Raw genomic sequence first — 57,671 nt, forward strand, 5'->3', positions numbered from 1 at the left:
CAATTTTAGCAACTCGTAAACTGGTAAAACGTGATTTTAGTCCTGCAAAATCAAGGATTAATAAAAAACATGAATTTACCTTTTCACTTAACGAAATACCCGGCATCCTGCCCAGCATCCTATTTCAATCAAATTTGACAGGGAAATAAATATCTCTCTGTCTGGCATCCTCCCCAAGTAAATTGACACTGTAAACGGATTGTGTTATGGTTAAGGAAACCTTTTTAGACTATTTGATATCTGGAGGAAGCCTTATGTATACAATTAAAGAAGTCTCTGTAAGAACCGGTCTGTCCATTTATACCCTGCGCTATTATGACAAGGAGGGATTGCTTCCTTTAGTAAAACGTACCCCTTCGGGAATCCGTAAATTTTCCGACAATGACATTGCCTGGCTTGGTTTAATCTGCTGCCTTAAAAATTCCGGAATGTCTATCGAAAACATCAAGGAATTTATGAACCTTTGCCTAAAGGGGGAAGAAACCGCAGAAACCCGCAAGGAAATGCTTCTCAAGCATAAAGAACATATCTTACATCAAATGAAAGAACTGAAAAAAAGCCTGGACACGGTAAATTATAAAATCGATCACTATAAAGAGATAGGGATTTTCCATATAGACGGCGACCAGCAAGATGCTGTATAACAAGTATAAATTCTGCAAGGAGGCTTTTTCATGCTCTCAGTACCGATAGACCTTGAATCCCCTGTTCCCATGTATGAACAGATTTATTCCTATATTAAAAATGACATTAAGGACGGCAGGCTTACGGAACGCTCCAAGCTTCCTTCCGCCAGAAGCCTGGCCACACATCTGAATATCAGCCGCAATACGGTAGATATGGCCTATTCCCAGCTGGTATCGGAGGGTTATATTGAGTCAGTCCCCAAAAGCGGCTTTTATGTTGCTGCCGTTTCTGCTCTTGCTTCCATTCCTCTGATGCCGTTAAACAGAAAAGAAAATAAGAAAGAAGAAAAGAAATCTTTTTTATATGATTTCTCTCCCTTTGCTATTGACATTAACAGCTTTCCCCATAATATCTGGAGAAAACTCTCGAAAGATTGCATGAATGAATATAACAATGAACTTTTCCTCTTAGGTGACAGCAAAGGTGATGAATCATTGCGTAATGCTATTGCCGGATACCTTTACAGCTCAAGAGGTGTAATTTGCTCGCCGGAACAGATTATTGTGGGAGCCGGAACAGATTATCTCCTGCTTTTGCTCTCAAAACTGTTTTCCGTACAAAAGACAGATAACCCTGTTATCATAGCCATGGAAAACCCCACCTATAAACGTGCTTATGAGATTTTTACCACCGGTATGCAGTTTGAAGTACTTCCCGTGGGATTAGACCAAAATGGTATCCGTGTTGACAAGCTTTCCGGATCAAAAGCGGATGTCGTATACGTAACCCCTTCCCATCAATATCCTCTGGGACTGGTAATGCCGGTTAAAAGAAGGCAGGAGCTGCTTTCCTGGGCCTCGCTGAAAAATGAACGCTATATTATTGAAGACGACCACGACAGTGAATTCCGCTATAAAGGAAAACCCATTCCTGCTCTTAAAGGAATGGATTCCCTGGGGAAGGTCATTTACCTTGGCACCTTTTCAAGAGCCATTGCTCCTGCAATCCGTGTCGGATACATGGTACTGCCGGAGGAACTCTTAACGCTCTATAAGAAGCACCTTGGCATGTTCGCTTCCACTGTTTCCAGAGTAGATCAGTACATCATAACTCACTTTCTGGCAGACGGATATTTTGAGCGTCATCTGAATAAAATCCGAACCCTGTATAAGAATAAACATGATTTATTGCTTCAGGCACTAAAGATATTCCAGAATAAAATTATCCTGGAAGGGGAACATGCAGGTCTACATCTGGTGGTTTATTTCAAAACCTCCCTGACGGAAAAGGAACTTCTTGACCTGGCCTGTTCAGGCGGCATCAAGCTATACGGCCTGAACAGGCACTATATTGTACCGGGTGCTAATACCCTTCCCGGAATTCTTCTTGGCTATGCAAACTTATCAGAGGATGAAATAAAAAAAGGAACCCTTGCTTTATATGAAATTTTAAAAGATTTTTTAACAGATTGAAGTAAGACATTGTGAAATAAAGCACCGGAAAAGCCTGTAACCTGGTTTTTCCGGTGCTTTTATAATGTAATAACGTTTATGCTCCATTGGGCAATCATCTACCCTTATTCTGAAAGTATTCCCTGCCATAGTCCATATCCTTATCCATCTGAGCTTTCAGCTCATCAAGGGAATGAAATGTTTCTTCTCCCCTCATTCTCTCTAAGAAGGATACCTGAATGAATTTTCCATACAGGTCATTGTCATAATCGAAGAGGAAAGTTTCCACTCTTTTCTCCGGTGTCGTTCCCACCGTAGGATTATGTCCGATATTGGTAATGCCCGGATATTCTTTTCCTTCAATGGCTGTAAGGGATATATATACTCCATCCGGCGGAAGCAGCTTAGTTTTATCCGGTATCAGATTGGTAGTGGGAAATCCGATCGTTCTGCCGATTTTTCTTCCATGCAGGACTTCCCCCCTGACAGAGAAGGGCCTCCCAAGAAGTTCCTGTACCTTCTCCATGATGCCTTTTCCTATCTGCTCTCTGATACAGGAGCTGCTGATTTCTTCATTCTCGATTTTCTTCTTCTCAATGATTTCGAGCTCATAGCCATAAACAGAAGCATACTCCTCTAACATCTTTACATTTCCTCTTCTGTCCCTGCCAAAGCAGAAGTCCGAACCGACTACGATATATTTTGCATCCAGTTTATTGATAAGGATGTCTTCGATGAATTTTTTCGGCTCCATAGACCTTGTTTCTTCCGTAAATGGAAAGGAAATCATAACATCCAGCCCATATTCCATAAGAATATGCTGCTTTTCCTCTTCCGTATAGATTAATTCCATTTCTCTATCTGAAAGCAGCTTACCGGGATGATAGAGAAAGGTAAATACAACTGCATTAAGCCCTCTTTTCTTCTGCTCAATTATCTTATTCAGCAAAAGCTGATGACCTAAATGCAGTCCATCAAACTTCCCAAGGGTTACTGCACTTCTTTTTAGTTGAAAATCTGCTCTTCCTGCTATATATTCCATATTTTCTCCCATCCGTGCTTTATAAAAACATTTTATAGGGTTTTATTATCTGTTCAGCCGGGCAATATTCGTAAATGCCGGTAAAATTGTTTTCTCCGCCATATACTCTGACCTTATCCGTCATATCGCATAATCCAGCCATTTCCTGCTCTAATTGGCTTATACTTAAAGAATTACCGTTGTAAAGCTTCTTCTCGAATTCTTTCTTTACATATACCTTTGCATAATCGGGAAACATATCAGGAACTTGTATGATATGCTCTTCTAACACGCCTGCTCTCATTTTTGCCTCAATCTCATCAAGCTTCAGGCTTTTTACTATTTCGAATTCTCCTGCCCGTATCCTTACCAGTTCTTTCATACAACCGCCGCAAAGAAGCTTCTCACCGATATCATGGCAAAGAGTTCTGATATAGGTTCCTTTTGAGCAGTCCACTACAATAACCGCCTCATTTGTTTCGCCGTTAAAGCTTTCTACCGTTATACTATGTATTTCAACATTTCTGGCTTGTCTTTCGATTTCCTTTCCTTCTCTGGCAAGTTCATAAAGACGCTTTCCATCTACTTTAAGGGCAGAATACATAGGCGGAATCTGGGCATAGGTGCCCTGAAAGGAAAGAATGGTATTTATTATTTCTTCCCTGCTTGCAGTAACCGGCTTTTCTGCCAGCACCGTACCGGTAATATCTTGCGTATCCGTAACCTTTCCAAGCAGTAACACTGCACGGTAAGTCTTGCTTTTATCTGTCAGGATATCACACAGCTTTGTTCCATTACCAAGGCACACGGGCAGAACTCCCCTCGCATCAGGGTCAAGTGTTCCCGTATGTCCTATTTTCTTCTGCTTTAAGATTCCCCGAAGCTTTGCCACTACATCATGGGAGGTATATCCTTTTTCTTTATATACATTAATAATTCCGTTTATCAACGAAGTACTCCTGTTCTCTATCTGTTCTTTAGCTGAAATTCAATATGGGGTGTCAGATTATTTACAACATCATGAAAAGTTCCATGCATCGTGCAGCCGGCTGCTCTTACATGCCCTCCGCCGCCATAATATACAGCAATCTTTCTGACATCCACGGCTCCGTTTGACCTCATACTGACTTTACATTCATGGAAATCCGATTCATAAATGAGTATTGCGACTTCCACTCCCTTTGTAATACGAAGCTGGTCTATGATTCCATCAAGATCTGATGACTCAACCTCATAAAACTCCATCATTTTTCTGCTAAGAGAGGATACGATACATCTTCCGTCAAGTAAAAATATACTTTCCAAAAGACATCTTCCCAATATCTGATTTTGATGATAATCCTTACGATAAAAGGTCTCATCAATCATTTCCGAAAATGGCACACCCTTCTCAATCAGAGCACCTGCTATCTCCATAGTTCTCTTTGTGGTGTTGCTGTGTTTAAAGACTCCTGTATCATGTATTATCCCCATATAAAGGGCATTTGCAATGGTAAGGTCAATATATTCTTTTTCCATAAGCTCATAAAGAACTTCACAAGTTGAACTGGCATCAGGTACTACATGATTTATCTGCGCAAAATTCGTATTGCTGATATGGTGGTCAATATTGATTGTTTTAGCGGCTCTCTTAAAATATTCCTCTGCAAAACCCAATCTGTCCAAACTTCCGCTGTCAAGCGCAATGAATACATCATATACTTTGCCCTCATTATTCGTTTGCCTTATCTTTTTGGCATCCTTTGTAATCTGAAGCTTTTCCGGTATCTCTTCCAGATAGATATCTACCTGTGTATCTTTTTTTATCTGGCTCAAATAACGGTATAGGGCCAGACAGGAACCGGCACAGTCCCCATCCGGCCTCATATGCCCGGCTATTCCGATAGAATTAACGTTCCCCACTTCTTTTAGCAAATCCATTCTACATACCTCCCTGGCTATTTGTCCATCACCGTCTATTCTGGCATAGAATCATTGCTTTCCTTGTCATCATCCTGTAAATCTTTTGTAACTTCATGAATCAGACGCGACATGTTAACACCATATTCGATGGATTGGTCCATGATAAAGATTAATTCCGGCGTATTCCTTAAGTTAATTGTTCTGGCAAGCTGTCCTCTCATATAAGGAGCTGCACTGCGTAAACCAAGCAATGTGTCTTTTTGCGCCTGCTCGTCACCAAGTACACTGATATATACCTTGGCAGATTTTAAATCCGGTGCCACCTCCACTGCTACAACAGAAGTCATGGGGTGAATTCTTGGATCTTTTATTTCTCTGTTTATTAGCTGGCTTATTTCTCTTTGAACTTCACCGTTGATACGGGTGTTCTTAATACTGTTTTTTCTCATATAACTCTCCATTCTGCCGAAGCACCGCGAATTTGGGCTTTGGCACAAACTTTAACTTTCTTAAGGCTTGCGCCATAAGGATCAATCTTGCTCTTTCTCCCCATGGCGCAGTTTTTACCTTTTTATTTTCTTGGAACTTCTTCCATAATATAAAGCTCCACCTGGTCGAATTCTTTGATATCATCGAACTTTTCGAATACCAGACCACATTCATAGCCTGCTGCTACTTCCTTTACATCGTCCTTAAAACGTTTTAAGGAAGCCAGAGAGCCCTCATAAGTCTTATTGCCTTCTCTTGTTATTCTGGCAAAGCAGCCTCTTTGAATCTTACCGTCTAAAACATAGGAGCCTGCAATCTGACCAAGGCCGGAGGCTTTAAATACCTGCCTTACTTCTGCATGACCTATGACTTTTTCTTCATAGATAGGCTCTAACATACCCTTCATGGCAGATTCTACATCTTCAATGGCATTGTAAATTACACGGTAAAGTCTCAAATCTACCTTTTCACTCTCTGCCTTTTCTTTTGCCACATTATCCGGCCTTACATTAAATCCGATGATAATAGCATTGGAAGCGCTGGCAAGGTTTACATCGGATTCATTGATAGCACCAACACCACCGTGTATAATTCTGACTGCTACTTCTTCATTGCTAAGCTTTAATAAGCTTTGCTTCATAGCTTCTACAGAGCCCTGAACATCTGCTTTTATAATGATGTTGAGTTCTTTTATATTACCTGCCTTAATCTGTGAAAATAAGCCATCAAGAGAAAGTTTTGCTTTGGTATCAGCAAGCAGCTTTTCTCTGCCCTGTGAAATATAGGTTTCGGAAATAGCTCTTGCTTCTTTTTCGGTACTGGTTGCTATGAAGATTTCACCTGCGTCAGGAACCTCGTTTAATCCTAGTATCTCAACAGGAGTAGACGGTGTTGCATCCTTTACTCTTCTGCCCTTATCATCCATCATGGCTCTTACCTTACCATAAGCAGAACCAATTGCGATAGAATCACCCACATGGAGTGTTCCCTTTTGAACAAGAACAGTAGCAACGGGACCTCTTCCCTTATCAAGCTCTGCTTCGATAACAATTCCTCTGGCATTTCTATTGGGATTTGCCTTTAATTCAATCATCTCTGACGTAAGGATAATCATTTCAAGAAGCTGCTCAATTCCTTCTTTAGTATGTGCAGATACGGGAACGAATATGGTATCGCCGCCCCAATCTTCTGCAACCAACTCATATTCTGTCAGTTCCTGCTTTACACGTTCGATATTGGCACTGGGCTTATCAATTTTATTGATTGCAACAATAATCTGAATACCAGCTGCCTTTGCATGGCTGATAGCCTCTATTGTCTGCGGCATTACACCGTCATCTGCTGCGACTACCAGAATTGCAATATCCGTAGACTGGGCACCGCGCATTCTCATGGAGGTAAAAGCTTCATGTCCCGGGGTGTCAAGGAAAGTTATCTTCTCTCCGTTAACTTCTACAACATAAGCTCCGATATGCTGGGTAATACCGCCGGCTTCATGGGAAGTTACATTCGTCTCTCTGATTGCATCCAAAAGGGAAGTCTTACCGTGGTCAACATGACCCATCACGCAGATAACAGGCGGTCTCTTTTCAAGAGTTTCGCTATCGTCTTCTTCTTCCTTTAAGAGCTCCTCTATAACATCAATCTTTATTTCATGCTCTACTATGATTTCATATTCAATGGCAATTTCCCCTGCTTCTTCAAAGGTAATTTCCTGATTAATCGATACCATCTTGCCGGAAAGAAAGAGCTTCTTTACAAGTGTTGCTGCAGGCATCTTCATCTTATCTGCCAATTCCTTAATCGTCAGCACATCAGGAATTACAATTGTTTTAATCTCATCTTCCTTATTTTCCTGCTGTATAGCCTTGGGCTTAATAAACTGGCCCTTCTTAGGCAGTTTGATTTCATCATTGTTCTCGTTATCGAAATTCTTCTCATAGGTATTCTTTGTATTTTTGCCATTTTTATTTCCTCTGCTGTTTCTGACATTTACAGAATCACTTCTTGACATTCCGATAGGTGCATCAAATTTCTTGGTAGAATCCGTTCTGGTTCCGGTACTTCTTCTCCTGCTGTCATTCGTATCATCTTTATCCTTATTCATACCGCCAAAGCCAGAAGATTGACCATTACTGCGGCCCGCGGAATTTCCGCCATACTGGCCGCCGCCCGGACGGTAGCCTCCGCTTCCTGCCGGTCTTCCTCCCGCTGAATAAGGTCTTCCCTGACCGGTTCCAGGCGTTCTGTTCTGTGAGTCACCATTTCTGTTATATTGTCCCTGACCGGTTCCACTATTGTTTCTATTATACTGTCCCTGGCCGGTTCCACTATTGTTTCTGTTATACTGGCCCTGGCCGGTTCCACTATTATTTCTGTTATACTGTCCCTGGCTGGTACCATCACTGTTTCTGTTATACTGCCCCTGGCTGGTACCGTCACTGTTTCTGTTATACTGCCCCTGGCTGGTACCATCATTGTTTCTGTTATACTGTCCCTGGCTGGTACCGTCATTGTTTCTGTTATAGCCCTGGTTGTTATTATTTCTGTTATACTGACCCTGATTGTTATTTCCATAGGAATTATTTCCGTAAGGACGGTTTGTGCCACCCTGATAACCTTGATTATTAGCACCTCTGTCATTTTGGGGCCTTCCGCCATTTCCCTGTCCCTGTTGACTGTACTGTCCCTGCTGACCCTGCTGACCTTGCTGTCCCTGTGGACGGTTTCCTCCGTAAGGGCGGTTCTGGTTATTCTGATTTCCCTGACGGTAGGGTGCATTCTGTCCCTGTGCTCTGGTAAAGCCTTCTCTTTCCGTTCTTTGTCCCTGGTCCGGTCTCTGCCCCTGATAAGAAGGTCTGTTTGCGCCTTGTGGATGAGCACTCTGTGCCCCCTGTGCTCTGGTAAAGCCTTCTCTTTCCGTTCTTTGTCCCTGGTCCGGTCTCTGCCCCTGGTCCGGTCTTGTTCCCTGCTGATGAGGACGTCTTTCAGAATTATCGTTATAATTTCTCTGGCTTCCTTCCGGTCTTTGTCCCTGGTTGTTCCTGTTATGCACACCGTCTCTGTCGTTTCTCTGTCCCTGATAGGAACCACGGGAGCCCTGTTCCCCATTATTATGTTCCGTAAAACCGGTTCTTGGTGCATTCTGTCCCACACCTACAGAAGCTGTCTTAAGTTTGTCAGCCTGATTACCCGGTGCAGTTTCCGCCTTCTTTTCTTTATTTTCCGCAGTTAATGCTGTTGCAGCTACGGAAGTGTTTTTCTCAGTCTGATCTGACTGGGGAGCGAAACGCCCTTTTACCATGCTAATCTCCTTATCATCGATGCTGCTCATGTGACTTTTGACATCCACGCCTTTTTCATTTAAAAAACCTACAATATCCTTGCTTTGCATATTAATTTCTTTTGCCAGTTCATATATTTTAATTTTAGCCATACTTACTACCTCCACTTATCATGACTCAGTGCTTTCTTCGCATGTGTCACTCATTAACATGTTCAGTTGCTTTTCTACCGCATCAGCCAGACCCTTGTCTAATAGAACCAGGGAAGCCCTGAATTCTTTTCCAATAGCATGCCCGAGTTTTGTCTTATCACCAAAAAAGTAAATCGGCACTTTGTAGTAAGTACACATATTGGTAAACATCTTTTTCGTATTATCTGATGCATCGGCGGAAACCATCACAAGCTTTGCCTTTCCTTCCTTTACAGCCTTTTCGGTCATAAATTCACCACTTGAGAGTTTTCCTGCCTTTGCTGCTAAACCAATATAAGAAAATACTTTTTTTTCAATACCCTGTTCTGTATTTGTGCTATTGTTTTCATATGCCAAGTCCATTCAGCTCCTTCTTCAATTCCTCATACACATCCCCGGGAATATTTACTTTTAAGGACCTTTCCAGGCCTTTGCTCTTTACTGCCTTGACAAAGCACTCTTCCGATTTGCACAAATACGCACCTCTTCCGTTCTTTTTGCCCGTAGTATCAAGCATTATAATATTCTCCGGTGTTTTAATAACACGGATCATTTCTTTTTTATTCTTCATCTCACCGCAGCCGATACACTGCCTTTGGGGAATCTTCTTTACTGCTGCCATATGTTTACCATCCAATTTCGTCAGCCTGAGTCTCGCTCTTGATATCAATCTTAAAGCCTGTTAATCTTGCAGCCAGACGGGCGTTCTGTCCTTCCTTGCCAATAGCTAAGGAGAGCTGGTAGTCCGGCACGATAACACGGGCGCTCTTTTCTGCCTCATCTACAGAGACAGCCACTACCTTGGCAGGACTTAAAGCATTCTCTATGAGAATGACAGGATCCTCGCTCCAACTGATGATATCAATTTTTTCTCCTCTAAGTTCATTTACAATTGCATTTACTCTGGCTCCGTTGATACCGACACAAGCACCTACCGGGTCAACATCCGGGTTGTTGGAATGAACGGAAATCTTTGTTCTGGAACCGGCCTCTCTTGATATGCTCTTGATTTCTACGGTTCCGTCCTTTACTTCTGCAACCTCAGATTCAAATAACCTCTTAACCAACTCAGGATGAGTTCTGGATACGGTGATTTTCGGTCCCTTGGTGGTGTCCTTTACTTCCAGCACATATAATTTTATACGGTCTGTAGGTCTGAAATGCTCGCCCTTAACCTGTTCATTTTCCGTAAGAACCGCATCCACCTTTCCCAGATTGATACTTACATTATTTCCTACATAACGCTGTACGATACCGGTTACCACATCTTTTTCTTTGCTGTAATACTGGTTATACAATACTTTTCTTTCTTCTTCCCTGATTTTTTGTACCACTACCTGCTTTGCCTTCTGGGCAGCAATACGTCCAAAATTCTTAGGAGTTACTTCCACATTAACGATGTCGCCGATATCATTCTTGGGAAACTTTAATCTCGCTTCCACAACGCTTATCTGGATAACAGGATCTGTTACAGTCTCTACGATTTCTCTTTCTGCATAGACATTTACAGCACCTGTTTCTCTGTTTATGTTAACTTTGATATTATCTGCCTTTCCGAAATGGTTCTTACAGGCAGCTACCAGTGAGTTCTCCATGGCTTCTAACAGAATTTCCTTACTGATATCTTTTTCTCTTTCAATCTGATTTAATGCGTCAATTAACTCTTTGTTACCATTCATTTTCTGTTAATCCTCCTCTTTTCTCCTGTTTCTAGGGATTTTCTTCGTGTGAAAATCAAAAAACAATTTTCACTTCTTATTAAGAGCTAAAAATCAAATGCAAGGCGTATTAAGGAAATGTTCTGTCTCGGAATATCCAGTGTCTCGCCTTCTTCAAATTCCAGGGTTATCTTCTCTTCATCGTAAGCCTTTAATATACCTGTAAACTGCTTTTGCTTCTCAATTGCCTTATAAAGCTTTACATCTACTTCCTCACCAAGGCTTCTCTTAAAATCCTTTTCTTTCTTAAGCTGTCTTCCAAGGCCTGGCGAGCTGACTTCTAAAATGTAGGCATCCGGTATAAAATCATGCTTATCCAACAAATCACTTAATGCTCTGCTGACCAATTCACAGTCGTCTACAGTGATACCGTCCGGTTTATCAAGGTAAGCCCTTAGATACCAGTTGCTTCCTTCCTTTACATATTCCACATCCACCAGCTCTAACTGATGCTCAGATATGATCGGCGCTAACAACTGCTCCGTCTTCTGTTCATATTCTTCTTTCTTTGTCATCTTCACCTAAACCTTTCTATAAATACAAAGAGTGGACTTTCGTCCACTCCTTTCAAATACTTTTACACTCTCAATTATTTATTATAACATCAATCGCAAGGGAAATCAAGTATTATTTCCCATTTTTTGATTTTTCTATCTTCAAACTTTTATCTTCTATGAGCTAACTCTTTTACGATATCTTTCCAGTCCAGTCCGCATTCTGCCATAAGCACCATCATGTGATATAAAAAGTCGGATATCTCATATTTTAATTCCGAAGAATCCGGATTCTTTGCTGCTATAATAATCTCTGCTGCTTCTTCTCCGCACTTCTTTAATATTTTGTCAATGCCCTTATCAAAAAGATAGTTGGTATAGGAGCCTTCTTTGGGATGCTCCTTGCGGTCCATAATAACACTGTATACTTCATCCAATACGGTCAAAGGGTTTGTATCATCATAGGGCTTTTTATAGGTTTCTTCAAAGAAACAGGTGGGGCTTCCCGTATGGCAGGCAGGTCCTATCTGGCGTACCTTGGCAAGAAGGGTATCCTTATCGCAATCCACCGTCAAAGACTTCACATATTGGAAATGTCCCGATGTCTCTCCTTTTATCCAAAGCTTACTGCGGCTTCTGCTGTAATAGGTCATTCGGCCCGTTTCAACTGTCATATTGTAGGCTTCCTCATTCATATAGGCAACCATAAGGACTTCCTTGGTCTTATAATCCTGTACCACAACAGGCAGGAGTCCGTCATTATTTTTCTTCATCGCAGAAAATGGGATGCTGCTTTCGCAGGTATTCACAGGAATACTTTCTGCTTTTAAGGCTTTCTTGGCAGCGTATAAATCCTGGCTCTTATAATAATCCGTAATAATTCCTTCTATGTTATCTCCTAAAAGCTTCTTTTTTATAAAAAGCTGTGTATCCTGCTGCCGGCCTGTTTCTTCCTTCTCTGTGCCTGTCTCTTTACAGTTCTTAATAATTACCGGAAGATTACTATCCAAGGGCTTACCATCGGTGCTGTCTGACGATGCCTCTGTTCTCTCTGCGATAACAGCCGAAACAAACTCTCCCGCCCATGCTGCTAAACAGCTGTTTTCTTCGTTTTCCTTTATCTCCAGATAAATTCTGTCTTTTCCAAAACGCGTGGAAGCTTCTTTTAATGCCTTCATAACGGTGGTTTCCTCCACCGTATTTTGTGATTCTCCTGACGGCTCACCGGATACCTTTAAGTCCCGGACCTTTACTGCTATGGCTCTGGCTCCGGTATAGAGTGCTTTCTTTACATCTTCAAAGCGCTCCATATGGCAGCTGATTATAATAGGAATATCCACTTTCTTTGCCAACTCCCCGGCTGCCTTTAAAAATTCTTCCTTACAGGAATAGTCTTTGGTATCACAGCTAATATAAAGCTCATCAGCACCATAGGCTTCATAAGCTACCCCCTGCGCCAAAAATTCTTCTGTATTCTCTCTATTATAAGCTATACACGGTATAATCTTCTTTTTCATGACTGCCTCCTATTCTATTGTTCCCTTTGTAGACAGTACATCCTTTATTCTTCCATCAAAGAAAGATGCTTCATCCAAAGCCTTGGCAAAGGCTTTAAAAGCTGCCTCAATAATGTGGTGGGTGTTGCTGCCATGAATCTTCCTGATATGAAGATTCATACCGGCACTATAGGATAGAGCATAGAAAAATTCCTGTATTAACTCTGTGTCAAGCTCTCCTGCCATAGGGGCAAGGCTTCCAAGGTCACATACCAGATAAGGTCTTCCGGATAAATCAATGGCACATACCACAAGGGATTCATCCATTGGAAGCATAAAGTTTCCAAAACGTTTAATTCCTTTTTTATCTCCCAGTGCCTGACGGATTGCCTGTCCTAATACAATTCCCGTATCCTCCACCGTGTGATGCCCATCCACATAAAGATCGCCTTCTGCCTTTATCTCCAGGTCAAAAAAACCATGCTTTGCAAAGCCCTCTAACATATGGTCAAAGAAGCCGATTCCTGTCTTTATCCTGGCTTCACCGGTTCCATCCAGGTTGATGGAAAGTGTAATATCTGTTTCTTTTGTTTTCCTGGTGATAGTGCTTGTTCTATCCATGCCTATTCCTCCTCAAAACGTACTGCAATGGAATTGGCATGGGCGGTAAGGCCTTCTGCCTGGGCAAAGCGTACTATATCTTTATAAACCGGTTCCAGGGCTTCTCTCGAATAAGAGATAATACTGGATTTCTTAATATAATCATCCACACTTAAGGGTGAGAAGAACTTGGCTGTTCCATTGGTGGGAAGCACGTGATTGGGTCCTGCAAAATAATCCCCAAGTGGCTCACTGCTGTACTCCCCAAGAAAGATTGCTCCGGCATTTTGTATCTTTGTCATAAGGGTAAAGGGATCCTTTGTGAGAATTTCAAGGTGTTCAGAGGCTATCTCATTGGCTGTCTCCACTGCTTCATCCATGTCAGAAGCTATGAGGATATAGCCGTAATTATCAAGGGATTTTTCAATGATTTCTTTTCTCGACAACACAGATGTGAACTTCTTTACTTCTTCCGATACTCTATAAGCTAATTCTTCACTGGTGGTAATTAAGATAGCACTTGCCAGCTCATCATGCTCTGCCTGTGATAAAAGGTCAGCAGCCACATATCTTGGATTGGCGGTTTCATCCGCAAGCACCAGTATCTCACTGGGTCCTGCGATGGAATCAATACTTACGTGGCCATATACAGCTTTCTTTGCCAGTGCTACGTAAATATTGCCCGGCCCCACGATCTTATCCACTTTTTTTATGGATTCCGTCCCATGGGCAAGAGCTGCTATCGCCTGTGCGCCTCCCACCTTATAAATCTCTGTAATACCTGCTTCCTTTGCAGCAACAAGGGTTCCGGCATAAACTTTCCCTTCACTGTCCGGCGGTGTGGTCATAGCAATACGCTTAACTCCTGCTACCTTTGCAGGGATTACATTCATCAGAACAGAAGAGGGATAGGCTGCCTTTCCTCCCGGTACATATACTCCGACGGATGCTAAGGGAGTAATCTTTTGTCCCAGTATAATCCCACTTGGCTCACTGTCAAACCAACTGTACTGCTTCTGCTTTTCATGATAGGTTCTGATGTTTTCTGCGGATTTTCTAATAACCTGTACTACCTCGGGGTCCACCAAATTGTAAGCTTCTTCCATCTCTTCTTTGGTTACCAGAATGGTATCCCGGTTAATATCTGCCTTATCAAAACGCTTGGTGTATTCAAAAAGAGCAGCATCTTTTCTTACCTTTACTCCCTCAATAATTTCAGCCACCGCTTTTTCATAAGTCTCATACTGGTTGGGACTTCGCTTTAACAGATTTCTTAGAATATCTTCTTTTATTCCTTTTTCTAACCTTTCAATCCTCATCATGACCTCTTTTCCGAATATCAGCTTTATTCTTTGCTCTTGGATTTTTCCCTGTGTCATTTGGCTTTTATAAGTACTTCCCTTAAATCAGTTATCAGCTTGTTGATTCTTTCCTGTTCCATCTTCATACTTACCTGGTTTACCACCATTCTGGCTGACAGCCCGCAGATTTCTTCCAAAACCTCAAGCCCATTCTCCCTAAGGGTTGAACCGGTTTCAACGATATCTACAATCACTTCAGATAATCCAACAATAGGGGCAAGCTCAATAGAACCGTTAAGTTTGATAATTTCTACTGTCTGATGCTTTTTATTATAAAAATAATCCTTGGCAATATTAGGATACTTGGTTGCGACCCGGATTAATTCCCCATGCTGCAACAGTTCTTTCGCTGATAAAGGACCTGCCACACACATCCGGCATTTGCCAAATCCCAAATCAATAACCTCGTAAAGCTTTTTGCCCTCTTCTAAAATCGTATCTTTTCCTACGACTCCGATATCGGCTGCTCCATATTCCACATAGGTAGGAACATCGTTAGCTTTTGCCAGGAATATCTTAATTTTCTGCTCTTCATTGACAAATATCAGTTTTCTGGAATCCGGATCCTTCATCTCTTCACAGGTATATCCCACCTGCTCTAATATCTCCATTGTCTTTTTTGCCAGCCTTCCTTTGGCTAACGCAAATGTCAAATATCTCATCTAAACACACTCCATTTATCAAACTAAACCCCTTGCATATCGCAAGTCTACTTGCGATACTGCCCAAATAGAAATTAAAAAATGCAACGCATTTTTCAAACTAAAAGTTCTGAAAGGCTTGCGGTATTCCTCTCTCCCGTCTGGCAGTTCATTACCTCAACAAGATTCTCCTTATCAAAGAAAAGGATACCCCCTATACTGTTTCTCTTGCAATATTCCATATACTCTTCTAAAGGATGTTCATTTTCATAGCTGATAAGCTCTATATTCATATCCTGACTGCGGAACCGGTTTGCTAACCGGATGGCTGTCTCTCTCCATTCCTTCCGGTATAATATCAGGGTATTGTCCGTCCTTGTTTCTATTGCAATCTTCTGTCTCATAAGGGCCATCATAAGCTGGTCTGCCAATATGGCTATTCCAATGGCCGGAGCCGTCTTGCCAAACTGCTCCACCAGGTTGTCATACCTTCCTCCACTGGCTATAATGTCTCCTGTGCCATAGGTATATGCCCGGAAAATAATCCCCGTGTAGTAATTATATTGGCTAAGCATCCCAAGATCAAAGGTAATATATTTTTCCAATCCGTAAAGTGTAAGGATTTCATATACCTCTTCCAGTCTCTCAATAGCTTTTAAGGCCCTTTCATTCTTAGTAAGGCTTTTAGCTTCAAAAAGGCATTCCGGAGAACCAAAAAGCTCTGTAAGGGTAAGAAAAGCTTTTTTTAGCTCTGCACTGATTTCCTTTTCCGATAAAAGTTCCTCTACCCCAAACATGTTCTTTTCTTCTATCAGGTTTCTAAGCTGTGCTTCTTCCTTTTCTGTAAAGCCTGCTTCCTTTGTCAGCCCATAAAAGAAACCTGCTTCTCCGATTTCGACCTGAAATTCTTTCAGTCCGGTTTCCAAAAGGCATTCTATGGTTAGCGCCAGCATCTCCGCATCCGCGTTAACAGATGGGTCATTGATAAGCTCCGCTCCAAGCTGGGTGGATTCCTTTAGTTTTCCCTGATAACTGTTATTATTTATAAAAATGCTTCCCATATAGCACAGACGAATGGGAAGCTCTTCTTCTTTGTAATATTTAGCGGCACACCGAGCAATGGACGGTGTCATATCCGGTCTTAAAACCAGGGTATTTCCTTCCCTGTCAACGAATTTGTACATATCCTTTTCAGGTACTGTACCACGTTCCTGGTTAAAGATTTCAAAGAATTCAAAGGTTGGCGTCTGTATATCCCGAAAACCATGAAGTTCCATAACATGATGGAGCTTACTTTGTATTTTTAGCTTTCTCTCACATTCATGGTTGTAAATGTCTCTGACACCTTCCGGTGTATGCAGCAGTTTATCGTTCATATCCACACCTGTTGGGAAGTCTGAAAGCTGATTTTTTGTACTTGCTTTCCTGTCCCTGCCACTTAAAAGCTGAAAGAAGGAACCTGTGGCGTACTCTTTCCTCTGAATTTTCTTTCAACCGGAATCTCTCTGCTTTCTTTTTACTATACCCATTGATTATCAGGTAAATCAAAGATTATGTAGGACGCTTTATTGTGGTAACGTGATAATTCATTAGCAGATAGATGTGAGACAATTATAATACAATGCCCCTACCATGTCAACCTTTAATTTTCTCTTCCGTCCGCATCCTTTGCAAGGTTGACCAGATAGTGTATATAGATACTATTCATACAGGATATTGCATTTTCAGGATCAAGTTCCTCAAAGCGGAAGCTCTTTCTGCCGCCTTCTTTTGCCCTGTTCCAGAATACCAGAAAATCCTTCAACGGAAGATAATGATAGCAATTTCTTTTTGAAAAATAGATTAAGAGAAAGGCAATTCCGCTCTGTTTCTCAAAATCTTTCATAAATTCCACCTGGTGTTCATGGACATTCTGAAGGGAAAAGGTGTCACTGGCACATTCCTTGGCATCAAAGCACACCGGTATTCCCTGTGCCGTACCAATATAGTCTACGGTACTCTTCTCTTCAAAATAAGCCAGGGTTATATGGCGGTTTTCCTTATCTATGTTAATCGGTGTAATGGGTGTGGGTATTTTCTGTATGAGTGCAAGGCCTTTTTCCCGGTATTTGGTGTTGGTCAGATTTATCAGTTCTTCCAGGGCGGAACCTCTAAGACCTCTTGAATTCCATGAGGGCATTTTTACTACCTCCCTTTTTGTTTAAACACGTGCTGTTTAGATACATGCCTTTAAGATATTTTCAAAGTACACAGGCAGTTCTGCCACAAGCTTCAGCCCTGACAGGTTGGAAAGTTCCCCCTCCAGGCGGTCAGGAAATACCATCTCGTAGGAATGGAGCAACTGGTGTGACAGCCTGAACTTAACTTTAAACTTCTCATTGACTGTCCTGTCCCCATACTTGGTATCCCCAATGATAGGACAGCCTATACTGCTTAAGTGCGCCCTTATCTGATGGGTCTTTCCGGTTATCAATTTGACCCTTAAAAGGGTGTAATCCTTATTTCCTCTTATGGGAATATATTCTGTTTCAATATAGTCGGCATTTTCTCTTGGGCTTTTTAAAACCGTAACCTGATTTGTCCTTTCATCCTTAAGAAGATATCCGGTTATCTTTTTCTCTTCCTTTACCTCTCCTTTTACAAAGCATAGATAATACTTGGAAAGAGTTCTCTCCCGGAGCAGTTCAGAGAGGGTCTTAAGTCCTGCCAGAGTTTTTCCTGCGGCTACCAGTCCGCTGGTATTCCGGTCAAGGCGGTTACAGATTCCCGGTTTAAAGGTCTCTAATTCATTTAAGGTTATGCTCTTTGTATCCAACAGGTAGGAGATAAGATATTCCACCAGGGAAATGTCCGTTTCCTTTGCCTTTTGTGAGAGCATTCCGGCGGGCTTATTGGCAATTAAGACATTGTCATCCTCATAAACCACCTGAAAACTTTCACTGGATTTCTTCTCCTTTTGCCCTGTTTCCTGTTCCGGCAGAGGAATCACATAGCTTTCCGTGAATTTTTCAATGGTTTCCTCTGATAAAAACAGCTTTATTTCATCCCCCGGCTGTACCGGTTCACCGCCTTCGGCTTTCTTACCATTTAAGGTTATATTTTTCTTACGCAGCATTTTATAGATAAAACTTTTCGGAGCTTTCTTTAAGATCTTAAAGAGCAGCTTGTCAAGTCTTTGCCCCGCCTCATTTTTACCTGCAATTATGGTCTTCATTTTTATAACCATGCTCCTTTCAAAGTCTGGAGACTTTGTGCGCAGTTGAAAAACAGTATCTTTGTTTTTCAACCTATAAGTTCCAGATAGGAATGGATATAATAATCAGAAAGCTCTTTCTTCTTATCGGTATCTCCCTCCGAGTACTTATCATACACACCGCACACCTTCATTCCTGCACTCTTTCCCGCCTGGATCCCCTGTATAATATCTTCAAACACAAGGCAGTTTGCTGCCTTGGCTTTCAAATCCTCGGCTACTAAAAGATAAATGTCCGGGGAAGGCTTACCCTTTGCCACCTCACAGGAGGTTCTGATAGAACCAAAATATTCTAAAACTCCCAGCTTGGCAATTACCAGCTCCACCAGCTCCTTTGAATTGCTGGTGGCTATTCCCATTAAGATTCCCTCGTTTTTTAGATTCTCAAGAAATGTAAGAACCCCCTCCTTTAAGGGTACCTCATTAGAATATTTATCCCAGGCCATCCTGTTCCATTCCGCTTTGATATCTTCTACGGAATCGGGGATTAAAAAACGCTCTTTAAAATAAACTGCTGTTTCTGAAAAGCTCATTCCCTGTACCAGCACCTGAAGATCTTCCGGCAGTTCAATGCCAAAGTGCCTTAAATACTCTCTGTCTATATTTTCCCACATCCACATGGAATCAACTAATGTTCCGTCCAAGTCAAACAAAACTGCTTCTATTCCTTGAAATATTTCTCTTTTTAATGTCATTTTATTTTTCACACTAACTCCCATGCATTTCGCAAGTTTACTTGCGAAACTGCCCAAATAAGAAGTGAATTATGTTTTTCAATAATTCACACTATTCATTCCTCTGTCAATTTTTCAATAGTTCAATTTCTTCCCTTGTAAGCTTTCTGTATTCCCCAGGGCACAGTGTTTCATCCAAAGCCAGTTCTCCCATCTTAAGCCTCTTTAGGTATAGCACTTCTTTTCCCACTGCCTCAAACATGCGCTTTATCTGATGGAATTTGCCCTCACAGACAGTAACAAATACCTCTGATTCTTCTCCTGTCTTTTTGATTAAAAGCTCTGCCGGGAGTGTGGTAAAGTCTTCTTCCAGAGTAATACCTTCCTGGAATCTTAAAACATCTTCCATTTCTACCCTTCCCTGTACTCTGGCAAAATAAAGCTTTTTAACATGTTTCTTAGGAGAAAGCAGTCTATGGGCAAGGTCTCCGTCATTGGTAATCAATAACAGTCCTTCTGTGTCCTTATCCAGTCTTCCCACAGGAAAAAGGTCCTTTCTCTTTCCTTCATCAATAAGGTCTACAACTGTAGATGAGAGCTTGTCCCTGGTGGCAGATACTACTCCTGCCGGTTTATTAAGCATATAATACTCTGTTTCTATATAAGAAATACGCCTTTCATCAAAGGTAACGGTATCTTCTCCGGTGATTTTACGCTCCGGCTGTTTTTCTACCTGGCTGTTTACCTTTACTCTTCCTTTACGAATATATCCCTTTACCTCACTGCGGGTGCCAACTCCCATATCTGCAAGGTATTTATCCAATCGCAGGCTTTCTCCCATCTGTTAGCGGTATCCTTTCTGTTCCTTTCATCTGCCGTCTATTTACACAAAATCAAGGATTTAATAATCTTGCTGTCTCCACTCTAGCTCCCATGGCATAAATCGTCTGCTTGCAGATGATTTACTGCCTCAAATCAGGGTGTGAAATTTTTTATTTCACACTAACACCCATGCATTTCGCAAGTTTACTTGCGAAACTGCCCAAATAGAAAGTGAAAATTATTTTTTAATTTTCACACTACATCCATCTCCAGCCCGGGAGGTATTTATTCTTTAGCGAATCCTTTAAAAGCTTTCCCCAGCCCAGGGAGAAGGAATCTGTTGTCACCAGATGGTATCCGTCTCCATAAGGGCTGTTTCCTTCTATTGTCTCACATTTTAGATATTTTATCACTTCAAAACTGCCACTGTTTAGGTCTATTGTTTTTTTATAATCTCCCTGACTCAAAGCGCAAGCCAATGCCTGACTGGGTTCAAACCGGCCCTTCTTCATCTCTCCAAGTAAAAGTCCCTGACGCAAAAGGCGAAGCCCTTTTAACGTTGGCAGCCCATCCGGAAGAAGATACAGCCTGTCCTCTTTTACCAAAAGGTTTTCTTTCTTTATTGGAAGGGAAAGTTCTGCGAGAAAATCCTCTGTTTCTTTTGGCAGCTTAACTTTTCCCTGACAGCTTTCTGCACTCTCTGCCTGATTGATTCCACTGGCAGAATCCCCTTTTCTCAATAGAGCTATAAAGTGCCCTTCCCCTTTTATCTTGTGCGGCCATAACCGGATACAGTTCTTAAGCTCTTCCCTGCCGCCAACCCATTCCGGCCTTCCCTGTGAAAACCCTTCATAAGAAACACTGCTATCCGTAAGGGGATTTACAACCTGAAATTCCGGAAACTGCTCCAACAGGTAGGATATTGTCCCTTCATTTTCCTCCGGTGAAAAGGTACAGGTAGAATACAAAAGGTATCCGCCGGGTTTTAACATTTTCGCTGCCTGTATGATAATTTCCTTTTGCAGCTTGTTATAATAACCCACTCCATACTGTTCCCAATTCTTCATGATGGCAGGGCTCTTACGGAACATCCCCTCGCCGGAACAGGGTGCATCTACCAGAATTTTATCAAAATACTCCGTAAAGTAATCCACCAGCTTACCGGGTGCCTCACTGGCTATTACCGGATTGCGGATTCCGAAAAGCTCTATGTTCTTAAGAAGGGCCTTTGCTCTGGAATTGGATATGTCATTGGATATTAGTACTCCCTTTCCGCATAACCTTGCCCCTAATTCCGTACTCTTCCCTCCCGGTGCGGCACAAATATCTAAGACCTTATCACCCGGTGTGATGGGCAGTAAGCTTGCCGGTGTCATGGCACTGGGTTCCTGTATATAATAAAGACCTGCAAAGTAATAGGGATGCCTTGCGGGCTGTTCCTTCTGATTATAATAATAGCCATTCTTAATCCAGGGAATTCGTGTTATCGGAAAAGGTGCTATCTTTTCGAATTCTTCCGGTGTTATCTTTAAGGTATTTACCCTGATTCCGCTGTAATGCTTCTCATCAAGGCTCTTTTCATACTCCTTATATTCCTCTCCCAATAAACTCTTCATTCGTTCTTCAAATGTCTGCGGTAATTTCATTCCAGCCTCTTTCTTTCGCAGCAAATTACTGTTTGCTATTTATTAATACATATTTAAAAGATAAATCCCTATCTAAGACTCTGGGCCCGGTACCCTTCGGATATCTTATCCAGCTCTCTGTTAAACCGTTCCAACTGTTCCAGGTCACCACTTTCATATATCTTAAAAAATTCATCCTGTATCTTTATTACTTCCCTTTTATTAGCCACTTTATAGAGATTTTGTATATTGGTCAGTATATCCGCCACCATATTTGCCTTCAGCTTAAAAGAATTCTGTGCATCCATAATTTCATCTCTCACAGAGGACATCTCCTGGTCTAAGGATATTATGGCATCTGCTGCCTTACTAAGCCTTGCCCTTATCTGTTCCGGCATATTTTCCTTGTATTTATATTGAAGGGAATGTTCTATCGTCGCCCAGAAATTCATAGCCAGAGTACGAATCTGTATCTCCGCCTGAACCTGCTTGGTTCCCTTTAGTGTCTCCACCTTGTAGTAAATAATCATATGGTAACTTCTGTAACCGCTTGGTTTCATGTTGTTGATATAATCCTTCTCACTCTTTACTTCCATATCGGTACGCATCTTTATAATTTCCACTACCTTTTCGATATCCTCAACAAACTGGCAGATAATACGGATACCTGCTATATCCTCCATCTTCTCTTCAATATCCTGCAGAGGAATATTTTTTTTCTGTGCCTTCTCCAGAATACTTGAAATGGTCTTTACTCTGCCGTTAACCTGTTCTATTGGTGAGTATTCCCCTTTCTTCTTATACTCTTCAATAATATGATTGAATTTAACTACCAGCTCATCTACTGCCAAAGCATAAGGATCAAGAATTTCTCTCCATAACTGTATTTCCATGAAAACCTCTTTCCGGATACAAATAGTTCCTTCGTATCCCTCTTGTTCTAGCATATTATTTCAATGAAAGCTTATCTTCTGTAAATATTGCAGTCCAATATTATTATAACACAAATTGCCTCTTTGTGGAAATAAATTAAAGCGGGGACAGCATAGAAAACGCATAAAAGATATCTTTGAAATTGGTGAAGTTACGAATCTTTCCCTTCCAGATACAGAAGGCTTCTGTAAGGATTGACACTTGTTTCCCCTAAAGTGGTGTCTACATATATGCCAAAATGAAGATGTACCGGAAACATGCCTTTGGTCCCCTCTTTTCCATACCCGCTGTCACCCATATAACCTAAAAGATCACCTGCTTTTATAATATCACCAATTTTTAGACCCTTTGCATAGGAGTCCAAATGGGCATAATAAATATAGGCTCCATGAGGAGCCCGTATTCCAACCCGATATCCTCCCTTTTCCAACCAGCCAAGCCTTTCTACTACTCCATCGGTAGCACTTATTACTTTATATTTTCCCGGGATATTTTCCTTTGGGAAAATATCCGTTCCTTCATGTCTCCTGTTCCCTCCATAATTTCTTAATTCACTCCAGGTATCACCATAGGACACTTCATCCTCTTCACTGGTTGCATCTACCGGAAAAAGCTTAAGATCCGAAATAATGGTTTCATAATAGCCCATTAATTCCTGACAGGATTTATTATCCTTAAGACTTTCTTTTAAGTAATCTAATTTTCTGGCAGAGATATTATCCCCTTTTAGCAGATTATTCTGCTTTAACAGCGTATATATCGCAGCATACTCTGCCCTGCATTCACTTTCTTTTTCTTCCCCGCTTTGATAGCATACGTTAATATCCCTGTATACCTCCTCCGGCAGCAGCATTTCCCTGAAATAATCATAGTCAATGCCCTCTCTTATGATTGTCTGCGAAACTTTTGTAAAATCGCAGGAATCCAGCCAGATTGATAACCGTACCAAGGTAAATATGAAAAATACCAATAGTACTCCTGCAAGGATTTTCTGCCTTAAATGCCCCCTTTGTCTTCCCTTCCATAGTGCGGGAAACCTGTGCCTGTACACACCTTCCACCGCAAATGGCCTGATTTGCTTTCCGGCTTTTCTTTGGTTGTTACTGCTTATCCTATAAAGTCTTTTTTTTATTCTATTATTACTCATGGCACCGTTTTATTATCAGATATTCTTAACATTATATGCCTGTCTAGGCGAATAAATCACCATGAATAAATCACCAAAACTGTTCCTGAAAATTATCCCTTTAAACGAAACGACTGCGGCCTCTGCATAGATGCAGGACTGCCTCCGGCATCCAGCGGCAAAAAAAGCCCCATGGCTTTCCGGTAAAGGAAAGCTATGGGGTTTCGGTTTCTTCCGTTTCATTAATAAAACTCTTAAGAAGACTGGCATTCTCCTTCATATCAGGTATCAAAACAGACATTTCTCTGACGGTTCCCACATCATAGGTGTTATCCGCAGGAATTCTAAGGGTTTGTAAGGGATTTCCCTTAATTTCAACCAGTTCCTTTAGGTAATCTGTGAATTGTTCCTGGGTTAAATCCGTAGTAATATCCGGCAGGATACCATTTGCTAATAAAGCCAGTTCCGGAAGGCTTTTTGTCTTGTATTTTTCATAAATTGCATTCAACACTGTCCTTTGCCTCGAAGTCCTTCCAAAATCATTGAATTCATGATTTCCTGCTTCTACATAACGGACTCTGCAATAGCCCAGTGCCTGATTACCGTTTAATACCTGTGAGCCTGCCACAACATTGCGGTATTTTTCTTTGGAAATATAATTGGTGCTGTTTAGATAATCAGCTTCCTTGCGGGTCAGTGTAATGGTTACTCCTCCAAGCTTATCAATGACATTCTCAAAGGTATTAAACCCTACCAGCATGTAACCGTCCAGACGGATGCCGAAATTCTCATAGAGCGTATCGTATAAAAGAGGCACTCCCCCATATTCATAAGCAGCATTTAACTTGTTATCCCTGAACCCCGGTATCTGAACCAGCATATCCCTCATAAGGGAAGTAATCTTTATACACTTTTCCTTTTTGTCCAGTGTAGCTATTATCATAATATCTGTCCGTCCATCAGCAGAGCCGGAATCTATGGCTTCTTCTCCCAACAGCAGAATATTTACCGTATTATCTTCCTGCTGATTTTCCTCATTCCCCACCGGAGTTTCAGTTATTGCAGGAGTCACTGTTGTTTCTGCTATACCCGGAACAGCAAGTTGCTGCTTTATGGTATTCCTATCATCATGAGCCATCTTACCATAGGCATAACCTGAAACAGCATCAAAAAGAAAACCTCTGCCCAAGGGCGTGGCAAAAAGAATCAATATAACAGCAAAAACCATGACAGCTGCTCCAAGGAAAATCTTAAGCCTCTTTCGCTTTCCTTTTCCTAAGCCTTGTCCGGCGGCTTTTTCTGCCGGGGCCATTTCAGCCGCTACCTGCTCCTTAAGGCTTTCTGTAATATCGTTTAACAGTTCATCTTCCTGTCCCCGGATTAATATCTGCACTCCCAGGGGATCTTCTGGCGATTCACTGTATCTTTCTTTCGTATCTGTATCTGACTCGGACTTTTGCATAAACAGCTCCTATAGCGTAAATTATGTAAAACTATTGGCGGGCCATAACATACCCTGATTCTTCAAAGCTTACATCAAAGGATATGCTCTTCATATACTCATAAAATTCACGGATTTTTTCGGGATTGTCAATCAGCTGCGTCTTTCCGTTAGCGGCATATGCCGGAAGCAGCTGTATCTTCGCATCCAGTTTTTCATCTAAAGTTACTTTTAATACGGCTGTGCTTTTAATATTGCTGTAAAAGATATAATTACCCAGGCTGTAAATAATAGGTTTTCCGTTGTAATATTCTACTCCCTGAAGTACATGGGGATGGCTTCCGATTACCATATCAGCCCCGGCATCTATGTACTGCCTGGCAAGATTTCTTTGATAATCTTTTGGCTTCTCATCCCTCTCAATTCCCCAGTGCAGATAAACAATTACATAATCACTGTTTTCCTTTGCAGTCTTAATATCCTCCAGTAAAAACGCAGGGTCGTAGGTGGTAAGCATTCCTGCCTTACTGCCCGTAGCATTCCACTCTGGTACCGGGATAACTCTGGATGCTGCCAGAAAAGCCAGCGTCTTTCCATGCTCTTTCGCATAATGAATATTTCTGGCCTCTGAAAGATTATTGCCGGCACCAACATAGGATATTCCTGCTGCTGACAAGGTACTAAAGGAATCCTTAAGTGCCGTGGTTCCAAAATCCATGGAATGATTGTTGGCAAGGGTCACAATATCAATCCCCATATCCTGAAAGGCAGTCACATAATCCGGATTCACCCGAAAAGTATACTGTTTGTCCTCTGCCGCCTTTCCTCTATTGCTAAAAGTAAACTCCTGGTTCACCATAGCAATATCGGCATCTTTCATGGCTGCTAAAAGCTTATTATCAACAATCCCTTCTATCCCCTGCTTCTTATAGATACCTGCTACCGCATCGGATAAATAAATATCCCCGGCAAAAAACAGATTGATATCCTTTTCTTCTTCCGTATCAGCAGGTGCCGGCGTAGCAGAGGGGGCGGGTTCTTCTGTTCCTTTTTCATTGTCTTTCACTTTATCCGGGGCGGCAGTTACATTACCTGCCTGCCCGGACACAGATGCCACGTCTCCCTCTATGGAATTGTTTCTTCCTTCCCTGCCCCATGAATAAATCTTTATCTCATAGCATAATACCACTGCCAGTAAGCTAAATGTTATGAGAACAAAAGCCAGGAGACGGTACATCTTTTTTTTACTCATAGATTCTTCATTCCCTCGATTACTTTTTCAACATATTTATAAACTCTGACCGCAGAGGATAAGCTTAGCCTTTCTTTAGGCGTATGGATATCCCACATATCAGGTCCTAAAGCTACCATGTCAATGCCCGGAACTTTTTCGGCAAAAAAGCTGCATTCCAGTCCTGCATGGATGGCTTCTAATTTGGGTTCTTTTTTGTATTCCTCTTCAAATACCTTGGAAAGGTATTCCCTGAAAGGAGAGTCTTTTTTAAATTCCCAGGCAGGATACTGCCCTCTTACTACAAATTCCCCGCCCATGAATTCACAAATATAGGCAAGCTGTTTGCTTATGAATTCCTTATAACTGTTTACAGAGCTTCGAACAGAAAAACAAATAACTGCTTTTTCATCTTCCATATGGAATATTCCAAGATTTAAGGAGCTTTCTACAAGTCCCGGAATAGCACTGCTCATACTCTGCACTCCATTTGGCGTATTTAACAAGATAAACAGCAGCTTTTCAAAGGAAGTCGGATGAAGTACCTTATATTCGCCCTCTTCTCCCTTCATAACTCCAACGGTAAGCTCCGGCTCATTGGTAATGAATTCATTTTTATATTTTCTGGATAAGCCTCCAAGAATATCAGCAAAACGGTCATACTCGTCTTCCTCAATCACAATTTCTGCCTTGGAATCCCTTGGTATGGCATTATCTTTAAGACCGCCGTTATATTCTTCCAGGCAATAATCCATAGCTTCTCTTAATTCAAACAAGAGCCTTGCCATTAATTTTGTAGCATTGACACGGTTTTTATGAATCTCTGCGCCGGAATGTCCACCCTGTAAATCCGATATGGCTATTATCACCTTAAGACCCTTCTTTGTGATTCTCTTAAGCGGTAATTCACAGGTTGCTGTCAGTCCTCCTGCAGAACTGGTGAGAAGCGTCCCTTCCCCTTCCGAGTCAATATTTAACAGAAGTTTCCCCTTTAAATCCGATACGTCAAGTCCGATAGCTCCATCCATGCCGGTTTCCTCATCGGTGGTTATAATAGCTTCCAGTCTCGGATGCTTAAGGGTATCATCATCAAAAAGAGCAAGAATATAGGCAAGTGCTACACCGTCATCCCCTCCTAAGGTGGTGCGGTCAGCATGTATCAGGTCGCCGTCTACAAACAGTTCAATACCTTCTGCTAAAAAATCATGGGTACAGTCATTGGTCTTTTCACAAACCATGTCCATATGCCCCTGTAAAATTAACGCAGGTGCATTTTCATAGCCAGGTGTGGCTTCCTTTATCATTACCACATTCTCATATTCATCCTGTCTGTAGGTTATACCCTTACTTTTGGCATACTCTACCAGGTAATTGCTGATTGCAGTATTATGCTTGGAGCCTCTTGGAACTGCTGAAATCTCAGTAAAGTAATGAAATACCTTTTTATAGTCAAGTTCTTGTAATGTCTGATTCATAACAACCTCTTTTCTGACTATTCAATTTTTGATTGAATAATCCTTAAAAATTTTCTTTAATTCTTAAAGCTGTGAATAGGTGCCGGTATTCTTCCGCCCCGGTTAATAAAGTCATCACAGGAAAAACGGTTCACCGGCATAACCGGTGCATATCCTAAGAGTCCTCCGAATTCTACCATATCACCAACTTTTTTCCCAATTACAGGTATCAGCCTCACAGCTGTTGTCTTTTGATTTATCATGCCGATTGCCATCTCATCTGCTATGATTCCTGAAATGGTTGTTGCCTTTGTATCTCCCGGTATTGCTATCATGTCAAGTCCAACGGAGCAGACACAGGTCATGGCTTCCAGCTTTTCAAGAGTCAATGCGCCTGATTGGACCGCCTCAATCATACCTCTGTCTTCACTGACAGGTATAAAAGCACCGCTTAATCCGCCAACATAGGAGGAGGCCATAACCCCGCCCTTTTTCACGTTATCATTAAGCAAAGCCAACGCTGCCGTAGTTCCCGGTGCACCTGCCTGTTCAAGTCCCATTTCTTCAAAAATCTCCGCAATACTATCACCAACAGCAGGAGTAGGTGCCAGAGAAAGGTCTATGATACCAAAAGGAATATTCAGTCTCTTGGAGGCTTCCTTTGCAACCAGCTGTCCAACTCTTGTAATCTTAAAAGCAGTTGTTTTTACTGTTTCGCACAGAGTTTCAAAATCGGCCCCTTTTACACGCTTTAAGGCATTTTTTACAACTCCCGGCCCGCTGACACCAACATTAATGACAGCATCACCCTCTGTCACACCATGAAAAGCACCTGCCATAAACGGATTATCATCCGGTGCATTGCAGAATACCACCAGCTTGGCACAACCGATAGAATCCCTCTCCTTCGTGTATTCCGCAGTCTTTAAAATAATCTCCCCGAGGAGCTTAACGGCATCCATATCAATACCTGTTTTGGTAGAGCCCACGTTAACAGAAGAGCATACCCTCTCCGTTACAGAAAGTGCCTCAGGTATGGACTGAATCAAATGCCGGTCGCCTGCGGTCATTCCTTTGGATACCAGTGCAGAATAGCCGCCTATAAAGTTAACTCCCACCACCTTGGCCGCTTCATCCAGTGTCTTTGCTATGGTTACGTAATCCTCCGGTGATTTGCAGGCACTGCTTCCCACCAATGCAATAGGCGTTACGGATATTCTCTTATTCACAATCGGTATTCCGAATTCTCTTTCGATAGCCTTTCCGGTAGTTACCAGGTCCTTTGCTACCGTTGTTATCTTATTATATATCTTTTTATTTAATACCTCCAGGTTATTATCGGCACAATCCAACAGGCTTATTCCAAGGGTTATAGTTCTGACATCCAGATTTTCCTGTTCAATCATTTTATTCGTTTCAATAACCTCATTTATGTCAATCATGTTTGGCTCCCATCTGCGTGTTTTAGCACGCGTACAAAATTACCAATAATTTTAGAGTCTGTGCATCATGTTAAAGATATCTTCATGCTGGGCCTTTATAACGACGCCGATTTCCTTTCCCAGTTCCTCAAGCTCCGTGGCAATAACATCAAAGCTCTTAGTGGCCTCGTTAGCGTCTACAATCATCATCATATTAAAGTAGCCCTTAACAATTGTCTGTGAAATATCCATAATATTGATTTTATTTCCGGCAAGATAGGTGCAAACCTTTGCAATAATTCCAACCTGATCTTTTCCCAGAACGGATATGATTGTTTTTTTCATGATTACCTCTTTCCTGAATATTGTAATATTCTTATTATGTAGTTAGTGTACAAAGCATTTCCGACGGAACATCCCTTTTGGCAACGCTTAGCAAAGAATCTGTTTTTAATGAAAAGGCATTTTGTGAAATCACCTTATTTAATTCAAGCTTTACGGTTTCATATGCCAGATCCTCGAAATTATTCTCTTTGCTTAAATGGGCAAGGGTGATATGGCAGATCTTGTCATGAAGAATACTGCCAAGAAGCCTTCCTGAATTCTCATTGGAGAGATGCCCTCTTTCTCCTAATATTCTCTGCTTTAAATAATAGGGATATGCTCCTGCCAACAACATATTTTCATCATGGTTAGCCTCCATCAGAAGGATTTCGGAACCTGACAGCTTTGATACAATATAATCATCATAAACACCAAGGTCCGTCGCCATGCCGATTTTATGCCCTTCCGAAGTAAAAGTATAGCACACCGGATTAATCGCATCATGGGAGGTACTAAAAGGCTCCACTAAGATATCACTTATATAAAAACCTTCATCCGGTAATACCGGGCGAAAGAGTTCTGACGGAATGTCTCCCATATTCTTCATTCTGCTGATAGCTAAAAGAGTTTCCCTTGTACCGTAAATCGGTGTATGATAGCGCCTTGCTAATACTCCGATTCCCTGTATATGGTCGGAATGTTCATGGGTTATTAAGATTCCTTCTAAATCAGCCGGCTTGACATCAATACAGCTTAATCCATATTCTATCCTTTTCCCGCTGACTCCGGCATCCACGAGTATATTGGCATGGCTGCTTCCGACAAAGGTACAATTGCCGCTGCTGCCGCTTGCCAGACTGCATAACTTCATAATTTATCTCCATTTCTTCCCGTTCGAAGCATGGCCTAAGCTCTTAAAGCGAAAGTCTTATCTTCTTTATGTAACTCATGAAAAGTATCCCTTATTCTTTCCAGTTTGTCAATAAAATTATTCTTTCCAATAAAGTTCAACAATATCACTGTCCTTAAGGGGAGCTGTAAAATCCGCCTGCTCCCCGTTTAAAGTTATAATAAGCTCCGAGCCTCCTACCTTTGTCAGATCAAAGGGATAAAAATCAAATACATCCACAAAGATATACTGCTTCTTACCCGTTAACTTCACTGGCTCTCTGTTTACAATAATATAAATATCGGCGGCATCATCCGCTTTGATTTCGGCCAAAGAAATGGGTTGCTTTGAAAATTCAGTATCCCTTTCTTCCTCATCCTCCCCGTCTTCTTCTGCCGCAGCTTCAAAAGAATATTCATTCTTAAGCCTTTCTGCCGCCCTCATAGCCTCCAGGGAATCGTAAATCTCACATCTTATGGAAAAGTTCTCATATATCTTTTCTTCTTCACCTGCAGGCATATTATTTACATAGATAGTTCCGGTATAAGAAATATCCATAAACTCCAAGACCTGCTTTAAGGTATAGTAATTTAAGATTTCAACGGAGTCTCCGTCCTGAAGCTCATAAAATTCTGTAACCAGTTCTTTATTAACCGCAGCAAATTTAGGGCAAAGAATCTTGGTACCGTTAAACCAAAAGGTAATATTACTCTTATATTCCGTAAGCTCTCCCACCCTGATTTTTGCATCTGCTCCTACTGTGGATTCTATGATTTCAATGATATCATTCTGCTCAATGCTGTGGCTGATACCAACGATTTCACCATTTAATTTTATCTGGGCAGCTTCTCCTAATTCCCCTCTGGTCAGGCGTTTAACGCCATTTACCGTATAATTTAATGCTCTTCCTCTTCTGGGGAACAAGTTCTCATTGGGAAGTCCTGTCTGAATAGCTGTATCTGCCACTGTGAGCTTACTGTTGTCATAAAGCTTTACCCTGTCACCGTTTACCTGTACCAGAATAAAATTATTCTTCTGGTCATAAAAGTTAAGGCAAATACCCACAGGTGTCACAAGCAGGGGGTCTTTCTTGATATTTTCCTGCAGGAAGGTAACATCCCCCAGTACTTCTTCTCCTCTTAAGGCTACCCTGTCCTTGTTCAGGTCCAGATATTTTGCAAGGCTTTCCGTAAATCCCGGTATCTTGCCGCCTCCCCCTACTACAAATACCGCACTGACAGCTTTTCCTCCATTTAATTCGATAATCTTATCTGCAACACATTCTGTAATACTCTCTACCGTAGGTCTTAATTCTTCAATAACCTCTTCTGTGGTTGTCTTCTGGCTTAACCCCATAATATCCTTATAGGTAACCTTTTTCTTTCTTAGGCAGGCTTGTTTGATTGTCTCTGCCGTCTTAAAATCCACCAGATACCGTCTTGCAACTGCCTCTGTTATCTCATCCCCCGCTCTTGGGATCATACCGTAGGAGATGATGCTTCCATCCTTTGTAATGGAAATATCGGAAGTTCCCGCTCCCACGTCTATCATAGCAATGTTTAAAAGACGGAACTTTTCCGGAATGGCAACATTAATGGCAGCAATGGGCTCCAAGGTCAGATTGGCAACATAAAGACCGGCCTTTTCCACCGCAGCATAGAGGCTGTCTATAACCTCATCCGGGAGAAAGGTCGTTATAAGGTGGGTTCCGACGCGGTTGGCTTTATGCCCCTCTAATTTTCCAATAGAATAACCATTGAGATAATATTGGATAACCGAATAACCCACGCAGTAAAAATGAATTTTCTCCTCCTTCATCTCCTGACGCAGGGTTTCATAGGCTTTCTCCACACCGATTAAGTCCAGTGAATGCACATGTTCTTCATTTACCACGGTTTCCGCAGAAAATTCATATTCTGCTTCTACCGTCACAGTCTTAAGAACACGTCCCGCAGCGGCAATACAAACATCCGTAAGCCGCCTTCCCACCTGTTCTTCCAATTCCTTCTTTACTTCCTCAATGGTTTCTGCCACCTTAAAAATATCATGAATCTGCCCGTCCAGCATGGCACGGGTTTCATGTTCCCTGACGCACTGGGCTACCACGATAAATTGCCTGCCCTCCTTATAACCCACTGTGCCCACTATACTCCTGGTTCCAATATCCAGGCCAAAAACCAGATGTTCCGGGTATCTTTTATTTACCATCTTTTGTGCCCTCCGTAAAGTAGCTGCTTCCTTTATAGCAATTTGTCTATCTGATCCTTTAAATTCTCCAAAGTATCATTATTGGTGAGAATATGGGTACTTATTTTCTTGTATTCCTCTTCTGAAAACTGGTTTTTAAGCACCTGTTCGAATTTATCCGAATTAAAATTCCTGGAATTTTGAAGTCTTTCTTTTCTTACTTCCTTTTCAGCATTTACATACCATATTTCATCACAAAAATCGTCAAGGGCTGCTTCCCTTGGAAGGGCTGTTTCCACACAAATAAACGGATAGGAACCTCCCTCTTTTGCCTCTTTGATTTTATTCCGCACATATTCCATTACAGGCGGATGTGTAAAGGAATTCAGCACTTTCAGCTTTGCCGGGTTCTGATAGACTTCTCTTCCTAACTTCCCCCTGTCAATCTTACCTTCCGCATCCAGGATACCTTTTCCGAAGTACTCTACAATCAGCTCATAGGATATTCCGCCCTTCTCCATAAAATCATGGGCAATACGGTCTGTATTTAACAGCAGAGCTCCATAAGCTTCTACCAGTATCCTGGCGGCTTCGGATTTGCCGCTTCCGATGCCGCCGGTAAGTCCGATTACCTTTACTTCTTTATTTTGCTTCATACCAGTTAGGTCCTTCATTGACGTCCACCTCTAAAGTTACGAGCAACTCTGCCGCATTCTGCATTTCTTCCTTTAACAGCTTCCTTACCTCTTCTGCTTCCTCCTTGTGAGCTTCGATTAAAAGTTCATCATGGATTTGCAGAATCAGTCTTGAGCGGAGTTTTAATGCTTTCAGCTTCTCATTTACACGTATCATGGCAATCTTTATAATATCCGCTGCCGTTCCCTGAATCGGTGAATTCATTGCCACTCTTTCTCCAAAGGAACGGGTCATAAAATTGGAAGAAGTAAGCTCCGGTATGGGTCTTCTTCTGCCATACAAGGTAGTCACATACCCTTCGGTCTTCCCTTCATTTACCAATTCGTCCAAAAAGGTCTTCACCCCGGGATAGGTGTCAAAATACCGGTTAATGTAGTCTTCGGCTTCTTTTCTGGATATATTCAAACCCTGTCCCAGTCCGAAGGAACTGATTCCGTATACTATTCCGAAATTAACTGCCTTGGCAGCGCGCCTTTGTTCCGAAGTAACCTCTTCAAAAGGAGTGTGAAATACCAAAGAAGCCGTTATACGGTGAATATCCTGATTCTCCTTATAAGCTTCAATTAACCTCTCATCTCCGGACATATGGGCAAGTACCCTAAGCTCAATCTGGGAATAGTCTGCATCCAGGAACACATACCCTTCTTCCGGTATAAATACCTTTCTGATTTCTCTTCCCAGTTCCATACGGATGGGAATATTCTGAAGATTGGGTTCCGTACTGCTGATACGTCCTGTTGCAGCAATAGTCTGATGAAATTTTCCGTGTATCCTTCCGTCATTACTGATATAGACTGCCAGTCCGTCTGCATAGGTGGACTTTAGCTTGGTCAGCTGACGGTATTCTAATATCTTTCCGACAATCGGCTCTTCGGACTGAAGCTTTTCTAACACTTCCGCAGAAGTAGAATAACCTGTCTTGGTCTTTTTGCCATTGGGAAGATGAAGCTTCTCAAAAAGGATAACACCTAGCTGCTTGGGGGAATTGATATTAAATTCTTCCCCGGCCATTTCATATATTTCCTTTTCCAGCCTGTTAATTCCAACTGTTAACTTGTCCCCATATTCCTTTAACTCTTCCTTGTTAACCTTTATGCCTCTTTGCTCCATGTCATACAGGGCGTACACCAGAGGCATTTCAATGGTATTATAAAGGGAGTCCATCCCTTTCAGTCTTAATTCCTCCAGAACAAGGGGCATTGCCTTTAGAGCAGTATAAGCATAATTACAGAAAAAGGCTGTACTTTCCTCCTTCTTAAGCTTTAGGAATTCCTTTAAGGATCCCTTTCCAAAAATCTCTGCCTGTGAGGGCAGGGTAAGCTTTAGATAATCCCTGGCAATATCATCACATTCATAAGAGGACTGAAGAGGATTTAACAGATACGCTGCTATGGCAATGTCATCTATTCCCTCTCTTACCTCTTCCGGCAAAAAGACAAGCTGCTCTTTTAAATGGAGGGTAGCGAAAGACTTTCCCGCTGCCAGGAGCCTGCCAAGGCCTGCTGTTATGTCTTGTCCGCTTAAGGCTTCCGCTTCTTCCGCTGCAAGAAGAAGGCAGGTATCCTCTCCAAAAGAAAGGGCCAGTCCCAATACTTCTCCCTCTGTTATCAGATAAAAGCCAACAGGGCCGCTCCCGGATACCTTAACTGCCGCATCAAATATCTCCCCAGCCTTTTTCTTTCCTGTTATAGTCTCAAATTTCGTTTCTTCCTCTTTCTTACTCTTTGCATTGGAAGCATTCACACCGGAAAAACGATTTAACAGGCTTTTAAGTTCCAGCCTTTTAAAGTAATTGTAGGCATCTTCATTATAAATCTCCTGATAATCTGCGTCTTCTATCCGGTAATCGACTTCACAGTCCGTCTTTATCGTTGCAAGGGTCTTGCTTAGATAAGCCTGCTCCCGGTTATTTATCATAGATTCCCTGGCCTTATTCGGTGTTACTTCATCAATATGCGCATACGCATTTTCAATGGAGCTAAAGGACATAATGATCTTTGCTGCTGTTTTTTCTCCAATTCCCGGTACGCCCGGTATATTATCGGAAGCATCTCCCATGAGTGCTTTCATATCAATAAATTCCTTCGGTGTTACACCATAGGTTTCCATTACATCCTTGGTGTTATAATTTTCAATCTCCGTACCGCCCTTTTTTGTCTTAGGGATACGTATTTTAATTGTATCTGTTGCTAATTGCAGCAAGTCTCTGTCACCGGATACTACGGATACCTCATATCCTTCCCTTTCCGCTCTTACTGCCAGGGTTCCAAGAATATCATCTGCTTCATATCCGCCCTTTTCCAGAATGGATATCTTCATCGCCTTTAAGACCTCTTTTAATAAAGGAACCTGTCCCCTTAGTTCTTCCGGCATGGCTTTTCTGGTGCCTTTGTACTCCGCATACATCTCATGGCGGAAGGTAGGCTGGTGAACATCAAAAGCAATCGTCAGATAATCCGGCTTTTCCTCATCCAATATCTTGAATAAAATATTCAGAAAGCCCAATACCGCATTTGTATACAACCCCTCGGAATTTGTCAGCACCGGAAGGGCATAAAAGGCTCTGTTTAATATACTGTGTCCGTCAATCAATACGATTTTTTTGCTCATGAAAACCTCATTTCTTCACTTTGTTATTTTTCTTATCTTTGCACATATCCTTTACCATTTTTGCCTGTAAGGCCCCGACTTATTAAAATGTCCCTGGAATTTTTCTTTCAGGAGCTTTGCCCCGTCTTCATCCTTTTCCTCAAGATAACCGTATATATCATCCAATTGGAACATAATCCTGCCGGAAAAGACAGCTCCCGGAACGTTGCTTAAATTCTGATCCCTATAGCCCGAAAAATCCGCAAAAAACAAATCCTGCGCAAGAAAGTTACTGGTCTTTGGTTCCATCAGAACATCCTGCACTACATATTCACCTATATGAAAGCTGGAGGCTATTGCCGCAGCGGATATGATAAGTATCAGAATAATCCGCTTTCTTATATGGGAAAATTTATAATGTACAATCTTTTCCTCATTTTCATTAATCATTTCGATAAAGTCCTCGTGGAAATTATCTGCCAATTCCTTATCTGCATCCAAACGCCTCATACCGGTTAAGAGAATATAATGAACCTCAAGTTCTTCCATGCAATCCGGGCAGGATTTGATATGCTGCATAAATTCTTCCAGCTGCTCCATACTTAATTTGTTATCAATAAAAGGCATCATAAGCCTTTGAACTTCCAAACAGTTCATTTTCTTCCATACCTTTCAGATGCTGCAATGGGACACAGCTTGTATCATTGGACAATAAAACTATATGTTTAATTATTTATTTTACCCTTTTTTTAATAATGTTTCAACCATACTTTCTAATTCCTTCACAGAAAAGTCCGGCTACCTTAAGAAAAAAGAATACCGGACTGAATTTTCCTTCAATCCGGTATCTCCTTTATGTTGGTTCTTCCTAAATTCCATGCAATAACACTTCCAATTAAAAACGGTAACAATGTGGTAACAAGCCTGTATACCAGCGCCAGAGAGACGGAACGCTGCTCTCCCAGGATAGGGGAATAGACAATAACAAATACAGCCTCAAGGGCTCCAAGCCCGCTGGGAACCGGTATCACTCCCGCCAGCATATTGGTTAAGGCCGTTAAGACCAGCATTTCCCCCACCGTAAGTCCGGTATCGCTTCCATAAATGACGAAAGGAATCAGATACCAGCAGGTAAACTTAAAAAAGTCCAGAAAAAGTATCCGCGCCAGCCTTTTCTTTTCTTTTATAAATTCCCCGGAAGCTTCCTGCAAAACTCTTGCCTGCTCTGTCAGCCGGTTTATTCTATCCTGCCATTTTTTGTGCCCTTTTCCTAGTCTGGGAAACGCTGTAAGCACCGCCCGGGAGCTTTTTGTCGGTAAGGAAATAAAAACAATTCCCGCAACAATCCCCACTGTTATGGCAATCGCTGACACCATATAGGGAGTAAGATTTCCATTAAAACGCCTGATAACAGGAAACAGCAGAATAAAGCCTGCTGTCCCATAGAGGACTATGGTTATTTTATGCAGCATATATTGAATGAGGCTTATGCCGGTTGCCTTTGCTGTCTTTATTCCCGCTTCATGAAGGTAATAGATTTCACCCAGCCCTGCTCCGCTTCCAAAGGTGGCAATGCGTAAAAAAGCGCAATAAAAAGCACACTCCAGACACTTGTAAATTGACATCCTCTGGACATGCTTCCCTGCTACCTGTTTTACGACAACTCCCTCTGCTGTCATATAGCAGAGGGATAACAAACAAATTACTATAATCTTGACAAGAGAGATATTCCGCATTTCCAACAGTCCTTCATAAATTAAATTTCTGCTGATAAATACGGCAATGCCTATAAGGATTCCTGCCAAAGCTTTCTTTATCCATTTCTTATTGATACTTTCAATTTTCATACCTGTAATGTATCCATTTTCCGTTTCATATTACTTTTTCCATCTTTTTTTCCTTTCTCTGTTCCCAGAGTTCTTCTGCTGCCGGTTCCCATTCCCGGGAATATCTGGCACATTTCCCGCACAAATGCTCCACTTCTTCCGGAGATTGCATATCTGTTGACTTGGCACATGTCCGGCTGACCATTTCCTTTAGATATTCGGGATTTTCTAACATCGGACAGGGCCTTAAATGATTATTATTAAAGGGCTGCCCTTTTCGGTATTCCAGAAACAACGGCTGCTTCAGGCATTCTAACAGGCTCTTTTCCCGTATATTGGCACCTGAATAATGGATGAACACACAGGGCTCCACATCCCCATTGGGGTTAATATGGCAGTAACGTCTTCCGCCTGCAATACATCCTCCCACAAACTCGCCGTCATTTTGAAAATCCATTGCAAAAATCTGCTTTCCGCCTTCTTTTCCGCGAATTTCCCGGACTCTGTTATACATATACTCCCTTTGTTCTTTTGATGGCAGCAATTCTTCCGAGGCATCATTCCCCACAGGCATATAATGAAAATACCAGGTAAAACGGCAGCCTTTTTCTATAATTATATCCAGAAATTCATCTGAGGATACTTCTTCTATATTATGACTGGTATAGCAGATGGAGGTTCCAAAAAGCAATCCGTATTTTTTCATTAAATCCATTGCTGCCATGACCTTCTGATAGGTTCCGCCGCCTCTTCTTCCGTCATTAACCTCTTCAAATCCTTCCAGGCTTAAGGAAAATGACAGATTTCCGACACGTACCGCTTCACGGCAGAACTCTTCATCAATCAGAGTTCCGTTAGTAAAGGCATGAAAGGCGCAATCTTTATGCTTTTCACAAAGACTTATAATATCTTCTTTCCTAATCAGCGGCTCTCCGCCGGTATACATATAGAAATATATTCCGATTTCCTTCCCCTGTGTAATAACACTGTCCATTTCTTCGTAGGTAAGATTCATGCGGTGTCCATACTCCGCTGCCCAGCAGCCGGTACAGTGCAGATTGCAGGCACTGGTAGGATCCATAAGAATAATCCATGGAATATTGCACTGGTGCTTTTTCTCCATTTCCAGGGACTTTTTATAGCCGCCAAAAGCAGATTCAAAACCAAGGTTTAAGGCTGATACTTTTATCACATGGGGATTCAATTCATCCAGAGCACGGTTAACATACTGCATCCACTTTCCATCTCTGTCACGAATCAAACTCCTGGCACTTTCATATGATTCCTCCCTAAAAATATCACCCAGAAATTTTTCCGATATGTCCACCATTTTTAAAAGGTTCTTTTCCCTGTCTTTATTGATGTATTTCAGTACCCCGTCAATTGCTATACCGTATGCTTTTCGTACTGCCTGATGTTTTAGTTCCATCATTCAATCCTCCTGTTTCTTTTCTGCTGGCTGTGCCATATGCTTCTTAACGTTTTACTTATTCCCTTTTATTATATAAAACAGTTAAAAAATTTCACTGGACATCTTATGTGTTTTGTCCCAAAACACGACAGATATTCCAATATGTTACATTCACAGTAAAAAGAACCAGATGATATTTTAATGGAATCTTCTATATAATGTCTTCCGGTTTATTTTGCATTACCTTCTCAGCCGTATGCCAGATGCAAGATTTCAACAGCTGGATGAACTTATCTGCGGGAATGCACTCCTTTTCCTGGAGCCAGCGCTCAATAGCCAAAATGAAAGCATCGGCAAAAAAGTCCACATAAAAATTCCAGCTTTCTTTTTCGTAGAATATATTCTTTAAATATTCTGATATAACCGGTAGAAGCAGTTCCCTAAAATAACTTGAAAATGAATTCTGCCCTTCTATCATCAATACCTTCTGATAAAAGTTTCTGTTCTGGTAGAAATAGTGACAGATATCCTCCACGGCTTCCCATTCCGTATTATAATTTTTCTTCTTTGCAACCTCATAAAATTCGGTATAGTAAATCCAGTTTACAAGATCATATTTATCTTTGAAATGGTAATAAAAACTTTTCCGGTTCATATCACATTTTTCGCATATGTTAGCAACGCTTATTTTCGAAAAAGATTCTTCTTGCAGCAGCTCTTTTAAGGAACCTGCAAGAGCTCTCTTTGTTATATTGGAATCTGACAATGGTTTTCCTCCTCTCAATTTCAAAAATGCTGCTTTACAACAGCTGCACGATATAACAACTTTCTGATTTTTGCATACTTCATATAATGTATTATTTTACCATGCTTTCCTCTTATAGTAAATTAAGATAAAATCGTGTATTTTTTTTCTTGCTTTCTGCCTGGATTTATGTTAAAATAATTTTCGCTGGTTCAAGATGTACAATCTCTATGAAACAGCATATTAACAGCAAGCCGGTGTGTTGGAATTGGCAGACGAGACGGACTCAAAATCCGTTGTCCGCGAGGGCGTGTGGGTTCGAGTCCCACCACCGGCATCAAAAAGACATAGCTTTCCACTAAGGAAACGCTATGTCTTTTTTCATATCTAAAATTATGCTATAATCAGTTTAGCGCAACCTTAGGCACTTATTATGGCTATAATGCGAGGGAAGTTATTTATATTAGGTACGGGAGGCAGACATGCAGACGGGAGATAAAATAGTATTTGACCGATACGAATGGCACGTGCTTGACATAGAAAACAATGCGGCTTTGATTATAACCGAAGATATAGGAGTAATAGAGTAAAGGATGGTGAAAATAAATGAAACGGATATTTTTGGTTGAGGACGATAAGGCAATCGCCAAAAACCTTATGCTTTTGCTCCGCTCGGAGGGATTTGCAGTCACTCACGCCCCTACGCAGAGTGAAGCCCTTGCCGCGCTTGCCGGGAATAAATTTGACTTGGCCTTGGTTGATATTTCCTTGCCTGACGGAAATGGCTTTACGGTTTGCACCGAAATCAAAGAAACAGGGGATATTCCCGTTATCTTTCTGACGGCTTCCGGCGATGAGGCGAGTGTTGTTACCGGGCTGAACATGGGCGCCGACGACTATATCACCAAGCCTTTTCGTCCGCGTGAACTGATCGCACGAATCAGAACCGCCCTGCGAAAAAGCGGATGCTCTCCATCGGCTTTTGAAATCTCCGGGCTTCATGTCGATATGGCAAGCGGCGTTGTGAAAAAGGGCGGCAGTGAGATTTTTCTTTCAGCCTTAGAATACCGCTTGCTGCTGGTGTTTATTAACAACCCTAAAAGTATTATCACAAGGAGCAGGCTGCTTGACGAATTGTGGGATGCTGCGGGCGAGTTTGTCAATGACAACACATTAACCGTGTATATCAAACGCCTGCGAGAGAAGATAGAGAACACCCCTCCAAACCCGCAAATCATTTTGACCGTTCGCGGGACGGGATATAGATTGGGGGATGGGTATGCTTCGGAATAGAGAGTTTCGAAAATTTTCCATTTTCTTCTCCTTAATAGCTGCCGCCACTGTGATGCTGGGATTTGCAATCAATACGTTGGCTGGAATCCTTTCCATTGCTTCTGTCACCGCTTTTGGGACAACGTTTTTTACATTTACCAAAGCCCGCTATAAAAGCATTGCACAAATTTCAGATCAAATCGACCTTGTACTTCATCACGCTGACCGTCTGTATATTTGTGAATCGGATGAGGGTGAACTTTCCATTCTGCAAAGCGAGATAACAAAAATGACGCTGCGTATTCGGGAGCAAAACGACGCACTAAAAAAAGAAAAAGAACATCTTTCCGATTCTCTGGCCGACATAGCCCACCAACTCCGCACTCCGCTCACATCCGTAAACCTTATTCTGTCATTGTTAGAGAATAACCCTGACGAAAATAAACGGAAAGCATTGATACGGGAAACAAAGGAATTGTTTGTACAGATGGATTGGCTGCTTACTTCCCTGCTGAAATTATCCCGCCTGGACGCGGGCATTGTGGTGTTCAAAAGCGAGCAGATCGATGCGAACACTTTGATAAGCGCTGCTCTTCACCCGTTTTTGATTCCAATGGAACTGCACGATATTGCTTTGCAAACAGACGTGCCAAAAGGGATACTCATTCAGGGTGATTCTGGCTGGCTTTCGGAAGCAATTCAAAACATTCTCAAAAATTGTATCGAAAGCGCAGGCGATAACGGGAAGATCGAGATTGTTTGTGAGGACAATTCACTGTTTACCGAGATTGCCATCCACGACAGCGGCGCGGGCTTTGAAAAAGAAGATTTACTCTGCCTGTTTGACAGGTTCTATCGTGGGAAAAATGCAGGCGTTGCAGGATACGGGATTGGATTGGCTCTCTGCAAGACGATTATAACACGGCAGGGCGGGACGATTACCGCCAAAAATCACCCGCAGGGCGGCGCAATATTTGCCATTCGTTTCCCAAAGTGACGAATCTCTCACCTGAAAGTCACAGAGATGTAAGCTGAAAATTCTATTATATGGGTAAAACATGAAAAAGGAGGCTCACATAATGGAGTTTTTGAAAATTGAAAATTTATGCAAGGTCTACGGCAAGGGTGATAACCAAGTCACTGCGTTAGACCATGTTTCTCTTACCATTGAGAAGGGGGATTTTACTGCAATCATCGGTTCCTCCGGTTCCGGTAAATCCACATTGCTTCACGCTATTGCAGGTGTGGATGTGCCGACAAGCGGAAAGGTGTATTTGGATGGGCAGGACATATATGCGGGGAGCAACGAAAAGCTTGCCATTTTCCGCAGGCGGCAGGTCGGGCTGATCTATCAGTTTCACAACCTTATTCCTACTTTGAATGTGGAGGAAAATATTACTCTGCCCATCCTGATGGATAAGCGGAAGATCAACAAGGAGCGCCTGAACAATCTGCTGGAGCTGCTGGGGCTACAGGAACGCAAAACGCATCTGCCTAATCAGCTTTCGGGCGGTCAACAGCAGCGTGTTGCTATCGGTCGCGCTTTGATGAACGCCCCGGCGGTCATGCTTGCCGACGAACCCACGGGCAGCTTGGACAGCCGAAATGGACATGAAATCATCAAACTGCTGAAAGAAAGCAATAAAAAATATGGGCAGACCCTGCTTCTCGTCACCCATGATGAAAACATCGCTTTGCAGGCAGACCGCATTATTACCATCGCAGACGGACAAGTGGTGCGGGATGAGAGGCAGGTGGCACTATAATGAATATCTTTAATAAAGTTGCCCTGCAAGGCCTGAAAAAGAGCCGCACGCGCACATTCGTAACGATTATCGGAGTTGTTCTGTCAGCCGCTATGATTACGGCAGTCGCCACTTTTGGCACTTCTCTGTTAAATTATCTGACAAACGGTTCAATTGCGAAATACGGTGACTGGCATGTTGAGTTTGTGGATGTGGATTCCTCCTTCGTGCATGAGCGAGCGGATGACAATGAAGTTTCAAATACCGCGGCATTTGAAAATATCGGCTATGCCATGCTTGATGGTGCGAAAAGCCCAGAAAAACCCTATCTCTTTATTTCTGGGTTCAATGACAAAACCTTTGACACCCTGCCCATCACCCTTATTTCCGGCAGACTACCGGAAAACAGCAGCGAAGTTCTTGTTCCGTCCCACATTGCAGCCAAGGCCGACGTTAGAATTTCTGTAGGCGATATCCTTACCCTCGCGGTCGGGAACCGAGAGGCAGATGGTGAAACGCTCACCCAGCACGATTCTTATCGCGCTGGGGAGGAAATGCTGGAACCTGTGACGGAGAAAACCTACACGGTTGTGGGTATCTGCGACCGACCGGGATTTGAAGAACATTCCGCACCGGGATATACCCTGATAACAAAAGCAGACACAGCGGATCAGGCGGACAACTTCAGCCTGTTTGTCACGCTTAAAAATCCGCACAATGTCAAGGCTTATGCAAGCGGCGCAGCCGGAACGAGCGCGTATGTTCTGAATGATGATGTGCTGCGCTTTTTGGGTGCCTCGGATAATAAACTATTCAATACAATGTTGTACTCGGTTGGCGGTATTTTGGTTGCCATCATCATGGTAGGCTCAATTTTCCTGATTTATAACTCGTTCCATATCTCTCTGAACGAACGTACACACCAGTTTGGCATTCTCATGTCGGTGGGTTCCACTGCCAAACAACTGCGAAATTCGGTGTTATTTGAGGGTCTTTGCATTGGTGCAATCGGCATACCGATTGGTGTTCTGGTCGGCATAGGCTGTATTGAATTGATACTTCCTATTGTTGCAAGCAACTTCAGCACTATTATCAGCACCACTGTCCCCCTGACCCTGTCGGTATCTGTCCCCGCACTGGTTGTGGCTGCAGCAGTCAGCTTGATTACAATTCTGCTCTCGGCCTATATTCCAGCTAAGAAAGCTGCCGCCACTCCCGTGATGGAGTGTATCCGCCAAACCAACGAGATTAAAACCGAATTGAAGGCCATCAAAACATCAAAGCTCACACAGCGTATTTACGGTTTGGAGGGAACACTTGCATTGAAGAATTTCAGGAGAAACAAAAAACGCTATCGCAGCGTTGTGCTGTCTCTTACTTTAAGCATCGTGCTGTTTGTATCCGGAAGTGCTTTTGGAACAACTCTGAAACGGCTTGCGAAACAATACACAATGGACTTTGACTATGACATTTGTTTCTACACGCAGGACATGGATGAAAGTAAGCTATTCCAGCTTTATGACGAATTGAAAACCGCTGATGGAGTTTACGAAAGTTCCTATCAGGCAATTTCGACCTATTCATGCGAGGTGAATACAAACGATTTTTTAGACAGTTATCAGGAAACAGCCGGTTATGATGGGACGGGCAAAACGGTGGGACTTTCGATGGATATTCAGTTTATTGAGGACAGTATCTATCAGAACTTTATTGAAAGCCTCGGACTGCCCACAGAGGAGTATACCGGCCAGGGCGCTAAAATGATTGTCGTAGCCAAAGATAAATCCCTGGCCGATATATTTGCAACCCGCGCTATGGATTTTACGTTGATCTCTGAATCTGGGGTACAGACGAAAGCAATCCACACGACTCTTGTAGATACCTACCCAGTGGATACTCTTCCTGCACAGTCATCCGAGGTGAAACCCTACGTTTTGATGGCGGTTGCCCCTTACCAGATGAAATCGCAATTTGACACTCTTAATGCACCTGCAAAATTGGGCTTGTCCTTCCGGTCAGAAAATCCCTCACAGTCGGTAGCTGAAATGGAAACAATGATTCAGAGTGCAGGAATTACGTCCGAGTATACCATATACAATTTGTATGGAGTAGTTGACCAATATCGCAGTGTAACATTTGTTGTTGATGTGTTCACCTACGTCTTTGTCATAATGATCTCGTTGATTGCGGTGGCCAATGTGTTCAATACGATTTCTACAAATATCAAACTGAGGCGGCGTGAACTTGCCATGCTCCGCTCTGTGGGAATGTCTGAGCGTGGTTTCAATAAGATGATGAATTTTGAGTGTGTCTTTTATGGCATGAGGACGTTGTTATTCGGGGTTCCAGTAGCAGGAATCATCTCGTGGCTGATTTACAAAGTAATCATGAACGCAGAAAGGATGGATAATTTCCATTTTGAATTTCCGTGGAGTAGTATGCTAATCGGTATGTTGAGCGTATTTTTTATCGTTTTTATTACAATGCTGTATGCTACCGGTAAGATTAAAAAGGAAAACATTATTGATGCGCTGCGGGATGACATGGATTGATTCAAAATCGATATTGACTTGATAGAAAATCAAAAAATAAAAGCAAATCCTCCAATAAAGATTATTTACAATTCATCGGTAATCGTTCGGCTGTGTGCTAAACAATTATGAGAATGAAAGTAAAAAGGCTTCCCTAAGATAGCACTCTTATGGGAAGCCTTTTATTTATCCTCTTTACTATTCCTGCTGTTTATCTGTCTTTTCCAATTGCCAGATATTTTTATTTCTTCTGAAAATTAAGCATACAATCATTCCGGCAAAACCAATTATCATAAATAACATGGCCGCTCCCGAACCCTTTCCGCTATTAAACAGTGTAATCCAAAAACTATTGTCCGGCTGCATTTTCATAAATGGTTCAAATACACGGTCAACTAATATACCGCCGGATAAATACCCTAACGGAATCGTGAAAAATTGCAGGGTATTGCGTGCTGCGTACACCCGCCCCTGGATGTGGGCGGGAATCTTCATGCGAAAGATTACATCCATATTAGCGCCCATCACAGGGATAAACAGCCATCCCGCAATTGCTCCCAGGCACCATACGGCACCATTCTTTCCGAAAGCCAGCATGAAGTTTTCCGTACTCATGGAAAAGAGCAGCGAATTGAATATAACCCGTACACGGTTTTTCGGTGCAGGCATAAATGTCATGAGTATGCTGCCTGCCAGTGTAGCAAGACCCGTACAGGCATTCACAATCCCAAGGACATTTTCACCTCCGCCCTTTCTTGAAAGCAGCATGGCAGGAAGCGCTGCATTATAAATTGATGCAATGAAATTGATTGCTGCAAGAAACAGCATCAAATCCAGTATCCCCCTGTTATCTTTCAGATACTTTAGCCCGCCTTTTGCCGATTGGATGAGTGTTTCCTTCTCACTGCCGCCGTTGTCCGAAATCGCAGGGATTTTCACAAATATCAGAAGCGTGGCAAAAGCAACAAAGAAAGTAAATAAATCAAAAATGATTACGGCTTCCATGCTGGTCAATGCAAGAATGGCAGTTGCAAGTACAGGAGCCAGCAACGTAACCAGGGAATTCGAAAAAGAACGCATACCGCTTGTCTTCTGGTAATGCTTGCATGGTACCAGGATACTCATAGTCACATCCGCTGCCGGCTGCTGAACTGTGTTCATTAACCCGTTAAAAGCATTTAATAAATATAAATGCCAGATTTCAAGGTTTCCGGATGTCAGAAGAAGCAGGACTATTATTGAACTTCCTGCCGCAAAGCTGTCGCAGACCAGCAGAATTGCTTTCTTATTCCACTTATCACTTAATGCACCTGCAAAAATACTAAACAAAACATAAGGCAAATAAGAGCAGACTGCAAGCAGTGAGGTTGAAAGTGCAGAACCTTTCTGCTGATAAGACCATATGACCAAGGCAAAACTCGTCATAGAACTGCCTAACCCCGAAAAGGCCTGGGTAATCCATAAAATCAGAAATATATGAAGTTCTTTTATTGTTATTTTTAAATTTTGTATCATGACTTTGCTCCTTTAATTTTAATAATCTAAAACTAAATGCAAAGTCCGGCGGACGAATTAATTATCCTCCATGCAGCTTCGTCCGAATCAGACCTTGCATGGAGCATTGCCAATACAGAGTTTCAACTTTTTTCCCTACCTTTCGTAAAATTAATGATAAATTGCTTTTAGAAAACTATTTATTTATCTCTTCCTCCAGTGCCTTTTTAACAGCCTGCGGGTTTCCTCTGTGCTGTGCTATAATATCTCTGACCTTATCATACCCTAATATCTTCGTATAGGCCGTAGCAAAAGCATAAGAGCCTTCTAACAATGCCTCACACCTTTCCTTATCCGGTTCCATCACTTCTATACATTTGCTCCTGAACAGCTCAACAGCCCTTTGAAGAAGCATAAGACTTTCAAGCAGACTGTCTGCAATCAAGGGAAGGAAGGCATTTAACTCAAATTCACCGCGGGAGGCTGCCATAGTAATGGCATAATCATTTGCCATTACTTTCATTGCCGCCTGGGTTACCATCTCCGGAATTACCGGGTTTACCTTTCCCGGCATAATGGTACTTCCAGCTTGAAGAGGCTTTAGATGTATCTCTCCGATTCCTCCAAAAGGACCGGAATTCATAAGTCTTAAATCTCCTGATATCTTCATAAGATTAACTGCCAAAGCCTTTAGTAAGCCTGAAACTTCAACAAATACATCATTGTTTTGGGTGATATCCATAGGATATTCAGCAGCTGCCAGTCCCATTCCGGTGATTTCCCTAAGCTCCTCTATTACCATAAAGCGGTATTTTCTGTCCGCATTGCTGGCATTCCCTACAGCAGTTCCTCCCAGATTAACCTGACGCAGCCTTTCTTCAACCTTATAAATCCTCCAGCGGTCCCTTGCTATCGCCTGGGCATAGGCACCGAATTCTTCCCCCAGGGTAATGGGGATGGCATCCATAAGCTCTGTCCTGCCAAGCTTTTTAATTCCTTCATATTCTCTTTCCTTTAATTGAAGGGCCTGCTGCAGCTTGGCACAGCCATCACTAAGCTCTCTTATCAGGTCAATGGAAGCAATGCGCAGGGCTGTGGGATATACGTCGTTAGTCGACTGTCCCCTGTTTATGTCATCAAGGGGATGGATAACGATTTTTTCTTTCCCTTCCTCCATCCATATCTTTTCAGATAAGCCGGCAAGTACTTCATTGACATTCATATTGGCAGAGGTCCCTGCCCCTCCCTGAAGAGCATCCACTATAAACTGCTCCTTATAAGCTCCTCCCAGTATCCTGTCACAGGCTTTAACTACAGTTTCGTAGATACCTTCTTTTCCGACACCCAGCTTACTGTAGGTTTTTGCTGCTGCCTTTTTTACTTTCACGATGGCATAGATAAGCTTAAGATTCGTCTCTTTATAATTAAGGGCAAAATTCGCAAGTGCTTTCTTAGTCTCTTCCCCATAGAATATTTCCTTCTTAAAGGGAGTATTATATGCATCTTCCATTTGTCCCTCCTCTATTCTCCGCCACAGATTTTTGATATATGTTAAATTGCTTTGTCTTCTTCGTTTAATTCCTCCAATATAGCAGGAAATATTTCCAGGCTTCGTTTTAGAATTCCCTGCATATAGGCAATTAGAATGCCGTAGTTCGTGATAGGAACCTTCTGGTCCACACTGCACTTTTGGCGGTATTTCACTTCTCTCTCCGTAAGCATGCAGCCTCCGCAATGTACGACAAGTTTGTAGGGGCTTAAGTCTTCCGGAAATTGTCCGCCTGAAGTAAAGGCAAATTGAAATTCCTTTCCGGTATAATTCTTAATCCATCTGGGCAGCTTTACTGTACCAATATCATCGCACTGTCTGTGATGTGTACAGCCTTCACAGATTAAGATGGTATCTCCTTCTTCAAGGTTCTCAAGAGCTGCGACTCCCTTTACCGCCTCTTTCAAAAGGCCCTTATATCTTGCAAAAAGAATCGAAAAAGAAGTAAGGGGGATATCTCTTTTCGTATCCGCTGATACCTTGGCAAACACCTGACTGTCCGTAATGACTAAACTCGGTTTTTTCCCCAGATTTTCAAGGGTTTCCTTTAATTCATATTCCTTTACGACAATGGCCGTGGCATCGGACTCTAAAATATCTCTTATGGTCTGCTGCTGGGGCAGGATAAGCCTGCCCTTTGGTGCGGCTTTATCAATGGGAACAACCAGAACAACAAAATCAGACGGATGAATAATATCTCCCACAATTCGAAGTTTATTATCCTCCGTCGGAGCAAGCACCGCAATTTTTTCTTTTAACGCTTCTATATTCTTGCCAGTAACCGCGCTTACGTAGATTTCATTTTCACTTTGCGGCTTCTTTTCTTCTATCAATAAATCCGCCTTATTATATACTGTCAGGTAAGGAATAGTTTTTTCCTCAAACAGCTTTATCAGTTCTTCGTCAGAAACTGCTTTTCCAGCTACAGCATCAATAATAATGACAGCTACATCCGTTTTATTTAATACCTGCCTGGTTTTTTTGACCCTAAGCTCTCCCAGTGAGCCCTCATCATCAATACCCGGAGTATCTATTATCATTACGGGACCCATAGGCAGTAATTCCATTGCTTTATAGACAGGGTCCGTAGTAGTACCTTTTACATCAGATACCACGGAAAGCTCCTGCCCTGTGATTTTATTAACAATGCTTGATTTTCCAGCATTCCTCTTTCCAAAAAAGCCTATATGCACCCGGTCTGCGGAGGGTGTTTCGTTTAGTCCCATACTGCCATCTCCTTCGTGATTATTACATATCCATGCGAACATTATGGTAACACAAAACACATGCCAAATCAAGAAGTACCGGTATATGGTGCATAAGGTGCATTGAGAAACAGTCTAGAATTTACAAAGCATGGTTATATTTTGAGCTCCGTTTCCAAAAGCACAAATCAAAAAATAATCTCCCCTCTTTATCAAGTGCTTTTCCCAAGCTTCATAAAGTGCGATAAACGGAGCACTTGTGCCTGTATCACCGTAAATATCTCCAATATAAGGACTGCGTGCTTTTTCAAGCTTCAGCCTTTCTCTAATGAAATCCAATCCTTCTTTATTTCCCTGTGAGAAACAATACATCCCGATTTCATCCATTGTCAAGCTGTTACGGTTAAGAATTGTGGCAATGGACTCTTCAACATTTCCCGTAACATCTGAATTTTTCCTCGTTATTGAAAATCTGAATTTGCTTCCTTCCCTTACCATAAATAAATTAGAAAATCCACAATAAGGAAATTGATAACTGTCATTGTCTTCTGTTCTGATAAGGCTGACAGCATCGTATACTCCGCAAGCTTCCTCTGTTTTTTCAAGTATTACTGCACAGGCAGCATCCCCTAGATTGTTTTTCTCCACATTCATATAGTCACAGCCTACTAAAAGTGCACGCTTAATATGCGGACTTGCTGACATATATTTTGATATCTGGTCAAAGGCCAAAGTCATTCCGCAGCCATTGGAATTAACATCATAGCAGATACATTCCTTTTTTCCGCCGATTACATTATGTATTTTTACTGATGTCGCAGGTGCCACATATTCAGGCAGCTGACTGGACAATACAATCATATCCATATCGGCACCTGATAAATTGGTCTTATAAAACAACTCCTGTATTGCATCCAAAGAAAGCATAATTGTGTTCTGCCAATTATACCTGTTTATGATGCGTTTTCCGCCTCTGTCCGCTGCTTCTTCGACCGCAATATTTCCTTGCACTTTTTCAGAAACAAATTTTCTGTTTTTAATATGATTAGAAATAAAGTAGCCCTGGCTGACCGCTATATCAATAATTTTAATTTGTACCATATTATTCCTCTATCTACATTCCCCTGTTATATTGTATGTTTAAAAAATAAATACTAAAAAAATAAAAGCTAGCCCAAATTGCCATGGCTAGTTTTAAACATGGTAGCCCGGCTGCCTTGCAATTACATTACCTGTAATGGTTTTAGGCCCGTGGCTTTGCGTCCCTGCTTTTCAACAGGTTTGCCTTTATCTCAATATATTATTTTTTATTCTATAAGTATAATAGTAAGAATTACCTATTACCAATTATATTATATCCATATTTCATTGATTAGCAAGTATTTTTCGCAAGATTTGTCATTCTTAGTCAAATTATGTTTCATTTTAGTCTCCATTGTAACTAAAACTTTAGTCAGTTTATTTTCTATAAGGAAAGCCCATAAGCAGATTTCATTTGGCTGCATATGAGCTTAAGTTTATATTTTCTCATTTATCAATTATCAAATCTGTGATACTCTTATAGGAAGCATAGGTTTCTAATTGAAACTTACCGATTTTTATATTCTTGGTATAATTATTTATCACCAAATACTGGTTAAATGCATCGGAATCTTCTACAATCCCTTTATCCCTTAATAACCTTGCCACCTGCTCTGACGTCATCCCTGTTGTTATATCAATTTCAATGGGCTTATTAGAAGCTAAAGCCTCTTTACCATCACCAGTTGGTTCTTTGCTATCCTCTGCTTTACCTGTATCAACAGTCCCTTCTTTTTCTTTTGAATCCTGCGTATTATCCTCTTTTGGGTTCTCTGTTGGTGTTACCGTATCTGTTGGCGTGTCTGTTGGCGTTACTGTGTCTGTTGGCGTTACCGTCGGAGTAGCAAGTAAATCGTTTAAAGGATCTGCAGATGTGCTTTCCACCATTCCCAGTTCTTTTGCTCGCTCCCTGATCTGGGCATCTGAAAGTTTCTTATCCTGAAACACATGAAATGCTACAGACAGCACAACAGCCGTAAAAAGTATTCCGACACCTATTCCTCTGATATAATATTTTAAATTCATATAATCTCCCATACATATCGCAAGTTTACTTGCGATACTTCCTAAATAAAGGGTGTGAAAGTCTTTCATTTCACCAATCCTCTTCATTAAGAATAAATTTACTGTTGCTTTGCGCTTTCTCTAAACAAATCAACTACCAGTTTTACTTCGCCCTGTCCTATCTCTAAGGTTTTTGAAATATCTACAATTGAAAAACCCTGTGAATACAACTCTAATATCTTCTGATTGGAATTGCCGCTGTGTTCTGCATTGTCTGCCGATTTTCCTGCATCCGGCACATTCTTAGCACCAGCCGTATTCTTTTTCGTCGGTACGGCTTTATTATCTGCCGTTCTTAATAACGCCGCATTTTCTTCCATCAACTTTTTCTGCCTGTCTGCATTTTTCATGAGACCCTTAAACTCTTCTTCTTTTTCTCCAAGCATTTTATAAAGAAATACAACTTCTTCATGATTATGCTTAATTTTTTCTAATATCTGCTCGGAAAAATCATGCACTGCTATAATTTTCTCGTTTGACAGCTGGTTTAACTGATTCTCTGCCTTAAATATATAGCCTTCTGCCGTTTCCTGGCATGTTTCGTCAAATCTTTGTTTTAATTCCTTGCTTAAATCAGCCATACTCTGATCAAGTACAGTATCCAGAACAAATTCGCCGCTCTTTTTATCTGTTTTATCCACCATAAAACAGCTGACTATTATAATCGCAATTCCCAGTATAATAAGGATGATTGCTATAGCTTCCATAGTATATCCTCCAGATAGAATATGATATCTTTATCTGCCGCTTATATCCTGATATCAATAGAACCGGCTTTCATCTTTTGCGGTTTTTCCTTCGATTCTTCTTCTTTTTTCTTTTTCTTTGAGTTTGATCCCGCGTAACTGTTATTTCCCTTTTCCTTGGCATCATAACGGTATTCCCGGTTATCACCCTTAGCCGTCTTAACCGCCTGCTGACTGTTATGCTCTACCTCCTGATTCAGCTTATTATGTATCAATATCTGATCATTCATAGGCTTTTGGCTTTCATGGTGCTTATAGTTTGAAACCTCCTGTGACTTAGGTGCCATTGTTGCGATTTCAATTGGTGTTATAGGCATAATACTACCTCCTTTATAATCCAATTACTTTGATATCCGCCCTGTCCCTGATAAATTTTGAGTAATGGGTTTCTGACTTTATGTAATAATTTACATTGGATATTACAATTTTTACGCCTGGATAGGCAATATTTTCAACCTTTATCCACCCTCCGTCACTGTTGCCGATCTCTGCCCGATACTGTTCAAACTGATTCTGACAATCTTTAAGCTCTTTCCTTAACATGATACAGTTATTTGTTGCAATCCTTATATACTCTAATTTTTCCGGTGATAAAATTTCTCCCATACTCATTTTTCTCTTGTAAGTATCTATAATCGGAAGTAATTTATCAAGACCTGCTTCAATTGTGGTTATCCGTTTTTGAATACCTCTGTAATCTTCTACTTTCTTAGGATCTATTCCAACTTCCAAAAGCGTATAAATCCCCATTGTAGAGCCTGCCGTTTTAACCGTAATAGAATTTCCCGACACGATTTCACCGCCGGCTATAAAGCCTTTTTTACCGCCAACTGTAATGTCTCCCCTGGCAGATACGGTGCTGTGCAAAATAGCTTCCGTAGTAATATATCCACCTGCTTTTACCACAGCATTTTCTATAAACTTGCTGATAATATTACTTTCTGCTTCCATTATCCCCTTGTTCATGCCCTGCATGCCCCGCTTTAATACAATCTGCCCTCCTGCATAAAGTTTAGCACCTTCTACAACTCCATCAACAATAATATCTCCTCTTGCACGGATAGAATACCCGGATGTAACATTCCCCTTCACCGTAACATTTCCCTCGTATTCAATATCGCCGGTAGAAGAATCAACATCCGCAAGCACTTCAAAAGTATTGGAAACAAATACTTTATCATTTACCAAATCAGCATGACCGCTGACATCTGAAAACATCTTAAACCCATCATCCGATAAGTGAATATCTCTGCTATGCTTTAATACTTTTCTCATTACCTTTTTGGGCAGTATACTTCCTCCCATTACGTCCATACCGGGTTTTCCATTGACCTCCGGAATTAATTCTGCCAGCAAATCCCCTTTATTAATTGAACTGATCATATCAAGCTGATGAAAATCAACTGTTCCGTCTTCTTTCTTCTTTGGCTTTAAGGTCTTGTCCGTGTTGAAGTAATAGATGATTTCTGCATCTTTTCCTTCCACCGACTTTACCCCTCTGGCCAATATTATTTCTTCATTGTATATCGGACTTTTTATAAGATCATTGATGGTATCTTCAATAATGCCATATCTTACTCCGGCACTCCTTAACACATCAACTATATCATTCTTCGTCAATCTCCTGCCTCCTGCAGAAGGCGGATAAAAGGTACCTTCCGCATACATCTTATCCATTGATATATCTATCTCTAACATCTCATTAACATTCGGCATCTGTGCTATTGTAAGCTTATACTCAACCGGCTTTTCTTTGGATATAGCCAACGCTCTTGCAAGAGCATTTACGTCATAATCATATATCTTGATCTTACTCAAATACTTTGACAGGGCATCAAATTCCAATGGCTTACCGCCTTCTTTGCCAGGAATCAGCCTGACATAAGTACCATCTGTTTTCATATCAAGTTGAAAATAACCATTCCTATTATCCATACTCTTCTCCCTTATTATATGGTAAACAATAATTCTATATTACTTCCCAATTTCTGCCTCATCTTTTGCAATGCTTTCGTATGCAGCTGTGAAATCCTGGATTCCGATACTTCCAGTACATTACTGATTTCTTTCAATGTAAGCTCTTCATAATAATATAGAATGATAACTTTTTTTTCCTTTTCTGTCAGAATGTTAAGAGTGTCTGTTAATATTGTTTTCAATTCATTTCTTTCTGTAATCTGCTCCGGAGTTTCGTAATGCGAGCCTAAATTAGATTCAACGCTTCCTTCACTGCCCTGCTCTAAATATTCATCCAGAGAAAACAAATTCGATATATTCGTTTGATTCTGCCAAAGCTCATATTCTTTTAAAGACAGCTCAAGTTCTTTGGCCATCTCCTCATCTGTAGCGCTGCGTCCTAACTGGCTTTCCAGCTTCTGATAAGCAATATCCAGCTTTCGTTGTTTTTGTCTTAAGGTTCTTGGTATCCAATCCATTTTACGTATTTCATCCAGAATGGCCCCTCTGATTCGAAAACTTGCATAGGTTTCAAATTTAACGCCCTTTGTGTAGTCAAACTTGTCTACTGCATCAATAAGTCCAAATATTCCGTATCCCACCAGATCCTCATATTCAACATTGTACCCCAAATACATACTAAGTCTTCCAGCCACGACCTTCACTAATCCAGCGTATTCTGTTATAAGTTTTTCCCGTCCTTCCGGAGATTTGTGTTTACTGTAATCCTCCCAAATTTTGGCCTTATACTCTGCATTCATCAATGTACCCCCAAATTTTGAAAATCTTAGCCTCCCTGCTTTATTTTCATCAAATTCCGAATAAAATATGTCTTACGGTATGTATTCATTCCTAATCTATCTGTGTATTTTCTTTGTCTTCCTCATTCTTCTCGGACATATCATTTTCCGGTACCTTATCCACTGCTTTCGTAGCTGTAAACTTCCTTATTACAGCTGCTGCTATTTTTCCAATTATAAAAAAGCAAATCAGAACCACCAACAGTCTTTCAAGACTTGTTAACATTTCTTCGTGATTAACAAGATTTATTACGCTCATAACCACACCCGCTATAAGCATTACAGCAGGTGCTATATACCTGTCTCTCATATAACCTCTTTCTGGGACTACAATTGCTGTCCAGCTGCTCCCCAGGGTATCTCTTTTACTTATCTTTATTACATTATTTTCAATGGCTTTCCTACTGATTTTACATAGAGTTCACCGGTCCCGGCATAGAACTCTATGGTTCTGCCGTAATTTAGACCGGTATCCTCTGCAATTATCCTAATTCCAAGAGAAGCCAGTTTAGCTTTACTTGCCTCTACATTTCTTTCTCCAATACGAAGCATATCATTATTGGAGCTAAAAGCAAACATTTGGGCTCCTCCTGCAATCTTTGCTATCAAGCGGTTTCTATTTGCCCCTGCCAAAACCATTTTTTCAATCAAGGCATCCACGCCCGTATCTGCAAATTTGGCAAAATTCTCATTGTTTTTAATCTTCGTGCTGTCCGGCAGCATAACATGTACCATACCCGCTGTTTTACTAACAGAATCATAAAGAGTTATTCCAACACAAGAACCAAGTCCCAAAGTCGTCAGTGCATCAGGTGAGCTGCATATATTCAAATCTGCCATTCCTACTTTAACCATTATGCCCATATTATCACCTATAATCCCAATGATCTTAAGATAACATCATATGATTCCAAAGTAGGTATCAATATAAAATAACCGTTAACATCAGAGTCGTCTTTGGTAAATTGTGTTTCAATAATCAGGGCCTTATCACCTACTTTACCGAATTCAATAGCCGGCACACTTAAAATTGCTCCCGCCATATCAATAGACATATACGGTATGCTTGCATGAATCTTAATTCCAGTCAAGGTTGACAAAGAGGAAAGATATGCTCCTGCTATTATGTTTCCAATCTCTCTAAGTGCGGAATATTCCATTTCTGTAAATTCTTCAATCGCCGTGGTTTTTCCCATAAGAATGTCTACTATCCGGCATGCAGAAGCCTGGTCCATCATAAACATCATCATGCCATTGATTTCGCCCTCTAACGTTATCAGAATTCCTACAACAATCTCTTCGGCTCCGCCAAGCAAATCCGGTAATTCTTTTAGTTCAAGCAAATCTACCTTAGGAACATTCATATCAACCTTGCTGTTTATCATAGTTGACAAAGCCGTTGTAGCATTACCCGCTCCAATATTACCGATTTCTTTTAAAACATCAAATTGCATGTTGTCCATATTATCTAAATTAATATTTGGCAATGATAACACTCCTTAAACTATTTCTTTTTCTATAATGACCCCATTAATATTTAATAAAGATACCAAACTGTCATTATGTTTTCCGATTCCGGACAGATATCCGTTTTTATCTTCTACTGCACTATTGGTAACCTTTTCGATCATATTTTCATCCAAGGTCACTACTTCTTTTACTTCGTCCACAATCACACCTACGGCGGACTGGGAATCAAATTTTATGATAATAATTCTGGTAGCATTGCTTATCACATCTTCTTCCAGTCCAAATTTCAGGCGGAGACTCATTACCGGTATAATTTCACCTCTTAAGTTTATAACTCCCTTAAAATAATGCTGTGCCCTTGGTACTCTTGTTATATTCTGCACTCTTACAATATTATCAATATATTTAATATCAATACCATATTGCTCAATTCCGATTTTTACGACTATGTATTGTTTCCCTTCATTTACTGCGTTTTCCATCATGAAACCTCCTCTAGACCAGCGTATTTACATCAAGAATCAGGGCAACCTCACCGTCACCAAGAATGGTGGCTCCGCCGATGATCTTATTGTTGTTTATAAACTTGCCAATTGACTTAATAACAATTTCCTGCTGTCCAATCAGATTATCCACAACCAATCCTGCCAGCCTGTCTCCCTTTGATATGATTACTACAATGAGATTCTCCTGGTCCTCTTTCGCTCCCGGAACATCCAGTATTCTATTTAAACGAAGCAGAGGTATTACATTGCCTCTTAAATTTATTACTTCCTTTGAATGAACATATTTGATATCCGAAGCCAAAACGTCTTCAATGGTCTGAATGCTTCCAA

The 57,671-nt window shown here is 41.5% G+C and carries 54 protein-coding genes, 1 tRNA gene and 1 riboswitch (1 of these 56 running past the window's edge); of the genes, 7 read left to right on the plus strand and 48 right to left on the minus strand.

The window, feature by feature from the left end; genetic code table 11:
* The first annotated feature begins 254 nt into the window (after nt 1-254).
* On the plus strand, nt 255-644 hold the full coding sequence (locus BUF11_RS12020; RefSeq protein WP_242952367.1) for a MerR family transcriptional regulator: 390 nt from the start codon (nt 255-257) through the stop codon (nt 642-644).
* 30 nt (nt 645-674) lie between these two features.
* Nucleotides 675-2,099 (plus strand): MocR-like pyridoxine biosynthesis transcription factor PdxR, encoded by a 1,425-nt coding sequence (gene pdxR / locus BUF11_RS12025; protein WP_073589112.1) that lies wholly within the window; start codon nt 675-677, stop codon nt 2,097-2,099.
* Nucleotides 2,100-2,193: 94 nt separating this feature from the next.
* Here pdxR and BUF11_RS12030 read toward each other — a convergent pair whose 3' ends face one another.
* The 34 genes from BUF11_RS12030 to BUF11_RS12200 all read right to left on the minus strand — a co-directional run bounded on the left by BUF11_RS12030 (nt 2,194) and on the right by BUF11_RS12200 (nt 39,943).
* Nucleotides 2,194-3,120 carry a bifunctional riboflavin kinase/FAD synthetase gene (locus BUF11_RS12030; RefSeq protein ID WP_073589113.1) on the minus strand — a complete coding sequence of 309 codons (927 nt, stop codon included), beginning with the start codon at nt 3,118-3,120 and terminating at the stop codon, nt 2,194-2,196.
* Between the two features lie 19 nt (nt 3,121-3,139).
* Nucleotides 3,140-4,048, minus strand: a complete 909-nt coding sequence (truB, locus tag BUF11_RS12035; protein WP_073589114.1) for a tRNA pseudouridine(55) synthase TruB — start codon at nt 4,046-4,048, stop codon at nt 3,140-3,142.
* 17 nt (nt 4,049-4,065) lie between these two features.
* Nucleotides 4,066-5,019: a DHH family phosphoesterase gene (locus tag BUF11_RS12040; RefSeq protein ID WP_073589115.1), complete on the minus strand. Its 954-nt coding sequence runs from the start codon at nt 5,017-5,019 to the stop codon at nt 4,066-4,068.
* Nucleotides 5,020-5,054: 35 nt separating this feature from the next.
* The gene (gene rbfA, locus BUF11_RS12045) at nt 5,055-5,450 is read right to left on the minus strand and encodes a 30S ribosome-binding factor RbfA (RefSeq protein WP_073589116.1); all 396 of its coding nucleotides are present in this window, start codon (nt 5,448-5,450) and stop codon (nt 5,055-5,057) included.
* Nucleotides 5,451-5,572: 122 nt separating this feature from the next.
* Complete coding sequence (gene infB / locus BUF11_RS12050) at nt 5,573-8,926, minus strand: translation initiation factor IF-2 (RefSeq protein WP_073589117.1); 3,354 nt, start codon at nt 8,924-8,926, stop codon at nt 5,573-5,575.
* Between the two features lie 18 nt (nt 8,927-8,944).
* A complete protein-coding gene (locus BUF11_RS12055; protein WP_073589118.1) occupies nt 8,945-9,328 on the minus strand; it encodes a L7Ae/L30e/S12e/Gadd45 family ribosomal protein in 384 nt (127 codons plus the stop codon).
* On the minus strand, nt 9,312-9,587 hold the full coding sequence (gene rnpM, locus BUF11_RS12060; RefSeq protein WP_073589119.1) for an RNase P modulator RnpM: 276 nt from the start codon (nt 9,585-9,587) through the stop codon (nt 9,312-9,314). The genes BUF11_RS12055 and rnpM overlap by 17 nt, the downstream gene beginning before the upstream one ends.
* Nucleotides 9,588-9,591: 4 nt before the next feature.
* On the minus strand, nt 9,592-10,644 hold the full coding sequence (gene nusA, locus BUF11_RS12065) for a transcription termination factor NusA (protein WP_073589120.1): 1,053 nt from the start codon (nt 10,642-10,644) through the stop codon (nt 9,592-9,594).
* Nucleotides 10,645-10,730: 86 nt separating this feature from the next.
* Nucleotides 10,731-11,198 (minus strand): ribosome maturation factor RimP, encoded by a 468-nt coding sequence (rimP, locus tag BUF11_RS12070; protein WP_073589121.1) that lies wholly within the window; start codon nt 11,196-11,198, stop codon nt 10,731-10,733.
* Between the two features lie 149 nt (nt 11,199-11,347).
* Nucleotides 11,348-12,694, minus strand: a complete 1,347-nt coding sequence (hisIE, locus tag BUF11_RS12075) for a bifunctional phosphoribosyl-AMP cyclohydrolase/phosphoribosyl-ATP diphosphatase HisIE (protein ID WP_073589122.1) — start codon at nt 12,692-12,694, stop codon at nt 11,348-11,350.
* 9 nt (nt 12,695-12,703) lie between these two features.
* A complete protein-coding gene (hisB, locus tag BUF11_RS12080) occupies nt 12,704-13,294 on the minus strand; it encodes an imidazoleglycerol-phosphate dehydratase HisB (RefSeq protein ID WP_073589123.1) in 591 nt (196 codons plus the stop codon).
* A 2-nt stretch (nt 13,295-13,296) separates the two neighbouring features.
* Nucleotides 13,297-14,592 carry a histidinol dehydrogenase gene (hisD, locus tag BUF11_RS12085; protein ID WP_073589402.1) on the minus strand — a complete coding sequence of 432 codons (1,296 nt, stop codon included), beginning with the start codon at nt 14,590-14,592 and terminating at the stop codon, nt 13,297-13,299.
* A gap of 56 nt (nt 14,593-14,648) precedes the next feature.
* The gene (gene hisG / locus BUF11_RS12090) at nt 14,649-15,296 is read right to left on the minus strand and encodes an ATP phosphoribosyltransferase (RefSeq protein WP_073589124.1); all 648 of its coding nucleotides are present in this window, start codon (nt 15,294-15,296) and stop codon (nt 14,649-14,651) included.
* 95 nt (nt 15,297-15,391) lie between these two features.
* A complete protein-coding gene (gene hisZ / locus BUF11_RS12095; RefSeq protein ID WP_073589125.1) occupies nt 15,392-16,651 on the minus strand; it encodes an ATP phosphoribosyltransferase regulatory subunit in 1,260 nt (419 codons plus the stop codon).
* A gap of 266 nt (nt 16,652-16,917) precedes the next feature.
* Nucleotides 16,918-17,454, minus strand: a complete 537-nt coding sequence (locus BUF11_RS12100) for a Holliday junction resolvase RecU (RefSeq protein ID WP_073589126.1) — start codon at nt 17,452-17,454, stop codon at nt 16,918-16,920.
* A gap of 36 nt (nt 17,455-17,490) precedes the next feature.
* Nucleotides 17,491-18,489 (minus strand): RluA family pseudouridine synthase, encoded by a 999-nt coding sequence (locus BUF11_RS12105; protein WP_073589127.1) that lies wholly within the window; start codon nt 18,487-18,489, stop codon nt 17,491-17,493.
* 68 nt (nt 18,490-18,557) lie between these two features.
* Entirely contained in the window at nt 18,558-19,205 is a 648-nt protein-coding gene (locus BUF11_RS12110; protein WP_073589403.1) for an HAD family hydrolase, read from the minus strand.
* 124 nt (nt 19,206-19,329) lie between these two features.
* Complete coding sequence (locus BUF11_RS12115; protein ID WP_073589128.1) at nt 19,330-20,043, minus strand: pseudouridine synthase; 714 nt, start codon at nt 20,041-20,043, stop codon at nt 19,330-19,332.
* Nucleotides 20,044-20,281: 238 nt separating this feature from the next.
* A complete protein-coding gene (locus tag BUF11_RS12120) occupies nt 20,282-21,670 on the minus strand; it encodes an RsmB/NOP family class I SAM-dependent RNA methyltransferase (protein ID WP_073589129.1) in 1,389 nt (462 codons plus the stop codon).
* A 68-nt stretch (nt 21,671-21,738) separates the two neighbouring features.
* The gene (locus tag BUF11_RS12125; RefSeq protein ID WP_073589130.1) at nt 21,739-22,542 is read right to left on the minus strand and encodes a GTP pyrophosphokinase; all 804 of its coding nucleotides are present in this window, start codon (nt 22,540-22,542) and stop codon (nt 21,739-21,741) included.
* 191 nt (nt 22,543-22,733) lie between these two features.
* Entirely contained in the window at nt 22,734-23,729 is a 996-nt protein-coding gene (locus BUF11_RS12130) for a M23 family metallopeptidase (RefSeq protein WP_073589131.1), read from the minus strand.
* A 193-nt stretch (nt 23,730-23,922) separates the two neighbouring features.
* Nucleotides 23,923-25,170, minus strand: coding sequence for an LCP family protein (locus BUF11_RS12140; protein WP_073589133.1), 1,248 nt, complete (start codon nt 25,168-25,170; stop codon nt 23,923-23,925).
* 31 nt (nt 25,171-25,201) lie between these two features.
* Nucleotides 25,202-26,401 (minus strand): CapA family protein, encoded by a 1,200-nt coding sequence (locus BUF11_RS12145; RefSeq protein ID WP_242952368.1) that lies wholly within the window; start codon nt 26,399-26,401, stop codon nt 25,202-25,204.
* Complete coding sequence (locus BUF11_RS12150) at nt 26,398-27,855, minus strand: aminoacyl-histidine dipeptidase (RefSeq protein WP_073589134.1); 1,458 nt, start codon at nt 27,853-27,855, stop codon at nt 26,398-26,400. Before BUF11_RS12150 ends, BUF11_RS12145 begins: the two co-directional genes overlap by 4 nt.
* A gap of 56 nt (nt 27,856-27,911) precedes the next feature.
* Nucleotides 27,912-29,276 carry a PFL family protein gene (locus tag BUF11_RS12155; protein ID WP_073589135.1) on the minus strand — a complete coding sequence of 455 codons (1,365 nt, stop codon included), beginning with the start codon at nt 29,274-29,276 and terminating at the stop codon, nt 27,912-27,914.
* A gap of 51 nt (nt 29,277-29,327) precedes the next feature.
* Nucleotides 29,328-29,600 carry an ACT domain-containing protein gene (locus tag BUF11_RS12160; RefSeq protein WP_073589136.1) on the minus strand — a complete coding sequence of 91 codons (273 nt, stop codon included), beginning with the start codon at nt 29,598-29,600 and terminating at the stop codon, nt 29,328-29,330.
* A 34-nt stretch (nt 29,601-29,634) separates the two neighbouring features.
* Nucleotides 29,635-30,450 carry an MBL fold metallo-hydrolase gene (locus tag BUF11_RS12165; RefSeq protein ID WP_073589137.1) on the minus strand — a complete coding sequence of 272 codons (816 nt, stop codon included), beginning with the start codon at nt 30,448-30,450 and terminating at the stop codon, nt 29,635-29,637.
* A gap of 117 nt (nt 30,451-30,567) precedes the next feature.
* On the minus strand, nt 30,568-32,676 hold the full coding sequence (locus tag BUF11_RS12170; RefSeq protein ID WP_073589138.1) for a cell division FtsA domain-containing protein: 2,109 nt from the start codon (nt 32,674-32,676) through the stop codon (nt 30,568-30,570).
* 32 nt (nt 32,677-32,708) lie between these two features.
* Complete coding sequence (gene coaE / locus BUF11_RS12175; RefSeq protein WP_084558629.1) at nt 32,709-33,329, minus strand: dephospho-CoA kinase; 621 nt, start codon at nt 33,327-33,329, stop codon at nt 32,709-32,711.
* On the minus strand, nt 33,298-35,961 hold the full coding sequence (gene polA / locus BUF11_RS12180; RefSeq protein ID WP_073589139.1) for a DNA polymerase I: 2,664 nt from the start codon (nt 35,959-35,961) through the stop codon (nt 33,298-33,300). Before polA ends, coaE begins: the two co-directional genes overlap by 32 nt.
* Nucleotides 35,962-36,012: 51 nt before the next feature.
* Nucleotides 36,013-36,597, minus strand: a complete 585-nt coding sequence (locus BUF11_RS12185) for an anti-sigma factor family protein (protein ID WP_073589140.1) — start codon at nt 36,595-36,597, stop codon at nt 36,013-36,015.
* Nucleotides 36,598-36,776: 179 nt separating this feature from the next.
* Complete coding sequence (locus BUF11_RS12190; RefSeq protein WP_073589141.1) at nt 36,777-37,787, minus strand: lysylphosphatidylglycerol synthase transmembrane domain-containing protein; 1,011 nt, start codon at nt 37,785-37,787, stop codon at nt 36,777-36,779.
* Between the two features lie 25 nt (nt 37,788-37,812).
* Complete coding sequence (locus BUF11_RS12195) at nt 37,813-39,198, minus strand: radical SAM protein (protein WP_073589142.1); 1,386 nt, start codon at nt 39,196-39,198, stop codon at nt 37,813-37,815.
* 190 nt (nt 39,199-39,388) lie between these two features.
* Entirely contained in the window at nt 39,389-39,943 is a 555-nt protein-coding gene (locus BUF11_RS12200; RefSeq protein ID WP_073589143.1) for a TetR/AcrR family transcriptional regulator C-terminal domain-containing protein, read from the minus strand.
* 232 nt (nt 39,944-40,175) lie between these two features.
* Here BUF11_RS12200 and BUF11_RS12205 point away from each other — a divergent pair.
* The 5 genes from BUF11_RS12205 to BUF11_RS12225 all read left to right on the plus strand — a co-directional run bounded on the left by BUF11_RS12205 (nt 40,176) and on the right by BUF11_RS12225 (nt 45,491).
* Nucleotides 40,176-40,259 (plus strand) — tRNA-Leu (locus BUF11_RS12205).
* A gap of 269 nt (nt 40,260-40,528) precedes the next feature.
* Entirely contained in the window at nt 40,529-41,215 is a 687-nt protein-coding gene (locus tag BUF11_RS12210; RefSeq protein ID WP_073589144.1) for a response regulator transcription factor, read from the plus strand.
* Complete coding sequence (locus BUF11_RS12215) at nt 41,202-42,191, plus strand: sensor histidine kinase (RefSeq protein WP_073589145.1); 990 nt, start codon at nt 41,202-41,204, stop codon at nt 42,189-42,191. The genes BUF11_RS12210 and BUF11_RS12215 overlap by 14 nt, the downstream gene beginning before the upstream one ends.
* An 82-nt stretch (nt 42,192-42,273) precedes the next feature.
* Nucleotides 42,274-42,960: an ABC transporter ATP-binding protein gene (locus BUF11_RS12220; protein ID WP_073589146.1), complete on the plus strand. Its 687-nt coding sequence runs from the start codon at nt 42,274-42,276 to the stop codon at nt 42,958-42,960.
* The gene (locus tag BUF11_RS12225) at nt 42,960-45,491 is read left to right on the plus strand and encodes an ABC transporter permease (protein WP_073589147.1); all 2,532 of its coding nucleotides are present in this window, start codon (nt 42,960-42,962) and stop codon (nt 45,489-45,491) included. Before BUF11_RS12220 ends, BUF11_RS12225 begins: the two co-directional genes overlap by 1 nt.
* A 177-nt stretch (nt 45,492-45,668) precedes the next feature.
* Here BUF11_RS12225 and BUF11_RS12230 read toward each other — a convergent pair whose 3' ends face one another.
* The 14 genes from BUF11_RS12230 to BUF11_RS12295 all read right to left on the minus strand — a co-directional run.
* Nucleotides 45,669-46,985, minus strand: coding sequence for an MFS transporter (locus tag BUF11_RS12230; RefSeq protein ID WP_073589148.1), 1,317 nt, complete (start codon nt 46,983-46,985; stop codon nt 45,669-45,671).
* Nucleotides 46,986-47,160: 175 nt separating this feature from the next.
* The gene (locus tag BUF11_RS12235) at nt 47,161-48,474 is read right to left on the minus strand and encodes an aspartate ammonia-lyase (protein ID WP_073589149.1); all 1,314 of its coding nucleotides are present in this window, start codon (nt 48,472-48,474) and stop codon (nt 47,161-47,163) included.
* A gap of 41 nt (nt 48,475-48,515) precedes the next feature.
* Nucleotides 48,516-49,739 carry a [FeFe] hydrogenase H-cluster maturation GTPase HydF gene (hydF, locus tag BUF11_RS12240; protein WP_073589150.1) on the minus strand — a complete coding sequence of 408 codons (1,224 nt, stop codon included), beginning with the start codon at nt 49,737-49,739 and terminating at the stop codon, nt 48,516-48,518.
* A 114-nt stretch (nt 49,740-49,853) separates the two neighbouring features.
* The gene (locus tag BUF11_RS12245; RefSeq protein ID WP_073589151.1) at nt 49,854-50,819 is read right to left on the minus strand and encodes a 3-oxoacyl-[acyl-carrier-protein] synthase III C-terminal domain-containing protein; all 966 of its coding nucleotides are present in this window, start codon (nt 50,817-50,819) and stop codon (nt 49,854-49,856) included.
* Nucleotides 50,820-50,917: 98 nt separating this feature from the next.
* Nucleotides 50,918-51,014, minus strand: a riboswitch (cyclic di-GMP riboswitch).
* A gap of 231 nt (nt 51,015-51,245) precedes the next feature.
* Nucleotides 51,246-51,893 (minus strand): endolytic transglycosylase MltG, encoded by a 648-nt coding sequence (locus tag BUF11_RS12250; RefSeq protein WP_073589152.1) that lies wholly within the window; start codon nt 51,891-51,893, stop codon nt 51,246-51,248.
* Nucleotides 51,894-51,922: 29 nt separating this feature from the next.
* The gene (locus tag BUF11_RS12255) at nt 51,923-52,570 is read right to left on the minus strand and encodes a DUF6115 domain-containing protein (RefSeq protein WP_073589153.1); all 648 of its coding nucleotides are present in this window, start codon (nt 52,568-52,570) and stop codon (nt 51,923-51,925) included.
* A 41-nt stretch (nt 52,571-52,611) separates the two neighbouring features.
* Nucleotides 52,612-52,926 (minus strand): hypothetical protein, encoded by a 315-nt coding sequence (locus BUF11_RS12260; RefSeq protein ID WP_073589154.1) that lies wholly within the window; start codon nt 52,924-52,926, stop codon nt 52,612-52,614.
* A 13-nt stretch (nt 52,927-52,939) separates the two neighbouring features.
* Entirely contained in the window at nt 52,940-54,544 is a 1,605-nt protein-coding gene (locus BUF11_RS12265; protein WP_073589155.1) for a DUF342 domain-containing protein, read from the minus strand.
* Nucleotides 54,545-54,558: 14 nt separating this feature from the next.
* Nucleotides 54,559-55,326, minus strand: coding sequence for a FliA/WhiG family RNA polymerase sigma factor (locus BUF11_RS12270; RefSeq protein WP_073589156.1), 768 nt, complete (start codon nt 55,324-55,326; stop codon nt 54,559-54,561).
* Nucleotides 55,327-55,417: 91 nt separating this feature from the next.
* On the minus strand, nt 55,418-55,675 hold the full coding sequence (locus tag BUF11_RS12275; RefSeq protein WP_073589157.1) for a hypothetical protein: 258 nt from the start codon (nt 55,673-55,675) through the stop codon (nt 55,418-55,420).
* Nucleotides 55,676-55,743: 68 nt separating this feature from the next.
* The gene (locus BUF11_RS12280) at nt 55,744-56,229 is read right to left on the minus strand and encodes a chemotaxis protein CheD (RefSeq protein ID WP_073589158.1); all 486 of its coding nucleotides are present in this window, start codon (nt 56,227-56,229) and stop codon (nt 55,744-55,746) included.
* An 8-nt stretch (nt 56,230-56,237) separates the two neighbouring features.
* Nucleotides 56,238-56,861, minus strand: a complete 624-nt coding sequence (locus BUF11_RS12285; RefSeq protein WP_330393881.1) for a chemotaxis protein CheC — start codon at nt 56,859-56,861, stop codon at nt 56,238-56,240.
* Nucleotides 56,862-56,864: 3 nt separating this feature from the next.
* A complete protein-coding gene (locus tag BUF11_RS12290; RefSeq protein ID WP_073589159.1) occupies nt 56,865-57,320 on the minus strand; it encodes a chemotaxis protein CheW in 456 nt (151 codons plus the stop codon).
* Between the two features lie 10 nt (nt 57,321-57,330).
* Nucleotides 57,331-57,671, minus strand: partial view of a chemotaxis protein CheA gene (locus BUF11_RS12295; protein WP_073589160.1) — the end only. It continues 1,744 nt past the right edge of the window; 341 of the gene's 2,085 nt are visible here — the last part of the coding sequence; the start codon falls outside the window, past its right edge; the stop codon is at nt 57,331-57,333.

This window comes from Anaerocolumna xylanovorans DSM 12503, assembly GCF_900143645.1.
Classification (GTDB): Bacteria; Bacillota; Clostridia; order Lachnospirales; family Lachnospiraceae; genus Anaerocolumna; species Anaerocolumna xylanovorans.

Coding starts and splice junctions, on each gene's coding strand:
- BUF11_RS12020 (WP_242952367.1), top strand. CDS start 255: ATGTATACAATTAAAGAAGTCTCTGTAAGAACCGGTCTGTCCATTTAT.
- pdxR (WP_073589112.1), top strand. CDS start 675: ATGCTCTCAGTACCGATAGACCTTGAATCCCCTGTTCCCATGTATGAA.
- BUF11_RS12030 (WP_073589113.1), bottom strand. CDS start 3,120: ATGGAATATATAGCAGGAAGAGCAGATTTTCAACTAAAAAGAAGTGCA.
- BUF11_RS12040 (WP_073589115.1), bottom strand. CDS start 5,019: ATGGATTTGCTAAAAGAAGTGGGGAACGTTAATTCTATCGGAATAGCC.
- rbfA (WP_073589116.1), bottom strand. CDS start 5,450: ATGAGAAAAAACAGTATTAAGAACACCCGTATCAACGGTGAAGTTCAA.
- infB (WP_073589117.1), bottom strand. CDS start 8,926: ATGGCTAAAATTAAAATATATGAACTGGCAAAAGAAATTAATATGCAA.
- BUF11_RS12055 (WP_073589118.1), bottom strand. CDS start 9,328: ATGGACTTGGCATATGAAAACAATAGCACAAATACAGAACAGGGTATT.
- rnpM (WP_073589119.1), bottom strand. CDS start 9,587: ATGGCAGCAGTAAAGAAGATTCCCCAAAGGCAGTGTATCGGCTGCGGT.
- nusA (WP_073589120.1), bottom strand. CDS start 10,644: ATGAATGGTAACAAAGAGTTAATTGACGCATTAAATCAGATTGAAAGA.
- rimP (WP_073589121.1), bottom strand. CDS start 11,198: ATGACAAAGAAAGAAGAATATGAACAGAAGACGGAGCAGTTGTTAGCG.
- hisIE (WP_073589122.1), bottom strand. CDS start 12,694: ATGAAAAAGAAGATTATACCGTGTATAGCTTATAATAGAGAGAATACA.
- hisB (WP_073589123.1), bottom strand. CDS start 13,294: ATGGATAGAACAAGCACTATCACCAGGAAAACAAAAGAAACAGATATT.
- hisD (WP_073589402.1), bottom strand. CDS start 14,592: ATGAGGATTGAAAGGTTAGAAAAAGGAATAAAAGAAGATATTCTAAGA.
- hisG (WP_073589124.1), bottom strand. CDS start 15,296: ATGAGATATTTGACATTTGCGTTAGCCAAAGGAAGGCTGGCAAAAAAG.
- hisZ (WP_073589125.1), bottom strand. CDS start 16,651: ATGAACGATAAACTGCTGCATACACCGGAAGGTGTCAGAGACATTTAC.
- BUF11_RS12100 (WP_073589126.1), bottom strand. CDS start 17,454: ATGCCCTCATGGAATTCAAGAGGTCTTAGAGGTTCCGCCCTGGAAGAA.
- BUF11_RS12105 (WP_073589127.1), bottom strand. CDS start 18,489: ATGAAGACCATAATTGCAGGTAAAAATGAGGCGGGGCAAAGACTTGAC.
- BUF11_RS12115 (WP_073589128.1), bottom strand. CDS start 20,043: ATGGGAGAAAGCCTGCGATTGGATAAATACCTTGCAGATATGGGAGTT.
- BUF11_RS12120 (WP_073589129.1), bottom strand. CDS start 21,670: ATGAAATTACCGCAGACATTTGAAGAACGAATGAAGAGTTTATTGGGA.
- BUF11_RS12125 (WP_073589130.1), bottom strand. CDS start 22,542: ATGGAAATACAGTTATGGAGAGAAATTCTTGATCCTTATGCTTTGGCA.
- BUF11_RS12130 (WP_073589131.1), bottom strand. CDS start 23,729: ATGAGTAATAATAGAATAAAAAAAAGACTTTATAGGATAAGCAGTAAC.
- BUF11_RS12140 (WP_073589133.1), bottom strand. CDS start 25,170: ATGCAAAAGTCCGAGTCAGATACAGATACGAAAGAAAGATACAGTGAA.
- BUF11_RS12145 (WP_242952368.1), bottom strand. CDS start 26,401: ATGAGTAAAAAAAAGATGTACCGTCTCCTGGCTTTTGTTCTCATAACA.
- BUF11_RS12150 (WP_073589134.1), bottom strand. CDS start 27,855: ATGAATCAGACATTACAAGAACTTGACTATAAAAAGGTATTTCATTAC.
- BUF11_RS12155 (WP_073589135.1), bottom strand. CDS start 29,276: ATGATTGACATAAATGAGGTTATTGAAACGAATAAAATGATTGAACAG.
- BUF11_RS12160 (WP_073589136.1), bottom strand. CDS start 29,600: ATGAAAAAAACAATCATATCCGTTCTGGGAAAAGATCAGGTTGGAATT.
- BUF11_RS12165 (WP_073589137.1), bottom strand. CDS start 30,450: ATGAAGTTATGCAGTCTGGCAAGCGGCAGCAGCGGCAATTGTACCTTT.
- BUF11_RS12170 (WP_073589138.1), bottom strand. CDS start 32,676: ATGGTAAATAAAAGATACCCGGAACATCTGGTTTTTGGCCTGGATATT.
- coaE (WP_084558629.1), bottom strand. CDS start 33,329: ATGAAGGACCTAACTGGTATGAAGCAAAATAAAGAAGTAAAGGTAATC.
- polA (WP_073589139.1), bottom strand. CDS start 35,961: ATGAGCAAAAAAATCGTATTGATTGACGGACACAGTATATTAAACAGA.
- BUF11_RS12185 (WP_073589140.1), bottom strand. CDS start 36,597: ATGAACTGTTTGGAAGTTCAAAGGCTTATGATGCCTTTTATTGATAAC.
- BUF11_RS12190 (WP_073589141.1), bottom strand. CDS start 37,787: ATGAAAATTGAAAGTATCAATAAGAAATGGATAAAGAAAGCTTTGGCA.
- BUF11_RS12195 (WP_073589142.1), bottom strand. CDS start 39,198: ATGATGGAACTAAAACATCAGGCAGTACGAAAAGCATACGGTATAGCA.
- BUF11_RS12210 (WP_073589144.1), top strand. CDS start 40,529: ATGAAACGGATATTTTTGGTTGAGGACGATAAGGCAATCGCCAAAAAC.
- BUF11_RS12215 (WP_073589145.1), top strand. CDS start 41,202: ATGCTTCGGAATAGAGAGTTTCGAAAATTTTCCATTTTCTTCTCCTTA.
- BUF11_RS12220 (WP_073589146.1), top strand. CDS start 42,274: ATGGAGTTTTTGAAAATTGAAAATTTATGCAAGGTCTACGGCAAGGGT.
- BUF11_RS12225 (WP_073589147.1), top strand. CDS start 42,960: ATGAATATCTTTAATAAAGTTGCCCTGCAAGGCCTGAAAAAGAGCCGC.
- BUF11_RS12230 (WP_073589148.1), bottom strand. CDS start 46,985: ATGATACAAAATTTAAAAATAACAATAAAAGAACTTCATATATTTCTG.
- BUF11_RS12235 (WP_073589149.1), bottom strand. CDS start 48,474: ATGGAAGATGCATATAATACTCCCTTTAAGAAGGAAATATTCTATGGG.
- hydF (WP_073589150.1), bottom strand. CDS start 49,739: ATGGGACTAAACGAAACACCCTCCGCAGACCGGGTGCATATAGGCTTT.
- BUF11_RS12245 (WP_073589151.1), bottom strand. CDS start 50,819: ATGGTACAAATTAAAATTATTGATATAGCGGTCAGCCAGGGCTACTTT.
- BUF11_RS12250 (WP_073589152.1), bottom strand. CDS start 51,893: ATGAAAGACTTTCACACCCTTTATTTAGGAAGTATCGCAAGTAAACTT.
- BUF11_RS12255 (WP_073589153.1), bottom strand. CDS start 52,570: ATGGAAGCTATAGCAATCATCCTTATTATACTGGGAATTGCGATTATA.
- BUF11_RS12260 (WP_073589154.1), bottom strand. CDS start 52,926: ATGCCTATAACACCAATTGAAATCGCAACAATGGCACCTAAGTCACAG.
- BUF11_RS12265 (WP_073589155.1), bottom strand. CDS start 54,544: ATGGATAATAGGAATGGTTATTTTCAACTTGATATGAAAACAGATGGT.
- BUF11_RS12270 (WP_073589156.1), bottom strand. CDS start 55,326: ATGAATGCAGAGTATAAGGCCAAAATTTGGGAGGATTACAGTAAACAC.
- BUF11_RS12275 (WP_073589157.1), bottom strand. CDS start 55,675: ATGAGAGACAGGTATATAGCACCTGCTGTAATGCTTATAGCGGGTGTG.
- BUF11_RS12280 (WP_073589158.1), bottom strand. CDS start 56,229: ATGGGCATAATGGTTAAAGTAGGAATGGCAGATTTGAATATATGCAGC.
- BUF11_RS12290 (WP_073589159.1), bottom strand. CDS start 57,320: ATGATGGAAAACGCAGTAAATGAAGGGAAACAATACATAGTCGTAAAA.